Annotated in this window: 46 protein-coding genes and 2 pseudogenes (1 of these 48 running past the window's edge); 16 read left to right on the top strand and 32 right to left on the bottom strand. The window is 73.1% G+C overall.

Annotation, left to right across the window (positions count from 1 at the left end; translation table 11 throughout):
• From pgi to IF89_RS0114455, 13 genes are all read right to left on the bottom strand, one after another.
• On the bottom strand, nt 1-1,307 hold the 5' portion of the coding sequence (pgi, locus tag IF89_RS0114515) for a glucose-6-phosphate isomerase (RefSeq protein WP_030766686.1). It extends 349 nt beyond the left edge of the window; only the first 1,307 of its 1,656 coding nucleotides appear in the window; it begins with the start codon at nt 1,305-1,307; its stop codon lies off the left edge, out of view.
• A gap of 150 nt (nt 1,308-1,457) precedes the next feature.
• Nucleotides 1,458-1,793, bottom strand: a complete 336-nt coding sequence (locus IF89_RS0114510; protein ID WP_010352468.1) for an RNA polymerase-binding protein RbpA — start codon at nt 1,791-1,793, stop codon at nt 1,458-1,460.
• 181 nt (nt 1,794-1,974) lie between these two features.
• A complete protein-coding gene (secG, locus tag IF89_RS0114505; RefSeq protein WP_030766684.1) occupies nt 1,975-2,205 on the bottom strand; it encodes a preprotein translocase subunit SecG in 231 nt (76 codons plus the stop codon).
• Nucleotides 2,206-2,335: 130 nt separating this feature from the next.
• Nucleotides 2,336-3,112: a triose-phosphate isomerase gene (gene tpiA / locus IF89_RS0114500; RefSeq protein WP_030766681.1), complete on the bottom strand. Its 777-nt coding sequence runs from the start codon at nt 3,110-3,112 to the stop codon at nt 2,336-2,338.
• Between the two features lie 6 nt (nt 3,113-3,118).
• Complete coding sequence (locus tag IF89_RS0114495) at nt 3,119-4,330, bottom strand: phosphoglycerate kinase (RefSeq protein ID WP_030766678.1); 1,212 nt, start codon at nt 4,328-4,330, stop codon at nt 3,119-3,121.
• Between the two features lie 126 nt (nt 4,331-4,456).
• Entirely contained in the window at nt 4,457-5,461 is a 1,005-nt protein-coding gene (gene gap / locus IF89_RS0114490) for a type I glyceraldehyde-3-phosphate dehydrogenase (RefSeq protein ID WP_030026861.1), read from the bottom strand.
• A 233-nt stretch (nt 5,462-5,694) separates the two neighbouring features.
• Nucleotides 5,695-8,667 (bottom strand): M14 family metallopeptidase, encoded by a 2,973-nt coding sequence (locus tag IF89_RS0114485; protein ID WP_030766674.1) that lies wholly within the window; start codon nt 8,665-8,667, stop codon nt 5,695-5,697.
• 150 nt (nt 8,668-8,817) lie between these two features.
• A complete protein-coding gene (gene whiA, locus IF89_RS0114480) occupies nt 8,818-9,813 on the bottom strand; it encodes a DNA-binding protein WhiA (protein WP_030766671.1) in 996 nt (331 codons plus the stop codon).
• Nucleotides 9,804-10,859 carry a gluconeogenesis factor YvcK family protein gene (locus tag IF89_RS0114475; protein ID WP_030766670.1) on the bottom strand — a complete coding sequence of 352 codons (1,056 nt, stop codon included), beginning with the start codon at nt 10,857-10,859 and terminating at the stop codon, nt 9,804-9,806. Before IF89_RS0114475 ends, whiA begins: the two co-directional genes overlap by 10 nt.
• On the bottom strand, nt 10,856-11,803 hold the full coding sequence (rapZ, locus tag IF89_RS0114470) for an RNase adapter RapZ (protein WP_030766667.1): 948 nt from the start codon (nt 11,801-11,803) through the stop codon (nt 10,856-10,858). The genes IF89_RS0114475 and rapZ overlap by 4 nt, the downstream gene beginning before the upstream one ends.
• Nucleotides 11,800-13,809, bottom strand: coding sequence for an excinuclease ABC subunit UvrC (uvrC, locus tag IF89_RS0114465; RefSeq protein WP_030766666.1), 2,010 nt, complete (start codon nt 13,807-13,809; stop codon nt 11,800-11,802). Before uvrC ends, rapZ begins: the two co-directional genes overlap by 4 nt.
• A 324-nt stretch (nt 13,810-14,133) precedes the next feature.
• Nucleotides 14,134-14,928, bottom strand: coding sequence for a hypothetical protein (locus tag IF89_RS0114460; protein ID WP_030766665.1), 795 nt, complete (start codon nt 14,926-14,928; stop codon nt 14,134-14,136).
• Nucleotides 14,929-14,933: 5 nt separating this feature from the next.
• Nucleotides 14,934-15,536: a papain-like cysteine protease family protein gene (locus IF89_RS0114455; protein WP_030766663.1), complete on the bottom strand. Its 603-nt coding sequence runs from the start codon at nt 15,534-15,536 to the stop codon at nt 14,934-14,936.
• A gap of 230 nt (nt 15,537-15,766) precedes the next feature.
• Between IF89_RS0114455 and IF89_RS0114450 the strand changes: the two genes are divergently transcribed.
• The gene (locus tag IF89_RS0114450) at nt 15,767-16,708 is read left to right on the top strand and encodes a hypothetical protein (protein ID WP_030766661.1); all 942 of its coding nucleotides are present in this window, start codon (nt 15,767-15,769) and stop codon (nt 16,706-16,708) included.
• 15 nt (nt 16,709-16,723) lie between these two features.
• Here IF89_RS0114450 and IF89_RS0114445 read toward each other — a convergent pair whose 3' ends face one another.
• Nucleotides 16,724-17,155: a Rieske (2Fe-2S) protein gene (locus IF89_RS0114445; protein WP_030766659.1), complete on the bottom strand. Its 432-nt coding sequence runs from the start codon at nt 17,153-17,155 to the stop codon at nt 16,724-16,726.
• A gap of 77 nt (nt 17,156-17,232) precedes the next feature.
• Between IF89_RS0114445 and IF89_RS0114440 the strand changes: the two genes are divergently transcribed.
• The gene (locus tag IF89_RS0114440) at nt 17,233-18,114 is read left to right on the top strand and encodes a carbohydrate kinase family protein (RefSeq protein ID WP_030766656.1); all 882 of its coding nucleotides are present in this window, start codon (nt 17,233-17,235) and stop codon (nt 18,112-18,114) included.
• A 120-nt stretch (nt 18,115-18,234) separates the two neighbouring features.
• Here the strand turns inward: IF89_RS0114440 and uvrA are convergent, their stop codons facing one another.
• Entirely contained in the window at nt 18,235-21,222 is a 2,988-nt protein-coding gene (uvrA, locus tag IF89_RS0114435; RefSeq protein ID WP_030766653.1) for an excinuclease ABC subunit UvrA, read from the bottom strand.
• A 185-nt stretch (nt 21,223-21,407) separates the two neighbouring features.
• Here uvrA and IF89_RS0114430 point away from each other — a divergent pair, with 185 nt between their 5' ends.
• The 3 genes and pseudogenes from IF89_RS0114430 to IF89_RS0114420 all read left to right on the top strand — a co-directional run bounded on the left by IF89_RS0114430 (nt 21,408) and on the right by IF89_RS0114420 (nt 24,060).
• Entirely contained in the window at nt 21,408-22,097 is a 690-nt protein-coding gene (locus IF89_RS0114430) for a maleylpyruvate isomerase family mycothiol-dependent enzyme (RefSeq protein WP_030766650.1), read from the top strand.
• A 24-nt stretch (nt 22,098-22,121) separates the two neighbouring features.
• A pseudogene (locus IF89_RS0114425) lies at nt 22,122-22,661 on the top strand (MBL fold metallo-hydrolase); the annotation flags it as partial.
• A gap of 70 nt (nt 22,662-22,731) precedes the next feature.
• On the top strand, nt 22,732-24,060 hold the full coding sequence (locus tag IF89_RS0114420; protein WP_043193951.1) for an MFS transporter: 1,329 nt from the start codon (nt 22,732-22,734) through the stop codon (nt 24,058-24,060).
• A gap of 25 nt (nt 24,061-24,085) precedes the next feature.
• On the opposite strand, the gene IF89_RS0114415 is transcribed toward IF89_RS0114420, so the two are convergent.
• The 4 genes from IF89_RS0114415 to uvrB all read right to left on the bottom strand — a co-directional run bounded on the left by IF89_RS0114415 (nt 24,086) and on the right by uvrB (nt 30,167).
• A complete protein-coding gene (locus IF89_RS0114415; RefSeq protein WP_030766642.1) occupies nt 24,086-25,069 on the bottom strand; it encodes a TerC family protein in 984 nt (327 codons plus the stop codon).
• 235 nt (nt 25,070-25,304) lie between these two features.
• Nucleotides 25,305-27,260: a TerD family protein gene (locus tag IF89_RS0114410; protein WP_030766639.1), complete on the bottom strand. Its 1,956-nt coding sequence runs from the start codon at nt 27,258-27,260 to the stop codon at nt 25,305-25,307.
• Nucleotides 27,261-27,331: 71 nt separating this feature from the next.
• Nucleotides 27,332-27,910 (bottom strand): TerD family protein, encoded by a 579-nt coding sequence (locus IF89_RS0114405; protein WP_030766636.1) that lies wholly within the window; start codon nt 27,908-27,910, stop codon nt 27,332-27,334.
• A gap of 88 nt (nt 27,911-27,998) precedes the next feature.
• On the bottom strand, nt 27,999-30,167 hold the full coding sequence (gene uvrB, locus IF89_RS0114400) for an excinuclease ABC subunit UvrB (RefSeq protein WP_030766633.1): 2,169 nt from the start codon (nt 30,165-30,167) through the stop codon (nt 27,999-28,001).
• 245 nt (nt 30,168-30,412) lie between these two features.
• On the opposite strand from uvrB, the gene IF89_RS0114395 reads away from it, so the two are divergent.
• The 3 genes from IF89_RS0114395 to IF89_RS0114385 all read left to right on the top strand — a co-directional run bounded on the left by IF89_RS0114395 (nt 30,413) and on the right by IF89_RS0114385 (nt 33,524).
• A complete protein-coding gene (locus tag IF89_RS0114395; RefSeq protein WP_030766630.1) occupies nt 30,413-31,315 on the top strand; it encodes a glycerophosphodiester phosphodiesterase in 903 nt (300 codons plus the stop codon).
• A gap of 50 nt (nt 31,316-31,365) precedes the next feature.
• Nucleotides 31,366-31,929, top strand: coding sequence for a methylated-DNA--[protein]-cysteine S-methyltransferase (locus IF89_RS0114390; protein WP_030766627.1), 564 nt, complete (start codon nt 31,366-31,368; stop codon nt 31,927-31,929).
• Between the two features lie 359 nt (nt 31,930-32,288).
• Nucleotides 32,289-33,524 carry an MFS transporter gene (locus IF89_RS0114385; RefSeq protein ID WP_078628304.1) on the top strand — a complete coding sequence of 412 codons (1,236 nt, stop codon included), beginning with the start codon at nt 32,289-32,291 and terminating at the stop codon, nt 33,522-33,524.
• 15 nt (nt 33,525-33,539) lie between these two features.
• Here the strand turns inward: IF89_RS0114385 and IF89_RS0114380 are convergent, their stop codons facing one another.
• Complete coding sequence (locus IF89_RS0114380; RefSeq protein ID WP_030766621.1) at nt 33,540-33,917, bottom strand: cupin domain-containing protein; 378 nt, start codon at nt 33,915-33,917, stop codon at nt 33,540-33,542.
• A gap of 303 nt (nt 33,918-34,220) precedes the next feature.
• Between IF89_RS0114380 and IF89_RS0114375 the strand changes: the two genes are divergently transcribed.
• Nucleotides 34,221-35,165: a pseudouridine-5'-phosphate glycosidase gene (locus IF89_RS0114375; RefSeq protein WP_051807070.1), complete on the top strand. Its 945-nt coding sequence runs from the start codon at nt 34,221-34,223 to the stop codon at nt 35,163-35,165.
• On the top strand, nt 35,162-36,067 hold the full coding sequence (locus IF89_RS0114370) for a carbohydrate kinase family protein (protein WP_030766614.1): 906 nt from the start codon (nt 35,162-35,164) through the stop codon (nt 36,065-36,067). Before IF89_RS0114375 ends, IF89_RS0114370 begins: the two co-directional genes overlap by 4 nt.
• Nucleotides 36,068-36,367: 300 nt before the next feature.
• Here the strand turns inward: IF89_RS0114370 and IF89_RS0114365 are convergent, their stop codons facing one another.
• Nucleotides 36,368-37,015 (bottom strand): uridine kinase, encoded by a 648-nt coding sequence (locus tag IF89_RS0114365; RefSeq protein ID WP_030766612.1) that lies wholly within the window; start codon nt 37,013-37,015, stop codon nt 36,368-36,370.
• A gap of 90 nt (nt 37,016-37,105) precedes the next feature.
• On the opposite strand from IF89_RS0114365, the gene IF89_RS0114360 reads away from it, so the two are divergent.
• The gene (locus IF89_RS0114360; RefSeq protein ID WP_030766609.1) at nt 37,106-38,560 is read left to right on the top strand and encodes a WGR domain-containing protein; all 1,455 of its coding nucleotides are present in this window, start codon (nt 37,106-37,108) and stop codon (nt 38,558-38,560) included.
• Here the strand turns inward: IF89_RS0114360 and IF89_RS40780 are convergent.
• Nucleotides 38,524-39,096: a hypothetical protein gene (locus IF89_RS40780; RefSeq protein WP_158717865.1), complete on the bottom strand. Its 573-nt coding sequence runs from the start codon at nt 39,094-39,096 to the stop codon at nt 38,524-38,526. The two genes, IF89_RS0114360 and IF89_RS40780, sit on opposite strands and share 37 nt — an antisense overlap.
• Nucleotides 39,097-39,214: 118 nt before the next feature.
• On the opposite strand from IF89_RS40780, the pseudogene IF89_RS42060 reads away from it, so the two are divergent.
• Nucleotides 39,215-39,886 (top strand): annotated as a pseudogene (locus IF89_RS42060) (DUF2293 domain-containing protein); the annotation flags it as partial.
• Nucleotides 39,887-39,916: 30 nt separating this feature from the next.
• On the opposite strand, the gene IF89_RS49625 reads toward IF89_RS42060, so the two are convergent.
• A complete protein-coding gene (locus tag IF89_RS49625; RefSeq protein WP_420706914.1) occupies nt 39,917-40,600 on the bottom strand; it encodes a chaplin family protein in 684 nt (227 codons plus the stop codon).
• A gap of 147 nt (nt 40,601-40,747) precedes the next feature.
• Between IF89_RS49625 and IF89_RS0114340 the strand changes: the two genes are divergently transcribed.
• The gene (locus IF89_RS0114340) at nt 40,748-41,296 is read left to right on the top strand and encodes a hypothetical protein (protein ID WP_030766596.1); all 549 of its coding nucleotides are present in this window, start codon (nt 40,748-40,750) and stop codon (nt 41,294-41,296) included.
• Here IF89_RS0114340 and IF89_RS0114335 read toward each other — a convergent pair.
• The 3 genes from IF89_RS0114335 to IF89_RS0114325 all read right to left on the bottom strand — a co-directional run bounded on the left by IF89_RS0114335 (nt 41,277) and on the right by IF89_RS0114325 (nt 46,762).
• Entirely contained in the window at nt 41,277-42,482 is a 1,206-nt protein-coding gene (locus tag IF89_RS0114335) for an SWIM zinc finger family protein (RefSeq protein ID WP_030766593.1), read from the bottom strand. The genes IF89_RS0114340 and IF89_RS0114335 overlap by 20 nt on opposite strands.
• On the bottom strand, nt 42,479-45,355 hold the full coding sequence (locus IF89_RS0114330) for a DEAD/DEAH box helicase (RefSeq protein WP_078628297.1): 2,877 nt from the start codon (nt 45,353-45,355) through the stop codon (nt 42,479-42,481). Before IF89_RS0114330 ends, IF89_RS0114335 begins: the two co-directional genes overlap by 4 nt.
• Before the next feature lie 93 nt (nt 45,356-45,448).
• Entirely contained in the window at nt 45,449-46,762 is a 1,314-nt protein-coding gene (locus IF89_RS0114325; RefSeq protein ID WP_030766587.1) for a transcriptional regulator, read from the bottom strand.
• A gap of 182 nt (nt 46,763-46,944) precedes the next feature.
• Between IF89_RS0114325 and IF89_RS0114320 the strand changes: the two genes are divergently transcribed.
• Nucleotides 46,945-47,562 (top strand): hypothetical protein, encoded by a 618-nt coding sequence (locus IF89_RS0114320; RefSeq protein ID WP_030766584.1) that lies wholly within the window; start codon nt 46,945-46,947, stop codon nt 47,560-47,562.
• A gap of 84 nt (nt 47,563-47,646) precedes the next feature.
• On the opposite strand, the gene IF89_RS0114315 is transcribed toward IF89_RS0114320, so the two are convergent.
• The 4 genes from IF89_RS0114315 to rpsA form a co-directional block, all read right to left on the bottom strand.
• On the bottom strand, nt 47,647-48,033 hold the full coding sequence (locus tag IF89_RS0114315) for a tetratricopeptide repeat protein (RefSeq protein ID WP_030766581.1): 387 nt from the start codon (nt 48,031-48,033) through the stop codon (nt 47,647-47,649).
• Nucleotides 48,034-48,099: 66 nt separating this feature from the next.
• Complete coding sequence (gene coaE, locus IF89_RS0114310) at nt 48,100-48,714, bottom strand: dephospho-CoA kinase (RefSeq protein WP_030766578.1); 615 nt, start codon at nt 48,712-48,714, stop codon at nt 48,100-48,102.
• A 99-nt stretch (nt 48,715-48,813) separates the two neighbouring features.
• A complete protein-coding gene (locus IF89_RS0114305) occupies nt 48,814-49,752 on the bottom strand; it encodes a PAC2 family protein (protein WP_030766577.1) in 939 nt (312 codons plus the stop codon).
• 203 nt (nt 49,753-49,955) lie between these two features.
• The gene (gene rpsA / locus IF89_RS0114300; protein ID WP_030766574.1) at nt 49,956-51,464 is read right to left on the bottom strand and encodes a 30S ribosomal protein S1; all 1,509 of its coding nucleotides are present in this window, start codon (nt 51,462-51,464) and stop codon (nt 49,956-49,958) included.
• A gap of 353 nt (nt 51,465-51,817) precedes the next feature.
• Between rpsA and IF89_RS0114295 the strand changes: the two genes are divergently transcribed.
• Nucleotides 51,818-52,666, top strand: a complete 849-nt coding sequence (locus tag IF89_RS0114295; protein ID WP_030766571.1) for a class I SAM-dependent methyltransferase — start codon at nt 51,818-51,820, stop codon at nt 52,664-52,666.
• A gap of 4 nt (nt 52,667-52,670) precedes the next feature.
• On the top strand, nt 52,671-55,256 hold the full coding sequence (hrpB, locus tag IF89_RS0114290) for an ATP-dependent helicase HrpB (RefSeq protein WP_030766568.1): 2,586 nt from the start codon (nt 52,671-52,673) through the stop codon (nt 55,254-55,256).
• Here the strand turns inward: hrpB and IF89_RS0114285 are convergent.
• A complete protein-coding gene (locus IF89_RS0114285; RefSeq protein WP_030766565.1) occupies nt 55,243-56,226 on the bottom strand; it encodes a DUF3068 domain-containing protein in 984 nt (327 codons plus the stop codon). The genes hrpB and IF89_RS0114285 overlap by 14 nt on opposite strands.
• Before the next feature lie 14 nt (nt 56,227-56,240).
• Entirely contained in the window at nt 56,241-56,381 is a 141-nt protein-coding gene (locus tag IF89_RS44600) for an SPW_0924 family protein (RefSeq protein WP_107047274.1), read from the bottom strand.
• Nucleotides 56,382-56,816 lie beyond the last annotated feature (435 nt).

Genomic DNA, 56,816 nt, shown 5'->3' with positions numbered 1-56,816 from the left:
GTCTGCGCGAAGAAGTTGGCCATCAGCAGGTCGTGCTGGGCCGCCGGGGCCGCCTCCAGCTCGGCCACCGGGTTCGCGAAGCCGATGAAGTCGGCGGGGATCACCTTCGTCCCCTGGTGGATCAGCTGGTAGTAGGCGTGCTGGCCGTTGGTGCCGGGCGTGCCCCAGACCACCGGGCCGGTCTGCCACTCCACCGGATTGCCGTCGCGGTCCACGGACTTGCCGTTGGACTCCATGTCCAGCTGCTGCAAGTACGCGGTGAAACGCGACAGGTAGTGGCTGTACGGGAGCACCGCGTGCGACTGCGCGTCGAAGAAGGCGCCGTACCAGATGCCCAACAGGCCCATCAGCAGCGGGGCGTTCTCCTCGGCGGGCGCCGTGCGGAAGTGCTGGTCCATCAGGTGGAAGCCGGCCAGCAGGTCGCGGAAGGCGGCGGGGCCGATGGCGATCATCAGGGAGAGCCCGATGGCCGAGTCGAAGGAGTAGCGCCCGCCCACCCAGTCCCAGAACTCGAACATGTTGGCCGGGTCGATGCCGAACTCGGTGACCTTCTCCGCGTTGGTCGACAGCGCCACGAAGTGCCGTGCCACGGCGGCCTGGTCGCCGCCCAGGCCGGCGAGCAGCCAGCCGCGCGCCGAGGTGGCGTTCGTGATGGTCTCGATGGTGGTGAAGGTCTTGGAGGCGATGATGAACAGCGTCTCGGCCGGGTCCAGGTCGCGCACGGCCTCGTGCAGGTCCGCGCCATCGACGTTGGACACGAAGCGCACGGTCAGGTCGCGGTCGGTGAAGGCGCGCAGGGCCTCGTACGCCATCGCGGGACCGAGGTCGGAGCCGCCGATGCCGACGTTGACCACGTTCTTGATGCGCTTGCCGGTGTAACCGGTCCACCGGCCCGACCGGATCTCGTCGGAGAAGGCCGCCATCTTGTCGAGGACCGCGTGCACGGCGGGGACGACGTCCTCGCCGTCCACCTCGACGACGGTGTCCGCCGGGGCGCGCAGCGCGGTGTGCAGGACCGCCCGGTCCTCGGTCGTGTTGATCTTCTCGCCGCGGAACATGGCCTCGCGCAGCTCGGCCACGCCCGTCGCGGCCGCCAGGTCGCGCAGCAGTTCCAGCGTCTCGTCGGTGACGAGGTGCTTGGAGTAGTCGATGTGCAGGTCCCCGACCCGCAGGGTGTAGTCGGCGCCGCGTCCGGGGTTCTCCTCGAACAGCTGCCGCAGGTGCGTGTGCCCGAGCTCCTCCCGGTGCTTGCCGAGCGCCAGCCACTGCGGCGTCCGGTTGAGCTTCGCCCTGCTCTCTGCGTTCATCTCGGACATCAACCCGTTTCTTCCGTCCTGTCGTGCCCCGCCGCCCTCCAACTTAAGGGATCACAAGCGGCGCAACGCACACAAAGAGGCCCGGCCCCGCAGGAGAGATTCCTGCGGGGCCGGGCCTCGTGCCGGATGCGCCCGGCGGGGTCAGATCTCGCCCCGGAGCTTGGCGAGCGCCTCGGCGAGGATCGCCTCGCCGTCGGCGTCCGAGCGCCGTTCGCGCACGTACGCCAGGTGCGTCTTGTACGGCTCGGTGCGCGGCGGCGCGGGCGGGTTGTCCCGGTCCTGGCCGGCCGGGAACCCGCAGCGCGGGCAGTCCCAGGTGTCCGGCACCTGCGCGTCGCTGGCGAAGCTCGGCTGCGTCTCGTGCCCGTTCGAGCACCAGAAGGAGATGCGCAGGCGGGGCGCGGACTCGCCGCGCTCGGCCTCACCCATCGGCCCCGCTCCGACCCGGCTACCACGGATCGCGTTGCCACTTGCCACGGTCGTAACTCCCTGCGTGATGGTGCCGCGGAGCGTGAGTGGAATGTCCGCCGCGGAGCGCCCAAGTCTACGTAAGGCCCAACGCACGTCCAGTGAGCGGAGTTACTGATTCCACGTCGTGAACGCCAGCCTCATGATAGGCCGGACGACACCGACCGGACTGCCGGAATGGCGAGAACGGTCAGCTGCCCGACTTCATCGCGAGGCCGAGCGCGACGATGCACGCGAACCAGAGCAGGCCCACCACGACGGTGATGCGGTCCAGGTTCCGCTCCGCGACGGAGGAACCGCCGACCGACGACTGCATGCCGCCGCCGAACATGTCGGAGAGGCCGCCGCCCTTGCCCTTGTGCATCAGCACGAGCAGCATCAGCAGGGCGCTGAAGACGATCAGGGCGATCGAGAACCCCATAATCACGGCTGATTCCTACTTTCTGGCTTTTTCAGGCTTTCCGGCTGTGCAGGATGTGCGCGGGGGCCAGCGGCTGGTGGTACAGCCTCTGGCCCCCGCAAGGGTACGACGGATCGGCCCTACCGCATACTCACTGGTCGCGGAAGCGGACGATCTTGACGAACTCGTCCGCGTCGAGCGCGGCGCCGCCGATCAGGGCGCCGTCGACGTCGGGCTGGGCCATGATCGCCGCGATGTTCCCGGACTTCACCGAGCCGCCGTACTGGATGCGGACCTTGTCGGCCAGCTCCGGCGAGTACAGCTCGGCGAGGCGGCCGCGGATCGCCCCGCAGACCTCCTGGGCGTCCTCGGGGGTGGCGACCTCGCCGGTCCCGATGGCCCAGACGGGCTCGTAGGCGATCACGATGGACTCGACCTGCTCGGCCGGGACGTCCTTGAGGCCGCCGTCGAGCTGGTCGAGGGTGTAGGGGACCTGCCGGCCGGCCTTGCGGACGTCCAGGCCCTCGCCGACGCAGAGGATCGGCGTGATCCCGTGCTTGAAGGCGGCCTTGACCTTGGCGTTGCAGATCTCGTCGGTCTCGCCGTGGTACTGGCGGCGCTCGCTGTGGCCGACGGCCACGTACGTGCACTTCAGCTTCGCCAGCATGGGGCCGGAGATCTCGCCGGTGTAGGCGCCGGAGTCGTGCGCGGAGATGTCCTGGGCGCCGTACTTGATCTTCAGCTTGTCGCCGTCGACCAGGGTCTGGACGGAGCGCAGGTCGACGAAGGGCGGCAGGACCGCGACCTCGACGGCGTCGTAGTCCTTGTCGGCGAGGGCGAAGGCGAGCTTCTGGACGTGGGCGATGGCCTCCAGGTGGTTGAGGTTCATCTTCCAGTTGCCCGCCATGAGCGGGGTGCGGGTGGTCATGCGGGTTCAGCCCTCCAGGGCGGCGAGGCCGGGGAGCGTCTTGCCCTCGAGGTATTCGAGGGAGGCGCCGCCGCCGGTGGAAATGTGGCCGAAAGCGTTCTCGTCGAAGCCCAGCGTGCGGACCGCGGCGGCACTGTCGCCGCCGCCGACCACGGTGAAGGCGTCGCTGTCGACGAGGGCCTGCGCGATCGCGCGGGTGCCGCCGGCGTAGTCGGGGTGCTCGAAGACGCCCAGGGGGCCGTTCCAGAAAACGGTCGCCGCGTCGGCGATCTTCGAGGCGTACAGCTCGCGGGTCTTGGGACCGATGTCCAGACCCTCCTTGTCGGCGGGGATCTTGTCCGCGTCGACCGTGGTGTACTCGGCCGGGGCCTTGGTCTTCAGGTCGGGGAAGTCCGACGAGGCCAGGATGTCGACCGGCAGCACGAGCTCGACGCCGCCGGCCTCGGCCCGGGCCATGTACTCCTTGACCGTGTCGACCTGGTCCTTCTGGAGCAGGGAGATGCCGACCTCGTGGCCCTTGGCGTGCAGGAAGGTGTAGGCCATGCCGCCGCCGATCAGGAGGCGGTCGGCCTTGCCGAGCAACTCGTCGATGACGGCCAGCTTGTCGGAGACCTTGGCGCCGCCGAGGACCACGACGTAGGGGCGCTTGACCTCGTCCGTCAGCTTCTTCAGGACGCCGACCTCGGTGGCGATGAGCTGGCCGGCCGCGTGCGGGAGCCGCGCGGGCAGGTCGAAGACCGAGGCGTGCTTGCGGTGGACGGCGCCGAAGCCGTCGCCGACGTAGAGGTCGGCGAGCTCGGCCAGCTCGTCCGCGAAGGCACCGCGCTCGGCGTCGTCCTTCGAGGTCTCTCCGGGGTTGAAGCGGAGGTTCTCGATGACGGCCACCTTGCCGTCGGTGAGGGCGGCGACGGTCTCCTTGGCGGAGGAGCCCACGGTGTCGGTCGCGAACGCGACGTCCGAGCCCAGCAGTTCGCCGAGGCGGGCAGCGGCCGGCGCGAGCGAGAAGGCCGGGTCCGGAGCGCCCTTGGGGCGGCCGAGGTGCGAGGCCACGATGACGCGGGCGCCGGCCTCGGCGAGCTTGGCGATCGTGGGCAGGACGGCGCGGATGCGGCCGTCGTCGGTGATGGTGCCCTCGGCGAGCGGGACGTTCAGGTCCGCGCGGACGAAGACCCGCTTGCCGTTGACGCCTTCGGCGAGCAGTTCGTCGATCGTCTTCATGTGTTTCTGACTCCTTTGGGCGCCCGTGTCGGGGGCGAAGAACGACTGGCAAGCTACAGGGTCCGGACTGCGCATCGTCGCGCGGCCCGGACCCTGTGCTTCACATCGTGGTGTCAGCCCTGGAACTCAGAGCCGGCCGCCGACGAAGACCGTCAGGTCGACGAGGCGGTTGGAGTAGCCCCACTCGTTGTCGTACCAGCCGACGACCTTGACCTGCTTGCCCTGGACCATGGTCAGGGAGGAGTCGAAGGTGCAGGACGCGGGCCAGTTCACGATGTCGGAGGAGACGATCGCGTCCTCGGTGTAGTCGAGGATGCCCTTCAGCTGGCCCTCGGAGGCCTTCTGGAAGGCGGCGTTGATCTCGTCCTTGGTGACCTCGCGGTCGAGCTCCAGCACGAGGTCCGTGACCGAGCCGGTCGGGACCGGGACGCGCATCGCGATGCCGTCCAGCTTGCCCTTGAGCTGCGGCAGGACCAGCGCGGTGGCCTTGGCGGCACCGGTGGAGGTCGGGATGATGTTCTCGGCGGCGGCGCGGGCGCGGCGCAGGTCCGAGTGCGGGAAGTCCAGGATGCGCTGGTCGTTCGTGTACGCGTGGACCGTCGTCATCATGCCCTTGACGATGCCGAAGTTCTCGTCGAGGACCTTCGCCATCGGCGCCACGCAGTTCGTGGTGCAGGACGCGTTGGAGATGACGTGGTGGTTGGCCGCGTCGTACTTGTCCTGGTTGACGCCCATGACGATGGTGATGTCCTCGTCCTTGGCCGGAGCCGAGATGAGGACCTTCTTCGCGCCGGCCGCGATGTGCTTGGCGGCGTCGGCCTTCTTCGTGAAGATGCCGGTCGACTCGATGACGATGTCGGCGCCCAGCTCGCCCCAGGGCAGGTTCGCGGGGTCGCGCTCGGCGAAGGTCTTGAAGGTGTTGCCGCCGACGGTGATCGTGTCGTCGGTGTGGGACACCTCGGCCTTGAGGCGGCCCAGGATGGTGTCGTACTTGAGAAGGTGCACCAGGGTGGCGTTGTCAGTCAGGTCGTTGACACCGACGATCTCGATGTCCGCTCCCTGCTCCAGGAGGGCCCGGAAGTAGTTGCGGCCGATGCGGCCAAAACCGTTGATGCCTACGCGGATCGTCACGAACCGATCTCCTCGTTGGTGCGCCGGTGAGAGCGCCGGCGAGCTGTAAATGGGATGTCCCCGACCGCTTACGACCCTACCTCTCCGTGAGCTTTTGGGTGACATCGGTCGAGGGCTGACACTCCCCCCACTTCACGGGGCACCCCGTCCGGGGCCCGCCCCGGACGCTCCGGGGCGGGCCCCGGGGACCCGGGTCAACGGTCACTGTGGGTGAGCGTCGAGGGTGGCGCTGTTCAGCGGTTGAGCGAGCGGAGCGCCTTACGCACGAGTAGGGCGCGGTCCGCCGCCGAGGGCAGGTGTTCCAGGCCGAAGCCCAGAAGTACGGTGTCACGCGTGGTCACCGAGGCGTAGGACCGGAAGAGCTCTCCTGTCCGGGACCAGTCGCCCGGGACGTCGGGACTGCCGGCGGGCGCGCCCTGGGCCGCCCACGCGCCGAGCGAGGTCTCGAACCCCTCGGCCGGCTGCTCGCCCGCGCCGGTCGACAGGCGCGCCTCGTCGGCGAACACGCCGCGCCCGCCCGTGCCCGGGTCGGTGATCGAGGAGAGCGACAGCTCGACGGAGCGCCCCGCGTAGGCGCTCAGGTCGAAGGAGACCTGCTTCCAGCCGCCGGAGGACCCGGTGAAGGTGTTCCACTGGCCGCTGGTCCCGTTCGGGGTGCAGCCGCCGCCCTCCAGGGTGAGGTAGCGGCGCAGGAACGGGTGGCCGTTGATGAAGAACCCCGCTGCGCACTCCTCCGGGACGGCCGGGCTGCTCAGGCCGCCCGCCTCGGGCAGCATGGTCCAGTCGTCGCCGCCGGCGCTGCGGGCCTCCAGCGCGGCGTGGTCGTAGCCCTCCTCCAGGTTCCAGTGCAGGGCGAGCTTCAGTTGCGGCCGGTCGGCCGCGGTGACCCCGGTGAGGTCGATGGTGCGGACCAGCCGCTTCCAGTCGTTGTCGCTGTGGAGCGCCGAGGCCATGCCGGCGCCGGCGTAGGGCGCGTACGGGTTCGTGATCCCGGTGTAGCCGCCCGCCTGTGCGCTGCTGAACTGCGGGAACTGCGCGGCCGGCAGGGTGTCGGAGGTCACCGTGTAGGAGCCGGGCGCGTTCAGCGGGTTGCCTGCCGCGTCGCCGAGGACGGCGTCGGCCCCCTGCAGGGCGCCGGCGCCGGCGAAGCCGGTGGCTCCGGGGGTGCTGTTGCGGCCGTAGGCACCCAGCCAGTACTGGCTGAAGTCGTTGGTGACCGCGCGGCCGACCTGGGCGTTGCCGCCGGCCAGCTCGCCGGCCTCGATCAGTTTGCCGCCCTCGTTGAGGAAGTCACGCACCGCCGACTGCGTGTCGCCGGCCGGCGTTTTGGCGCCCGTGTAGTGGAGGGCCGTGCCGAAGTGGGAGAGGACCCCCAGGGGGTGCGGGACGCCCTGGACGGCGACGTCCCAGAGCGCGGCGGACCTGCCGTTCGCGCGCAGCGCGTCGACGTACTTCTGGGCGTGCTGCGCCGCGGCCCCCTCCTCGGCGATCACCAGGACGTCCGCGCGCGGCCGGTCGGCCACCGTGTAGGTGAAGTGCTCGCTGGAGACCCGTTTGCCGGTGCCGTCGCGGCCGGTGAACCAGACCTCGACCGTGTCGCCCGGCCTGGCGCCGTCGACCTTCGCGCGGTACTCGTCGAACCAGTTGTTGTCCTCGCCGCCGTAGACGTCACCGCCCTTCCAGGCCTTCAGGTCCTCGTCGTGCGTGCGGCCGCCGTTGATCCGGTAGTTGAGCTCCTTGTCCTTCAGGGCCTTCCGGGCCGTGACGGCCACTTCCTGGTCCTGTCCGCGGGCCGCGTAGGAGGTGGTGAAGGCGTCGGGGGTGAAGTCGGCCGCGCTCAGGCCGACGGAGGAGGAGGGCCGGTCCGGGTGGGCTGCGCTCTCGCCGACCGCGAGGGCGAAGGGGACGTTCTTGGCGAACTCCGCCTGGATGAGCTTCTCGTCGTCGGGGAAGTTGAAGCCGGAGGCGCAGTCCTCGGGCCGCCACGGGTCGTCCGGGTCGCTCGCGGCGGCGGTCTGGCAGGTGGTCATCTCGGGCGTGAACATCATGATGCCGTTGACGTTGGCTCCGTGGCCGTCGGCCTCGCCGTTGGTGGTGTACAGCTCGGAGGACACCTGCGGGTAGTAGCCGGGGACGGCCGGGTTCTCGGGGGTGCCGGCGAGGGCCCGGTAGGCGACGTCGTCGGGAGTGGGGGTGGCCACCTGCCATCCCACGCCGTAGAGGATCAGCTCGGCGGCGGAGTGGTAGTTGACGGCGTACTCGAAGCCGATGCGCTTCTGGAAGGCGTCGAGGGCGACGGTCTCGGGCTCCGAGGAGGCCCGGGGGCCGCGGTAGGTCTCGCTCGCCTGCTGGGGCGAGGATCCCTCGTTGTCGTAGCCCCACTTGTAGGCGAAATTGCGGTTGAGGTCGACGCCGTCGCCGGTGGCGATCTTCCCGTCGCCGTTGTTGTCGCGCATGTTCTTGCGCCACAGCCGGCGCCCGTCGGCGGCGTGGGTGTAGTCGTAGCCGTCGGGGTTGGCGCTGAGCAGGAACCACAGCTCGCTGGAGTCCACCAGCTTCGTGATCCGCTGGTCCTTGCCGTAGTTGTCGAGCGTGTGGTGCATCAGCCGCCGGGTCATCTCGGGGGTGATCCACTCGCGGGCGTGCTGGTTGGACATGTAGAGCACGGCGGGCTTCGCGCCGTCCCTGGTCCCCTTCGCGTTCTTGCTGACCTTCAGGGCGAGGATGTCCTTGCCCTGGACGGTCCTGCCGATGGAGACGGCCTTGGTGAGCGACGGGTTCTCCCGGGCGGTGCGCAGGATCTCCTCCTGGAGGCCGCCCGTGCCGCTGTACGGGCGGAACACGCCGTCGCCGGCCGCCTTGGCGCGGGCCAAGCCCTGGGCCGGGACGGTGCGCTCGGCGAGTGCGACGCCCTGGGCGGCCAGCGCGCCGGCCTGGGCTGCGGTGAGGAAGAGCTCCACCCGGGCGGTCCCGGTCTCCGGGGCGCGCTCGGTGAGCTCGTGGGCGTCCTGGCCGGCTGCGAGGACCAGCGGTACCTGTTCCCGGGTGATGTCGGCGTCGTAGACCCGCACCTCCTCGGCGCCGGCGGCGGGGCCGGGCGCAGCGGCGCGGCCGGGCTGGGCCTGGGCTGCCGCGGGTAACGCGGCGAGTGTGGTTCCGATGGCGAGTGCGCTTGCGGCGAGGACGACTCTCGCGCGGTGACTCATGTGCCCCCCTGGGCGTCGGCTGCCACGAAAGGTTCGGACGCCAGACTCAAGACCGGCCCATGCTCATGTCAATGGGGCATGCGGGAAAGGGGCCCGCACGAGTGATCGCGCGGGCCCCTTCTGCCGTAGGGGGCGACTCGGGCCGCCCCGCTATCCGGCCATGTTGTCGGCCATGTCCTCGCTGAGGTCGAGGTTGGACTCGGTGCCCGGGATGCCGAGGTCCTGGGCCCGCTTGTCGGCCATCGCCAGCAGCCGCCGGATCCGGCCGGCGACGGCGTCCTTGGTCAGCGGCGGGTCGGCGAGCGCTCCCAGCTCCTCCAGGGAGGCCTGCTTGTGCTCCATGCGCAGCCGGCCGGCCGCGGCGAGGTGTTCGGGGACCTCCTCGCCGAGGATCTCCAGGGCGCGCTGCACGCGGGCTCCGGCGGCCACGGCGGCCCGTGCCGACCGGCGCAGGTTGGCGTCGTCGAAGTTGGCCAGGCGGTTGGCGGTGGCGCGCACCTCGCGCCGCATCCGCCGCTCCTCCCAGGCCAGCACCGACTCGTGCGCGCCGAGCCGGGTCAGCAGGGCGCCGATGGCGTCGCCGTCGCGGACCACGACCCGGTCCACGCCGCGCACTTCGCGCGCCTTGGCGGCGATGGACAGCCTGCGGGCGGCGCCCACCAGGGCCAGGGCGGCCTCCGGGCCGGGGCAGGTGACCTCCAGGGAGGAGGACCGGCCCGGCTCGGTGAGCGAGCCGTGGGCCAGGAAGGCGCCGCGCCATGCCGCTTCGGCGTCGCAGGTGGCCCCGGAGACCACCTGGGGCGGAAGCCCCCGGATGGGGCGTCCGCGTCCGTCCACGAGGCCCGTCTGGCGCGCCAGCTGGTCGCCCCCGGCCACGACGCGGACCACGTAGCGGCTGCCGCGGCGCAGTCCGCCGGGTGCCATCACCACGAGGTCCGAGGAGTGGCCGAAGATCTCCAGGATGTCCTTGCGCAGGCGGCGCGCGGCGATACCGGTGTCGAGTTCCGCCTCGATGACGATCCGGCCGCTCACCAGGTGCAGCCCGCCCGCGAACCGAAGGATCGCCGAGACCTCCGCTTTTCTGCAGCAGGTCCGGGTGACGGGGAGCCGGGAGATCTCATCCTTCACCGCTGGCGTCATCGCCATGGGCCGATCCTTCCATGCATCCGAAAAATACGGTCGTACGCGGCGGCCAGCAGCTCCGGGTCGTGCTTCGGCGAGCCGTCCTGCCTGGCCACGGGGGCCAGCTCGACCGCGGCGCCGAACCGTTTGGCGGCATCGGCGAGGGATTCGCGGTCGGGCACGGCGGCCTCGTCGGCCAGCACCACGTCCAGGGCGAGTTTAGGGGCGTGTCGGGCCAAAACCTCCAAATGACGCTGCGGAGAGAAGCCCTCTGTTTCACCGGGCTGCGGCGCGAGGTTCAAGGACAGGACCCGCCGGGCCTTGGTCTCGACGAGCGCGTCCAGCAGTTCCGGCACCAGCAGGTGCGGGATCACGGAGGAGAACCACGAGCCCGGACCGAGCACCACCCAGTCGGCGTCCAGGACCGCCCGGGCGGCCTCCGGCACGGCGGGCGGGGCGCTCGGCACGACCTGCACGGAGAGCACCTCGCCCGGGGTCAGGGCCACGGTGGCCTGCCCGCGGACGGTGTCGACGTCGTCGGGGCGGGCCGGGTCGTGCCCCCTGACCAGGGCCTGGAGCTCCAGCGGAACTGCCGACATGGGCAGGACCCGGCCGTGCGCGCCGAGCAGCCGGCCCACGAGGTCGAGGGCCTGGACGGGATCGCCGAGCTGTTCCCACAGGGCGACGATCAGCAGGTTGCCGACGGCGTGCCCGTGCAGGTCGCCCTCGGACTGGAAGCGGTGCTGGATGACGCGGGCCCAGGTCTGGCCCCAGTCGTCGTCCCCGCACAGCGCTGCCAGCGCCTTGCGCAGGTCGCCGGGCGGCAGCACGTCGAGCTCCTCCCGGAGCCGTCCGCTGGAGCCGCCGTCGTCGGCGACGGTGACCACGGCGGTGAGGTCACCGGTGATCCGGCGCAGGGCGGCGAGCGAGGCCGACAGGCCCTGGCCGCCACCGAGCGCGACCACCTTGGGCGTGGCGCCCCTCCGGCGGCCGGAGCGGCCCGCGCCCTCGTCTCCCCGGCCCGGGGTGAGGCGGCGCAGGCGGCTCAGCCGCGGGGTCCGAGCGGTCACTCGCGCCCCATGTCCCTGTGGACGACGACGGTCTCGACACCTTCGGAGGCGAGGCGGGCGGCGAGCTTCTCGGACATGGCCACGCTGCGGTGCTTGCCGCCCGTGCAGCCGACCGCGATGGTCACGTACCGCTTGCCCTCGCGTCGGTAGCCGGTGGCGATGAGCTGGAGCAGCTCGGTGTAGCGGTCGAGGAACTCCTTGGCGCCGGGCTGGCTGAAGACGTACCCCGACACCTCCTCGTTGAGCCCGGTGAAGGGACGCAGTTCCGGGACCCAGTGCGGGTTGGGGATGAACCGGCAGTCGACGACGAGGTCGGCGTCGACGGGGAGGCCGTACTTGTAGCCGAAGGACATGACGGTGGCCCGCAGCTCGGGCTCCTCGTCCCCGGCGAACTGGGCGTCCATCTTCGCGCGCAGCTCGTGCACGTTGAGGCTGGAGGTGTCGATCACCAGGTCGGCGTCGCCGCGCAGCTCCCGCAGGAGGTCCCGCTCGGCGGCGATGCCGTCGGTGATGCGGCCGTCGCCCTGGAGCGGGTGCGGGCGGCGGACCGACTCGAAGCGGCGGACCAGCGCGTCGTCGGAGGACTCCAGGAAGACGATGCGGCGGGTGACGCCCTTGTGGTCGAGGTCGGCGAGGGACTCGCGCAGGGCGTCGAAGAACTGGCGGCCGCGGACGTCGACGACGACGGCGATGCGGGCCACATTGCCCTGGGAGCGGGCGCCGAGCTCCACCATGGTGGGGATCAGCGCGGGCGGGAGGTTGTCGACGACGAACCAGCCGAGGTCCTCCAGACACTTGGCCGCCGTGCTGCGGCCGGCCCCGGACATGCCGGAGATGATCACCAGCTCGGGGATGGCCGCCTCGGCGGTCTCGCCGGGCTCCACGGTCGTGCCCGTACTCACCTGTGCTCCGTCTCGGTCGTGCGTGGTCTCGTGCTCGGTCATTGCTCGGTCCCCCGTTCGGACGATGCTCCCGCAGGCGCGGGGTTCTCATCCTCAATGATCTCTCCTGTGGCCGTGTTGACGGCAGGACCGGCGGGGACCGCACCGGCGAGGGCCGCGGCCACGGTCTCGGCCGTCTTCCGTCCTATGCCCGGGACCTCGCAGATCTGCTCGATTGTCGCCTGTCTCAGCTTCTTCACCGAACCGAAGTGCTTCACGAGGGCCTGCTTGCGGCTCTCCCCGAGGCCGGGCACGTCGTCCAGGGGGCTCGACTTCAGGCGCTTGCCGCGCTTGCTGCGCTGGTACTGGATGGCGAAGCGGTGGGCCTCGTCACGTACCCGCTGGAGCAGGTAGAGGCCTTCGCTGGTGCGGGGCAGGACGACGGGGTCGTCCTCGCCGGGCACCCAGACCTCCTCCAGCCGCTTGGCCAGGCCGCAGACGGCCACGTCGTCGATGCCGAGCTCGTCCAGGGCCCGCTGGGCGGCGGCGACCTGCGGCTGACCGCCGTCGACGACGACGAGCTGGGGCGGGTAGGCGAAGCGCTTGGGCCTGCCGTCGTCCTCGGGCGGCGCGTCCTCGCCGTCCTGGGGCTCCCACTCCCCCGTCTTCGACTTCTCCAGGAGGTAGCGGCGGAAGCGCCGGGAGACCACCTCGTGCATGGACCGGACGTCGTCCTGGCCCTCGAAGGACTTGATCTGGAAGCGCCGGTACTCGCTCTTGCGGGCCAGGCCGTCCTCGAAGACGACCATGGACGCGACGACGTCCTCCCCCTGGAGGTGGGAGATGTCGAAGCACTCGATGCGCAGCGGCGCGCCGTCGAGGTCAAGGGCCTCGGCGATCTCCTCCAGGGCCCGGGAGCGGGTGGTGAGATCGCCGGCGCGCCGGGTCTTGTGCAGGGCGAGGGACTGCTGCGCGTTGCGGTGGACGGTCTCCATGAGGGCCTTCTTGTCGCCGCGCTGCGGTATCCGCAGGCTCACCTGGGAGCCGCGGCGCCCGGCGAGCCACTGGATGAGCGCGGGCGTGTCGTCGGGCAGCGCGGGGACCAGCACCTCCTTGGGGACGGCCTCGCCCTGCTCCTCGCCGTACAGCTGCTGGAGGGCGTGCTCGACGAGTCCGGCCGTGTCGACGGCCTCGACCTTGTCGGTGACCCAGCCGCGCTGGCCGCGGACCCGGCCGCCGCGGACGTGGAAGATCTGCACGGCGGCTTCGAGCTCGTCCTCGGCGACGGCGATCAGGTCGGCGTCGGTGGCGTCGGCGAGCACCACGGCGTTCTTCTCCATGGCGCGGCGCAGCGCTCCGATGTCGTCGCGCAGCCGGGCGGCCTTCTCGTACTCCATCTCCTCGGCCGCCGCGTGCATCTCCTTCTCCAGCCGGGAGAGGTAGGCGCCGGTGCGGCCGGCCATGAAGTCGCAGAACTCCTCGGCGAGTTCGCGGTGCTCCTCGGGGGTGACGCGGCCGACGCAGGGCGCGGAGCACTTGCCGATGTAGCCGAGCAGGCAGGGGCGCCCGATCTGGGCGGACCGCTTGAACACACCGGCGGAGCAGGTCCGCACCGGGAACACCCGGAGCATCAGGTCGACGGTCTCGCGGATCGCCCAGGCGTGGGCGTAGGGGCCGAAGTAGCGCACGCCCTTCTTCTTGGGGCCGCGCATCACCTGGACGCGGGGGTACTGCTCGTTGAGGGTGACGGCGAGGGAGGGGTAGCTCTTGTCGTCGCGGTACTTGACGTTGAACCGGGGGTCGTACTCCTTGATCCAGGAGTACTCCAGCTGGAGCGCCTCGACCTCGGTGGAGACCACGGTCCACTCGACGGAGGCGGCCGTGGTCACCATGGTGGCGGTGCGGGGGTGCAGGCCGGCGACGTCCTGGAAGTAGTTGGCCAGGCGCTGGCGCAGGCTCTTGGCCTTCCCTACGTAGATCACCCGGCGGTGCTCGTCGCGGAACCGGTAGACCCCCGGGGAGTCGGGGACCTGCCCCGGCTGGGGGCGGTAGCTGGAAGGGTCGGCCATGCCAACCACCCTACTGGCGCGCACCGACAACCAACCGGAGCCCTCCGGGCCGGTCCGCGGATGCTGCGGTCCGCCCCGCAGGGCCCCCAGGCTCGGCCCGGCCCCGCTCCTCGAACGCCGGCGAGGCCGGGTGATGCAGCCCCGCCGGCGCTCGAGGCGCGGGGCCCGGGGCGGAGCCCCGCCCTTCCAGCCCCGCCGGCGCTTGAGGCGCGGGGCCGGGCAGAGCCCCGCCCTCCCAGCCCCGCCGGCGTTTGAGGCGCGAGGTCCGGGGCGGAGCCCCGGGGAACGGAGGAAGGGCGGGGCGGGGAGAGCCGCCCGCAGGGCCTATGCCCGCAGGCCCGGACGGCGCGACCGCCGCAGGGCGGCCACCCCGAGCGCCCCGAGCACGAGCACCCCGGCCCCGGCCACGGCCCCCAGCGACCCCCCGGCAGCCGGCACGGCCCCGGGACCGGCAAAGCCACCCGCCGCGCCACGCTCGGCGTACGGGGACCCCGGCAGCTTGTCCCCGTACGCCCCGACGACCCGCTCCCGGTAGGCGCCGAGCGTCGTGCCCCCGGCCCCCACGGCGCGTACGCCGTCCTCGTCCAGCGGCAGCACCCGCCCGCCCGCGGCCACGTACCAGGCGTCGATCTGCGGTTCCCGGAACACGGTCCCGCCGGGCAGTTTCTCCGCGCCCAGTCGGGCGTAGCGGAATTCGTCGTCGCCGGTGGCGATGTTCACCACCTGCCAGCCGTTCTCCGTCCGGGCCGTCCACAGCGCGGCCTGCTGCCCGTCGGCGGAGACCGCCCGGCTGGCGAGGAACTCCAGGCGGGCGACGGGCGCCCCCGCCCGGCCCGCCACGAAGTCCGGGGAGAGGTGGTGGACCGGTACTGCCCCGCCCTCGATGCGCGGTTGCGCGGCGGTGAGGGAGACCTTGCCCTCCCGGGCGAAGAACCGGGACAGCGTGGCGAGGGTGTCGGGGGCGGCTGCCGCCCGCTCGGCGGCGGCCCGGTGCTCGGCGGTGGCCGCCTCCGGCTGCGGCACCGGCTGCGGGGCGGGGGCCGCGCCGGCCTGCGGGGCCGGTCCGAGGAGGGCGGTGGCGGCGAGGACGGCCGCGGCGGCCGAAGCGCGCAGGGTCATGGCGGTCACGCCCCGATCCGGTAGAGGGAGTGGGTCCAGGAGAAGGAGTTGTTGTTGACGTACCAGGCGTGGGAGGCCCAGTTGTAGCGGTCGCTGGAGGGCCAGGGGTCACCCCAGTGGACCCAGTTGCGCGCGGTGTCGTAGCCGTACAGGACGTGCATGTGGCCGCCGCCGTTCGACCACTGGATCCGGGTTTCGACGGGCCTGCCCGCGTTGATCTCGGTCTGGACGGTGGAGTACTGCAGCCAGCCGGTGACGTAGGAACCGGGGTTGATGCCCGCCCAGCGCAGCCCGGTCTGGACGTTGCCGAGGGTGGCCTGGTTGTTGGGGCACTCGGTGCCCTGCTGGCGGTTGAAGGCGGCGTTGCAGAACTGGTTCTGCGAGTAGTTCCGGCCGAACCAGGTGGCGATGGTGTTGCCGCCCGCGGCCCAGCACCAGTTGGTCTTCTGCTGCGCCTGCATCGTGATGTCCAGGCGCTTGGCGGCGAGCGCGGAGCCGGTCCCGGGCTCCGCGGCGGTGGCGGTGCCGCCGGGCAGGGCCAGGACGAGGGCGCTGAGCAGGGCGGTGAGGACGGCGGCCGGGGATAGCCGCCGGTTTCGGTTGCGCATCGCGTTCCTCCCGATGGGGGGAGTGGGGGGATGGAGGAGCGCGTCCGGACGCTGTGGAGGAGCATCAGGGAGTTGTCGCGATCAGGTCAACGCGCTTGAATACGCGGTGACGTTGCAGTGTGAACGGTGGGACTGCGGTGTGAACGGTTGCTGCGGTTCCACCTGGTCCCCCGAAGCTGCCGCCGCGATCCCCCACGCCGGCGCGTGTGAACGTTCACAGAGGAGTCGCGATGCGGCCTTCCACGGATCCGGCCTGCCTGGCCGAACTGGACCGGCTGCTGCGCGACGGCCCCTTCCACCTCGCCCTGCGCGCCGCCCTCGCCGTCCGCGGCCTGCCGCTGCAGCGGGTGCAGCACCGGCTCGCGGCCCGTGGCATCAGAGTCGGCGTGACGAGCCTGAGTTACTGGCAGCAGGGCGCCCGCAGACCACGCCGGGCGGAGTCGCTGCGGGCCGTCACCGCCCTGGAGCGGATCCTGGAACTGCCCGACGGGGCCCTGGTACGGCTGCTGGCCGCCCCGCCGGCCGGGACGGGGCCCGCCCGCCCCGCCGGGCGCTCCTACCGGACCCTGTTCAGCGGCGGCGGAACGGTGGAGCGGCTGCTGGACGGGCTGGACCTCCCGGCGGACGGGGGGCTGCACTCGCTCGGCCACCACGAGCGGGTACGTATCGGACCGGCGGGCGAGCTGCGGGCCCGCGAGTCCCAGCAGATCGTCCGGGCCCACCGGGACGGGGTCGACCGCTACCTCGCCGTCCACCACGGCGACCCGGGCTGCGAGGTGTCCCGGGTCCGCGTGACGGCCTACGAGAACTGCCGGACGGGCCGGGTGCGGTGCCATCCGGAGAGCGGGGTGGTGGTCGCGGAGCTGCTCTTCGACGCCCGGTTGCGGCGCGGCGACACCTACGTCTTCGGCTACGGCGTGGAGGACGGCACGGGCGGCCGCAGCGGCGAGTACGTGCGCGGGTTCAGCTACGCGGGCGGGCAGTACGTGCTGCAGGTCCGCTTCGACGAGGCGGCCCTCCCGGTGCGCTGCCGGCGTTTCGCCCGCAGCGGGCCGGACGCACCCCGCACGGGCCTTGCGGATCTGACGCCGAGCGGCCGGCACCGGGCGGTGCACCTGGTGGAACAGGCGGTACGGCGCGGGATCCTCGGGATCGCCTGGGACTGGGACTGACCCGCGACGGCCCCGTCAGCCCGCGACGAGCCGGCCGTTCTCCGCGCGGACCGGCACCTCCGGCAGCGGCCGGTCGGCGGGGCCGCGCAGGACCTTGCCGGTCGCCACCTCGAAGCGGCTGCCGTGGCAGGGGCAGTTCCCCTCCCCCGCGTCGATCTTGTCGAGGACGCAGCCCGCGTGCGTGCACTGGGCGCTGAACGCCTTGTACTGGCCCTCCACCGGGCAGCTGACGATCAGCTTCCGCTCCCGGTAGAGCTTCGCGCCGCCCACCGGCACATCGGCCGCGGCGCCGAGGTCCACGGGCGCGGTGGGGGTGGCGGGGGTGTTGCCGCCGCTGTTGCTCTCCGTGGAGCAGGCCGAGAGCGCCGCCCCGGCGCCGGCTGCCCCCGCGAGCGCGGCGGCGCCCTTGAGGACGGTACGGCGGGCGGCGGGCTGCGGCGCGGGCATGCGGATCTCCTGGGGGGCGGGGCGGGCCGGACGGCCCACCCGACGATACCGCCGCTCCATGGAGTACCTTCCTCCGCGTGATCGTCGTCGGCGGAGAAGCCCTCATCGACCTGGTGCCCGCGGCCGGGCCACCGGGTGCGCTGCTGCCCCGGCCGGGCGGCGGACCGTACAACACGGCACGTGCCCTCGGGCGGCTCGGTGCCGAGGTGGCCTTCTGCTCCCGGGTCTCGACGGACGGGTTCGGAGAGGTGCTGCTGGCCGGGCTGCGGGCGGACGGCGTGGACGTGTCGCTGGTCCAGCGCGGGCCGGAGCCGACCACGCTCGCCGTGCCGTCGCTGGCCTCGGACGGCTCTGCCGCGTACGGGTTCTATGTCGAGGGGACCGCGGACCGGCTGTTCACACTGCCTCCGGCCCTCCCGGCGGGGGTACGGGCCCTCGCGCTCGGCACCTGCTCGCTCGTACTGGAGCCGGGCGCGAGCGCGTACGAGGCCCTGCTGCGCCAGGAGTCGCGGCGCGGGCTCCTGACCCTGCTGGACCCCAACATCCGGCCGGCGCTGATCGCGGACCCGGCGGGGTACCGGGCCCGCTTCAGGGACCGGCTGCTGCCGCACACCGGTGTCCTGAAACTCTCGGAGGAGGACGCGGCCTGGCTGGGCGGGCGGGTCGGGGACTGGCTGGCGGCCGGGCCCTCGGCGGTGGTGCTGACCCGTGGGGCGGCGGGCCTGACGGTCTGGACCCGGGAGGGCGCCGAGTACTCGGCGGCGGCCCGCCCGGTGGCGGTGGCGGACACGATCGGGGCCGGTGACACCGTCAACGCCGCCCTGCTGCACCGCCTCGCCGCCGCGCCGGGAGGGCCGGTGGACTGGCCGGACGTCCTGGCCCGCGCCGCCCACGCGGCGGCCCTGACCTGCACCCGCCCGGGCGCGGAACCCCCGTACGCGGCGGAACTGGACCCCTGAGCGGCGCCCCGCCGACCCGGACGGACTCGCCGGCTCGGCACGGTCGGGCAGGGCAGGGCACGGCCCGGCCACCGGCCGTCGTGCCGGCCCCGCCCGCCCGCCGGGGCCGGCACTACGCCCTTAGGCCTTGCGGGTCCTCGCCGTCGCCTTCTTCGCCGGAGCGGCGGCCTTCTTGGCCGGGGCCGCCTTCTTGGCCGCGGCCGCCTTCCTGGCCGGGGCCTTCTTCGCCGCGGCCCGTACCGGGGAGGCGCCCGCGTCGGAGACCCGGTCCGCGCCGAGGATGTCCCGCAGGAACTTGCCCGTGTGACTGGCGCCCACCGAGGCCACCTGCTCGGGGGTGCCCTCGGCGACCACCATGCCGCCGCCGTAGCCGCCCTCGGGGCCCATGTCGATGACCCAGTCCGCGGTCTTGATGACGTCCAGGTTGTGCTCGATCACGATCACCGAGTTGCCCTTGTCGACGAGCCCCGACAGCACCTTGATCAGCTTCGAGATGTCCTCGAAGTGCAGACCCGTCGTCGGCTCGTCCAGCACGTAGACCGTCCGGCCCGTGGAGCGCTTCTGCAGCTCGGACGCCAGCTTCACGCGCTGCGCCTCACCGCCCGACAGGGTCGGCGCGGACTGGCCGAGGCGCACGTAGCCCAGCCCGACCTCGTTGAGCGTCTTCAGGTGGCGCGCGATCGTCGGGACCGCCTCGAAGAAGTCCAGCGCCTCCTCGATCGGCATGTTCAGCACTTCGGCGATGGACTTGCCCTTGTAGTGGACCTCCAGCGTCTCCCGGTTGTACCGGTCGCCGTGGCAGACCTCGCACGGGACGTAGACGTCCGGCAGGAAGTTCATCTCGATCTTGATCGTGCCGTCGCCGGAGCAGTTCTCGCAGCGCCCGCCCTTGACGTTGAAGGAGAAGCGGCCCGGCAGGTAGCCGCGCACCTTCGCCTCCATCGTCTCGGCGAAGAGCTTGCGCACGTGGTCGAAGACGCCGGTGTACGTCGCCGGATTGGACCGGGGTGTCCGACCGATGGGCGACTGGTCGACGTGGACGACCTTGTCGACGAGGTCGTCGCCCTCCACCCGGGTGTGGCGGCCCGGCACCGAACGGGCGCCGTTCAGCTCGCGCGCGAGGTGGGTGTAGAGGATGTCGTTGACCAGGGTGGACTTTCCGGAGCCCGAGACACCGGTCACGGCCGTGAGGACGCCCAGCGGGAAGGACACGTCGATGTCCCGCAGGTTGTTCTCCTTGGCGCCGTGGACGGTCAGCCTGCGCTCTCCGTTCACGGGCCGGCGGACATCCGGGATCTCGATGGCCCTCTTGCCCGCGAGGTACTGCCCGGTCATCGACTCGGTGTTCTTCAGCAGCTCCTTGAGCGAACCGCTGTGGACGACCTTTCCGCCGTGCTCGCCCGCGCCCGGGCCGATGTCCACGACCCAGTCGGCCACCTTGATGGTGTCCTCGTCGTGCTCGACGACGATCAGGGTGTTGCCCATGTCCCGCAGCCGGACCAGCGTCTCGATCAGCCGGTGGTTGTCGCGCTGGTGCAGGCCGATGGAGGGCTCGTCCAGCACGTAGAGCACGCCGACGAGGCCGGAGCCGATCTGCGTGGCGAGCCGGATGCGCTGGGCCTCGCCGCCCGACAGCGTGCCCGCGGCCCGGTTGAGGGAGAGGTAGTCCAGGCCGACGTCCACGAGGAAGCGGAGCCGCTCGTTGACCTCCTTCAGGACCCGCTCGGCGATCTTCTTGTCGCGGGCGTCGAGCCGCAGCCGTCCCAGGAAGTCCGCGCACTCGCTGATCGACATGGCGGCGACCTCGGCGATGGACTTCTCCATCACCGTCACGGCCAACACGATCGGCTTGAGGCGGGTGCCCTCACACGTGGGGCAGGGCACCTCGCGCATGTAACCCTCGAAGCGCTCGCGGCTGGCGTCGCTCTCCGACTCGGCGTGCCGCCGCTTCACGAACGGCACGGCGCCCTCGAAGGCCGTGGTGTACGCCCGCTCGCGCCCGTACCGGTTGCGGTAGCGGACCTCGATCTGCGTCCGGTGGCCGTAGAGCAGGGCCTTCTTCGCCCGGACCGGCAGACCGGCCCACGGGATGTCCGTGCGGAAGCCCAGCTCCCCGGCCAGCGCGCCGATCAGCCGCTGGAAGTAGTCCTTGGTGTGGCCGAGCGACCACGGCGAGACCGCGCCCTCGTCGAGGGACTTGTCCTCGTCGGGAACGATCAGCTCCGGGTCCACCTCCATGCGCGTGCCGATGCCGGTGCACTCGGGGCAGGCGCCGAAGGGCGAGTTGAAGGAGAAGGAGCGCGGCTCCAGCTCCTCGAAGGAAAGGTCGTCGTACGGGCAGTAGAGGTGCTCGGAATACATCCGCTCACGCTCGGGGTCGTCCTCGGGAAGGTCGACGAAGTCCAGGACGACCATGCCGCCGGAGAGGCCGAGGGCCGTCTCCACGGAGTCGGTGAGCCTGCGCTTGGCGCCGTCCTTGACGGTGAGGCGGTCGATGACCACCTCGATCGTGTGCTTCTCCTGCTTCTTCAGGGCCGGCGGCTCGGAGAGCTGGATGGTGGTGCCGTCCACCCGAGCGCGGCTGTAGCCCTTGGTCTGGAGGTCGGCGAAGAGGTCGACGAACTCGCCCTTGCGCTCGCGCACCAGCGGCGAGAGCACCTGGAAGCGGCTGCCTTCGGGGAGCGCGAGCACCTTGTCGACGATCGCCTGCGGCGACTGGCGCGAGATGGGCCGGCGGCACTCGGGGCAGTGCGGCTTGCCGATGCGGGCGAAGAGCAGGCGGAGGTAGTCGTAGACCTCGGTGATGGTGCCGACGGTCGAGCGCGGGTTGCGCGAGGTGGACTTCTGGTCGATGGAGACGGCCGGCGAGAGGCCCTCGATGAAGTCGACGTCGGGCTTGTCCATCTGCCCGAGGAACTGGCGGGCGTACGACGAGAGCGACTCGACGTAGCGGCGCTGGCCCTCGGCGAAGATCGTGTCGAAGGCCAGGGAGGACTTGCCCGACCCGGAGAGTCCGGTGAAGACGATGAGCGAGTCGCGGGGCAGGTCGAGCGAGACGTTCTTCAGGTTGTGCTCGCGAGCGCCACGAACGATGAGACGGTCGGTCACGCCGGTCCGCACCTTTCTTGAGAGAGCGGGGGGCACAGCCCCCGTCCCAGGGTATGGGGGGCGCCACTGCGGTGGAGATGGAGCTTCGACTTCGAGCGTATAGCACGCACATTCGATTTACGGCACTGCGCAAACCTCTTCACCCGATCGTGTGGCCGCCGGCCCCGAGCACTAGGCTCGAAACCATGACTGATCATGTGCACGACCTGCGATCTGTACGTGAAGCCACGGAGCGGCTGCTGACCGCGGTCGCGAAACTGGACAACGGCGCCCTGTCCGAGGAGTCACACCTCCCGGGCTGGACCCGCGGCCACATCCTGGCCCACCTCGCGCGCAACGCCGACGCCCTCGTCAACGTCCTCGAGGGCCGCCCGATGTACGACAGCGGCGAGGCGCGCGACGCGGACATCGCTCGCGACGCCGGCCGGCCCCTGGAAGAACACCTGAGGGACCTCCGTCATTCCGCGGACCGCTTCCTCGCCGCCACCGAGCACGACCAGGACTGGTCGCGCACCGTCGAGCTGCGGGGCGGGGTCACCGACCTCGCCTCGAACGTGCCCTTCCGCCGCTGGGTCGAGGTGGACCTGCACCACGTCGACCTCGGCATCGGCTACGAGCTCTCCGACCTGCCGGAGGAGTTCACCGACCGCGAGATCTCCTTCCTCGCCGACCGCTGGTCCGGGCGCCCCGAGGTGCCCGCGACGGCCCTGGCCGCCGCCGACGGGCGCACCTGGCGCACCGGCTCCGCCGGAGACCCGGCCGTGACCGTGTCCGGCTCCCCCGCCGCACTGCTGGCCTGGCTCGCCGGCCGCGGCGACAAGGGCGCCTCCCTCACCACCACGGGCGGCCCCCTCCCCGAGCTCCCGCCGTTGTAGGAAGACACCTCTAGGATCAATGACATGACGTACACCGGAGAGGTCAAGGTCGGCGGTCCGGCCGACGTGCACGAGCTCGCGGACCTGATGATTTCCAAGGTCGCGGTGGGCTCGATGAACAACAACGCCTACCTGCTGCGCTGCCGGGCCACCGACGAGCAGCTGCTCATCGACGCGGCCGCCGAACCGCAGACGCTGCTGAACCTGATCGGCGACGACGGCATCGCCTCCGTGGTCACCACCCACCGGCACGGCGACCACTGGGGCGCGCTGGCGGAGGTCGTCGCGGCCACCGGGGCGAGGACCTACGCGGGCGCCCTGGACGCCGAGGGCATCCCGGTCGCGACCGACGTCCCCCTCGCGGACGGGGACACCGTGCGCGTCGGGCGGGTCGAGCTGACCGCCCGCCACCTGGTCGGCCACACCCCCGGCTCGATCGCGCTCGTCTACGACGATCCGCACGGCCACGCGCACGTGTTCACCGGCGACTGCCTGTTCCCCGGCGGCGTCGGCAACACCCACGGCGATGCGGAGGCCTTCACCAGCCTCCTCGACGACGTCCAGCACAGCCCCCGCCGCCACCCCCGCTCCGGCCCCGCGGGCCGCTGACGACGGCGGCCGGGCCCGGCCCGGCATACTGCGCCTCGCCACCGCCGCGCTCGCCGGGACCGCCATCGAGTTCTACGACTTCTTCGTCTACGGGACGGCCGCGGCGCTCGTCCTGGGGCCGCTCTTCTTCCCGTCCTTCTCCCCGCTCGCCGGCACCCTCGCCGCCTTCGGCACCTTCGGCGTGGGCTTCCTCGCCCGGCCGCTGGGCTCCGCCGTCTTCGGCCACATCGGCGACCGCTACGGCCGGCGCCCGGTGCTGCTGGCCTCCCTGCTGCTCACCGGCCTCGCCACGGTGGCCGTGGGCTGCGTACCGACGTACGGGACGATCGGCATCGCCGCTCCGGTGCTGCTGCTCCTGCTGCGCTTCCTGCAGGGCCTCGGGCTGGGCGGCGAGTGGGGCGGCGCGGTGCTGCTGACCGCCGAGCACGCGCCGGAGCGCCGGCGCGGGCTGTGGGCGAGCTTCCCGCAGATCGGTCCGGCGGTCGGGTTCCTGCTGGCCAACGGGCTGATGCTGGGCCTGTCGGCCTCCCTCACGGACGCCCAGTTCACCTCCTGGGGGTGGCGCGTGCCGTTCTGGGCGGCCGGGCTGCTGGCCCTGGCAGGGCTGTGGCTGCGCCGCTCGGTGGAGGAGACCCCGCAGTTCCGGGCGCTCACGGCGACCGGCCGGCGGGCGGAGGCCCCGCTCGCCGAGGTGGTCCGGGGCCACTGGCGGCTGCTCCTGCTGACCGGCGGGGCGCTGGCGGTCGGCTACGCCGTCTTCTACGCGGTGACCACCTGGTCCCTCGCCTACGCCGCCGAGCACCTGGCGGTCGGCCGTACGACGATGCTCGCCTGCATCATGGCGGCCGTGGCGTTCAAGGGCCTGATGACCCCGCTGATGGCGGTGCTGGGCGACCGCTACGGGCGACGGCCGTTGTGCCTGGCCGGGTGCGCGGCCAGCGCCGTGTGGATGTTCCCGCTGGTCATGCTGTTGCGGACGGCGGAGCCGCTGCTGATGACGCTGGGCTTCGCGGTGGCGCTGCTGGGCATGGTGACGATGTTCGCGGTGGTGGGCGCGTACCTGCCGGAGCTGTACGCCCCGCGGATCCGCTGCACGGGTGCGGCCGTCGGCTACAACCTGGGCGGTGTGCTGGGCGGGGCACTGACCCCCGTCGTGGCGACGGCGCTGGCGGACGGCTCCGGCCCGCCGTGGGGCGTCGCGGCGTACCTGACCGCGATCGCGCTGGTGAGCCTGGCCTGCTTCGCCCTGCTGCCGGAGACGAGCCCGCTGGTCGTGGGCAAGCGGACGGGCGCCGGCGGTGAACGGGACGCGGACACGCAGACGGGGGCGGCCGCCACGGCCGCCCCCGTCTAGACGCGCGGACGGATCCGCGCACCCGTCAGGCGTCGATGCTCTCCGGGCGGGCGGCGGCCTCGGCCGCCGCCTGCTTCTTCGAGGCGATCAGGCTGGTGATCGTGGTGATGACCAGGACACCGCAGATGACGCCCAGGGAGACGGGGATCGAGATCTCCGGGACGTGCACCCCGGACTCGTGCAGGGCGTGCAGCACCAGCTTGACGCCGATGAAGCCGAGGATGATCGACAGTCCGTAGCTGAGGTGGACCAGCTTCTCCAGGAGGCCGCCGATCAGGAAGTACAGCTGGCGCAGACCCATCAGCGCGAAGGCGTTGGCCGTGAAGACGATGTACGGGTCCTGGGTGAGGCCGAAGATGGCGGGGATCGAGTCCAGCGCGAACAGCACGTCGGTGGTGCCGATGGCGAGCATGACGACCATCAGCGGCGTCAGCACGCGCTTGCCGTTGGTGACGATGAAGAGCTTGGTGCCGTGGTACTGGTCGGCGACGCCGAACTTCTTCTCGACGGACTTCAGGAGGCGGTTCTCCTCGAACTCCTCCTCGTCCTCGTCCTTGCGGGCCTCCTGGATGAGCTTCCACGCGGTGTAGATGAGGAAGGCGCCGAAGATGTAGAAGACCCAGCTGAAGCTGGCGATGATCGCGGCGCCGGCCGCGATGAAGACCGCGCGCAGGACGAGCGCGATCAGCACGCCGATGAGGAGGACGCGCTGCTGGAGGTGGGAGGGCACCGCGAACTTCGCCATGATCAGCACGAAGACGAAGAGGTTGTCGACGCTCAGGGACTTCTCGGTGATGAAGCCCGCGAAGAACTCCTGCGACGCCTGCGGGGTGCCGAAGAACCACAGGCCGAGGCCGAAGAGCGCGGCCAGGACGATCCAGACGACCGTCCAGGTGCCGGCTTCCTTGATCGACACGTCGTGGGGTTTGCGGCCGATGAAGAAGTCGGCGCCGATGAGCAGGGACAGACCGACAATGGTCGCGACCCAAAGGGCCCAGGAAACTTCCATGGTGAACACGCCTCCGGCGGATGGCTCAGCACTTCGTCAGCGTCATCGCTGCCGGAGGTCTCTTCCACCCGGGCGGCCTGGTGGCCGTGGGCCGACGCCCCGGGACCGCGCGCGTGGTGCCGCTGGTGGTCCGTATTGACGGGTACGCCGTAGCAGGAAAGCAGGAATACTCCCCTCCGCACGGACGAGCTTACCCGCCACAGGCGGTGAAGGTAAAGGGAATGCCAAAGGATGGTCACGGACGGGTAGTGCGCCGGGCCTCCGCCACCCGGTCGAGCACCTGGTCGAGAACCCTGCTGCCCTGCGGCGGAAGGTTCGGCTCGAAGGTCCAGGCGTGCTGCACCCAGGGGTCGGCGAGGTGGTTGTCCGGGACCGGCGAGAGCCGCATCAGGGAGCGCCACAGCGGATCCAGCAGCGGTCCGTAGGCGGAGGCCTCGTCGCGGTCGGCGACCATCAGCAGGTGTACGCCGACCGCCGCGCCCTCGTCGGCGAGGTAGCGCAGCTGGGTGACGGCCCGGTCGTCGAAGCCGTGCGGGAAGTCGTGCACGATGAGCAGCTGCTCGGCCGTGTCCACATCCGCAGGCAGGTCCTCGGGCGCCCCGGCCCGCAGCGCCATCTGCACGAGGTCCACGCGCCGGGTCAGGTCGGCCAGCGTCCGGGTGACCCCCGCCGCGCCGGCGGCGGGCGGCCCGGCCAGCACCCCGGCCCGTACCAGCGGTTCCAGGGCGGCGGCGCCGGCTCCGGCGGCGTCGATGACGTGGACGGAGAACCGGTCGGCGGGGTGGACGGCGAGCAGCCGCACCGCGTGGGCGACGGCCATGTCCATGGCAGCCCGGCGCAGCCGGTCGGTGTCCATGGCCATCGCGGCCTCCGAACCGGTGCGGCCGTTGTCGATCCACAGCCCGCGCTCCAGCGGGAGCCGGACCAGCATGGGGATGCGCAGGTCGGGCCGCTCCGCCAGGTGCAGGTCGCCCAGGCGCAGGGCCAGCGGGCCCTCCTCGGGCGTGCGATGGCCGTGCCAGACCGGGTTGTCCCAGCGGGCGTACGCGGCCGGCAGCGCGGGCTCGACGACCTCCGACTCGGCGATCAGCTGGACGAGGTCCCGGTCGAGGACGGCCTGGGCCTGGGCGACCAGTTCGTCGCGGCGGGCCCGGGCGGTGTCGCGGGCGGCGTTGCCGGAGCCGCCGAGGCGGTGGCGCGGGTCGGAGAGGACGTCGTCCAGTTCGCGGTCCATGCGGGAGTCGGCGAACTCCACGGCGCTGCGGTAGGCGGCGACGGTACGGGCCAGGTCCTCGAACATGCCCCAGACCTGGTTGTAGAGCCGCTCGTCCATGGACCAGCCACTGGCGTCGCCGGCGACCGGCCGCGGCGGCTGCCCCGGCTCGGCGGCGGCGGCGCGCGGGGCCGGCTCGGGCGGCTCGCTGCTGGTGCGGCGGCGGCGCGGGTGGGTGTAGCTGATCGTGGGCGGGGAGCCGTCGCCGGCGGGCGCGGGGCCGGGCGTACCGGCGTACGGGGTGCCGGAGACGGGGAGCGGCTCCGGGGGCGTCGGGGCGGGCGCGGGGGTCTGCGCCGGGGGCTGCGGGGCTCCCACGTCGCCGGCGAGGGTGGGCAGGGTCGCGAGCGTCACGTCCGTGTCCTGCGCCGGGGCGACGGCGCCCAGCACGGTGGCGGCCAGCTCCCGGGCGGCCGGCGCGGGCAGCCCGCCGTCGGCGAGGAGGGCCCCGAGGCCGTCGGCGTAGCCCTGGCCGACGGCGCGGACCTTCCAGGCGCCCTGGCGCCGGTACAGCTCCAGGGCGGTCACGGCACTCTCGGCGTCCAGCCCGGTCAGGGTGTAGCCGGCGATCTCGGCGCCGCCGTCGGGGGCGGCCACGCACACGTGGGAGGCGGGGACCGCGCCGAAGCGGACCGGGCCGCCGGGCGGCAGGACGAGCAGCACGCCGAGGCGGTGGACGTCCGCGGCGACGGCGCCGAGGTCCACGGCGAAGGTGTGCCGGTCGGCGAGTTCCGCCGGAGCCTGCACGCCGGGCAGGGACCTGGCGCCGGGGTGGGCCAGGACCTCGCTGCCGGACAGCCGGCCCTGTTCGTCGGCGAGCGAGGCCAGGGCCAGCACCGGCGTACCCGCCGAGACCCTGATCTCCACCCGGTTCTGGGACACGGGGTGGTTCTGCCCCCGGACCAGTTCGGCCGTCATCGTGCAGCCCCTCCCCCGTGCCTGTCTCTTCTTCTGTGCGGTACCGCTCTCCGGTACCGCAGTCGGTACTGCTACAGATGCGGCAGGATCGCCGGCATCAGGTCCTGGAAGGTCCGGCCGTTGGCCGGGTTGCCCAGGGCCGTCATCTGCCAGCCGGCGCCCGCCCGGGACACCTTCGCCATGATCTGCGCGGTGTACGCGCCGCCGCCGTCGAGGGTGTAGCGGGCCAGCTCCTGGCCGTTGGTCTCGTCGACGATGCGGCAGAAGGCGTTCTGCACCTCCTGGAACGTCTGTCCGGTGAAGGAGTTCACCGTGAAGACGATCTGGTCGATGTGGACCGGCACCCGCTGGAGGTCGACGAGGATCGCCTCGTCGTCCCCGCCCTGGCCGACGCCGCCGACGAGGTTGTCACCGGTGTGGCGCACCGAGCCGTCGTCGCTCTGCAGGTGGCGGAAGAAGACCACGTCGACCGGCTGCTTGTCGGCGAAGAGTACCGCCGACGCGTCCAGGTCGATCTCCCGCGTCCGCGAGCCGAACAGTCCGCGGCGCTTGGCCGCCTGCCAGCCCAGGCCCATCCGGACCGCGGTCAGCGTCCCTCCGTCCGACTTCTGCAGACTGATGGCCTGACCCTTGGTCATGTTGACCGTCACGCGCGTCCCCTCTCCGTAGCCCGCCCCAGTTGACTGGTGCGCAGCGTGTTCCTGCGGCTGTGACCCAACCCTACTGACAGCCCCCGGCTCAGGCGAGGCCCGCTTCCTTCATCTGCCGGAGCTCCTTCTTCAGCTCGCCGACCTCGTCCCGGATCCGGGCCGCCACCTCGAACTGGAGCTCCGCCGCGGCGGCGCGCATGCGCTCGGTCATCTGCTCGATGATCGAGGCCAGTTCGGCGGCCGGACGGTCGGTGAGGACCGCGGCGCCCGTGGCCCCCTTGGCCGCTTTCGCACCCTTGCCCGCCTTGGCGGCCCTGCCGGCGCCCGCCGGGGCGTGGGCCCCGAGGGCCGGCACCGGCGCCTTGGCCCCCTTGCCGTCCTTCGTCTGCCGGTATCCGGTGCCGAGGAGCTGCTCGGTGTCCAGTTCCTCGCGGGCGATGGTGGCGACGATGTCGTTGATCTTCTTGCGGAGCGGCTGCGGGTCGATGCCGTTCGCGGTGTTGTAGGCGATCTGCTTCTCGCGGCGCCGGTTGGTCTCCTCGATGGCCTTCTCCATGCCGGGCGTGACCTTGTCCGCGTACATGTGGACCTGGCCGGACACGTTGCGCGCGGCGCGGCCGATGGTCTGGATCAGGGAGGTGCCCGAGCGCAGGAAGCCCTCCTTGTCGGCGTCGAGGATCGCCACCAGGGACACCTCGGGCAGGTCGAGGCCCTCGCGGAGCAGGTTGATGCCGACCAGGACGTCGTACTCGCCGGCCCGCAGCTCGCGCAGCAGCTCGATGCGGCGCAGCGTGTCGACGTCGCTGTGCAGGTAGCGGACCTGGATGCCGAGCTCCAGGAAGTAGTCCGTGAGGTCCTCGGCCATCTTCTTGGTGAGGGTGGTGACCAGCACCCGCTCGTCCTTCTCGACCCGCGCGCGGATCTCGTGCACGAGGTCGTCGATCTGGCCCTCGGTGGGCTTGACCACGACCTGGGGGTCGATGAGGCCGGTGGGGCGGATGATCTGCTCGACGAAGCCGTCGCCGCGCGAGAGCTCGTACTTGCCCGGGGTCGCCGACAGGTAGACGGTCTGGCCGATGCGCTCCTGGAACTCCTCCCACTTCAGCGGGCGGTTGTCGAGGGCGGAGGGCAGCCGGAAGCCGTGGTCCACGAGGGTCCGCTTGCGGGAGGCGTCGCCCTCGTACATGGCGCCGATCTGGGGCACGGTGACATGCGACTCGTCGATGACCAGGAGGAAGTCCTCCGGGAAGTAGTCGATGAGGGTGTGGGGTGCCGAGCCCCGCTCGCGGCCGTCCATGTGCAGCGAGTAGTTCTCGATGCCGGAGCAGGAGCCGATCTGCCGCATCATCTCCAGGTCGTAGGTGGTGCGCATGCGCAGGCGCTGCGCCTCCAGCATCTTGCCCTGCTTCTCCAGCTCGGCGAGGCGCTCGACCAGCTCGGCCTCGATGCCGGCGATCGCCTTCTCCATGCGCTCCGGGCCGGCGACGTAGTGGCTGGCGGGGAAGACGTACAGCTCGCGGTCCTCGCTGATGACCTCGCCGGTCAGCGGGTGCAGGGTCGACAGCGCCTCGATCTCGTCGCCGAACATCTCGATGCGGACGGCCAGTTCCTCATAGACCGGGAAGATCTCGATGGTGTCGCCGCGCACCCGGAAGGTGCCGCGGGTGAAGGCCACGTCGTTGCGCGTGTACTGGATGTCGACGAAGCGGCGCAGCAGCTGGTCCCGGTCGATCTCCTCGCCCACCTTCAGGGCGACCATCCGGTCGACGTACTCCTGCGGGGTGCCGAGGCCGTAGATGCAGGACACGGAGGCGACGACGACCACGTCCCGCCGGGTCAGCAGCGAGTTGGTGGCGGAGTGGCGCAGCCGCTCCACCTCCTCGTTGATCGAGGAGTCCTTCTCGATGTACGTGTCCGACTGCGGCACGTAGGCCTCGGGCTGGTAGTAGTCGTAGTACGAGACGAAGTACTCGACGGCGTTGTTCGGCAGGAGCTCCCGGAACTCGTTCGCCAGCTGGGCGGCCAGCGTCTTGTTCGGCGCCATGACCAGGGTGGGGCGCTGGAGCTTCTCGATCATCCAGGCGGTGGTCGCCGACTTGCCGGTGCCGGTCGCACCCAGCAGGACGACATCCTTCTCACCTGCACGGATGCGCTTCTCCAGCTCGGCGATGGCCGCCGGCTGGTCGCCGCTGGGCTGGTAGGGGCTGACGACCTCGAAAGGCGCCACCGTGCGTTCGATCTTCGATACGGGCCGCATGACTCCACCGTACGACCCTCCACCGACACTCACGTCCCCCCAGCGGTCCACGGCCCCCTCGCGGGCGCCCGGCAGGTCCGGGTGCGGCGCCGAGCGACGTCATCCGTTCTGGTCCGTTTGACGCAGTTCGGTGGCGGCTCTGTGATCTTCAACCCCATGATCGCGGTGAAGTGCATCGCCACAACGTCTGCCGGTCCGCACCCCTCTGACGCAGGAACAGGGCTCACGACCCGAGGAGAACGCACATGTACGTCCGACCCGCCGCCGCGGCCGCCGCCGCCTTCCTGGGCCTGGCCCTCACCCTGCTGGGCGGGACGGCGTCGTACGCCGCCACCGGCCCCGGACCCGCCGCCGGACCGCTGGACCTCGGGGGTCCGGTCGTGTACGCCCACCGGGGGGCTTCGGCGTACGCCCCGGAGAACACCCTCGCGGCGGTCGACCTGGCGATGCGCCTGGGCTTCGACTGGGTCGAGAACGACGTCCAGCGCACCAAGGACGGCGAGCTGGTCGTGATCCACGACGACACCCTGGCCCGGACCACGGACGTCGAGCAGCTCTTCCCCGACCGCGGGCCCTGGAGGGTCAAGGACTTCACGGCGGCCGAGATCGCCCGGCTGGACGCGGGCAGCTGGTTCGGCGAGGAGTACGCGGGCGCCTCCGTACCGACCCTGCGGCAGTACCTGGACCGGGTGCAGCGCAACCGCCAGCGGCTGCTGCTGGAGATCAAGAAGCCGGAGCTCTACCCCGGGATCGAGGAGCAGACCCTGAAGGTGCTGGGCGAGGCGGGCTGGCTCGACGCGCGCCATGTCGCGCGCCGCCTGGTGGTGCAGAGCTTCAGCGCCGACTGCGTGCGCAGGGTGCACGGGCTGCGCCCCGACCTGGTGACGGCCTTCCTCGGCACCCCGCCGGTGGCGGACCTGCCGCGGTACGCGGAGTTCACCGACCGGATCAACCCGTGGCACACCACCATCTCGGCGGACTGGGTCGCGGCGGTGCACGGCCTGCTCGGGGCTCACGGCAGGGCGATGGAGGTGGACACCTGGATCGTGGACGACGCCGCGACGGCCCGCAAGGTGCAGGAGATGGGCGTGGACGGGATCATCACCAACGCCCCGGACGTGGTCCGGGAGGCGGTGGGCGGCTTCTGAGCCGCCCCGGGCGGGCGCAGCCTGTCGGAGGCGGGCCGTACCGTGGACGCGTGGACAGCACCGAGCGGCCCCGCGGACCGCACCTCGAATGGACCGTCGTCGCCAGCGACATCGGTCCCCTGCTCCTGGCCGCGACCCCGGAGGGGCTGGTCCGGGTCGAGTTCCATGCCGGACCGGACCGGGTCGACCGGATGGTGGGTCCGCTCGTCTCACGGCTCGGCGCCGACGCCAGGAGGCCCGCGCCGGGCGAGGAGGTGCTGCTGGCCGAGCCGGTCCGGCAGCTCGCCGCCTACTTCGCCGGTGCACTGCGGCGTTTCGACCTCCCGCTGGACTGGCGCCTGAGCTCCGGCTTCAACCGGCAGGTGCTCCAGGAGCTGGACCGTTCCGTGCCCTACGGATCGGTCGTCGGCTACGGGGAGCTGGCCGCCCGTGCCGGACAGCCCGGCGCCGCGCAGGCCGTGGGCAACGCCATGGGCTCGAACCCCCTGCCGCTGGTGGTCCCCTGCCACCGGGTCGTGGAGAACGACGGGGGCATCGGGGGGTTCGGCGGCGGTCTGGAGACCAAGCGGCAGCTGCTCGCGCTGGAGGGGGTCCTGCCGCAGCCGCTGTTCTGACGCCCCGGCTCGACGGCCGTCAGCCGCAGTCACAACCGGCACGGCCGTCACTGCCGTCACTGCCGTCCTCACGGTCCCGGCTGCCGCGCTGTGACCTGCGGGCACGTCCCCGACGACGGCCCGGTTCCGCCCGGCGGTAAGGGGTGGCACACTGCGGCGGTGACTACTGCTGCCGCCGCCGCACCCGGCCCCACCGCGCCCCCCGCGCGCCGCGCCGCCGCGCACCCGCGAGGGCGGGGTACGGCGTGACCGCCTCGCCCGGCACGGACCGGCCCACCCCGCCTCCGACCCCACCACCCGCCCCGCCGCTCGGCCTGCCCGAACTGGCCCGGCTGCAGAAGCGCACCTCCCGGGTCCTCATGGCCGGGCAGGTGCTGGGCGGCCTCGGCGTGCCCATCAGCATCGCCCTGGCGCCCGTACTCGCCACGGAGGTCAGCGGCACCGAGGCGCTGTCCGGCTTCGCCTCCACCGCCTCGGTGATCGGCACCGCCCTGGTCTCGCTGCCGCTCGCCGCCCTGATGAACGCGCGCGGCCGGCGCCCGGGGCTGGTCCTGGCCTACGGGATCGGCGCCGTCGGGGCCGGCCTGGTCGTCCTCGCCGCCACGGTCAAGAGCTTCCCGCTGCTGCTGCTCGGCATGGCCGCCTTCGGTGCCGCCTCCTCCGCGAACCTCCAGGCCCGGTTCGCCGCCGCGGACCTCGCCGCACCGGACCACCGGGCCCGGGCCATCTCGGTCGTCGTGTGGGCGTCCACCCTCGGCGCGGTCCTCGGGCCCAACCTGTCCGCCCCCGCGAGCCGCAGCTTCGCCGGGACCTCCATACCCGAGACGGCGGGCCCCTTCGTGTGGGCCGCCGTCGTCTTCGTCCTGACCGGAGCGCTGATCGCCGTACTCCTGCGGCCCGACCCGCTGCTGACGGCACGGTCCGTCGCCGCCCCCGAGGAGCAGGGCCGCGAGGGCCGCTCGATCCGCGCCGGCATCGCCGCCGTGCGGTCCTCCCCCCGGGCCCGGCTCGCCCTCCTGACCGTCGCCGTCTCCCACACCACCATGGTCTCGATCATGGTCATGACCCCGATGGACCTCGGCCACCACGGCGCCGGCCTCGAACTGGTCGGGCTGGTCATCAGCGGCCACATCGCGGGGATGTTCGCGTTCTCCCCGCTCATGGGGTGGCTCGCCGACCGGCTCGGCCGGTTCACCGTGATCGGCCTCGCCGCGGGGCTGCTGTCGCTCGCCGCGCTGCTCGCCGGTACGGCCGGGCCCAGCCACGGGCAGAGCGCGCTCGGCCTCTTCCTGCTCGGCCTCGGCTGGTCGGCGGGGATGGTGTCCGGCTCGGCCCTGCTGACCGACTCGGTGCCGCAGGCGGCACGGGCCGCCGTACAGGGCCTGAGCGACCTCACCATGAACACCGCCGCGGGCGTGGGCGGCGCCGCCGCCGGCGTGATCATGGCGCAGGCGGGCTACGGCTGGCTGAACGCTGTCGGTGCCTCGCTGCTGCTGCCGATGGCGGCGCTCGCCCTCTTCACCGCACGCCGCCACCCCGCAGGGCCGGAGGGGGTTCGCCGGAGGAGCGTGCCGGTGCGGGCCGACAAGGGCTGACGGGGGCGTACGGCCTCAGTGGCTGATGTGGTAGGCCTTGCGGAGGGTCTCGTGGACGGTCCAGACGGTCTTGTCGCCCTCCCGCAGCACAGCGGCGGAGCCGGGCCCGACCTCCAGGGTCTCGCCGCCCTCGACCTCGACGGTGGCGCGTCCGAAGACCACGACGAACAGCTCGTCGGCCTCGACGTCGGTGACCACGCCCGGAGTGATCTGCCAGATCCCGCGCACCTGCTTGCCGTCGGCCGACTCCCACAGGACCTTGCCGGTGACGACCGGGTCCCCGGAGACGATCTGCGCGGGGTCGAGGTCGTCGGGTTCCAGCTCCACGCCCGCCACGTCGACGGCGAAGGATGCGGGGGCGGGCGGGGCGGCGGGGTGATCGCTGGGGCTCATGGCGCGCCAGCCTAGTGCGGCCCGCCCGCCCGGCACGGTGACCACAGCGTCCAGGAACGGACCGCCCCACGAGTCACCCTGTCCAGTCCGGCGGCAGGTCCCGACGCGGTGGTGGGCGGTGCGTCGAGGGCCCGGCCCTGCCGGGCCGCGAAATGCGCCGCGGTCCGCGTGGACGAGGTCGCGGCGGTCGGGGAGCCCGTCGTAGCAGCCGCGCCCGTCCCCGGGGGGCACTCCTCGGACACCTTGGGGCTGGTGCGACGGGAGTGCGTTTGGGGGTGCCGGTGGCGTGCCATGGATGGGGACATGTCACAGCAGAGAGCAACTGCATCCCCGTCCGGCGGACCGGTCCTGTCCGAAGAGGTGCGCGAGGCGCTCGACCGGGGCCGTCCCGTGGTGGCCCTGGAGTCGACGATCCTCGCGCACGGGCTGCCCCGCCCCCGCAACCTGGAGGTGGGCCTCGAACTGGAGGAACTGGTCCGCGCGGAGGGTGCGGTTCCGGCGACGGTCGCGGTCGTGGACGGCGTGGCCCGCGTGGGCCTGGACAAGACCCGGCTGGAGCGGATCGCGACCGGCGACGGCGTCCGCAAGCTGGGTCACCGGGATCTGGCCCCCGCACTGGCGACGGGCGCGACCGGGGCGACGACGGTGTCCGCGACCGCCTTCCTCGCGGCCGGGGCGGGGCTTCGCGTCTTCGCGACGGGCGGACTGGGCGGCGTGCACCGTGACTGGGCCCGTGCGCAGGACGAGTCGGCGGACCTCGCGCTGCTGGCCCGGACGCGGATCACGGTGGTGTGCGCGGGGGTGAAGTCCATCCTGGACGTGCCGGCCACGCTGCAGCGGCTGGAGACGCTGGGGGTGGGCGTCCTCGGGTACGGCACGCGCCGGTTCCCCGGCTTCTACCTGGCCGATTCCGGCGAGCCGGTGGACTGGACGGTGCACCGGCCCGAGGAGGTCGCGGCGGTGATGGCCGCTCAGGATGCCCTGGGGGCGGCGGAGTCGGCGCTGCTCGTGGCCAACCCGGTCGCCGTCGATCAGCAGCTGGACCCGGAGCTGCACGACCGGGTCCTGGCCGAGGCCCTCGCCGCGTGCCGCGAGCGCGGCATCACCGGCCAGGCGGTGACCCCGTTCCTGCTGGACTTCCTGGTACGGGCGACCGGCGGGGCCTCGCTGGAGGCGAACCTGGCGGCGGTACGCGGCAACGTGCGGCTCGGTGCCCGGATCGCCGGGGCCTGGGCGGCGCGGGCATGACCGCTGCGGGCGCGCTGCTCGTCGTCGGGGACGTGGTGACGGACGTGGTCGCCGTCCACACCGATCCGCTGGCTCCGGCCACCGACACCGCAGCCCGCATCCGCACCCTGCCGGGGGGCGCCGGGGCCAATGCGGCCTGCTGGGCCGCCCGTACGGGGAGCGCCGAGGTACGCCTCCTCGCGCGGGTGGGCACCGAATCGGCGCGGTGGCACGAACGGGCCCTGGTGGACGCGGGAGTGCGGCCCCGGCTGGTGATCGACCAGGAGGAGCCGACGGGGACGGTGGTGGCCCTCGTCGGGAAGGACGCGGAGCGGACCTTCCTGACCGACAGCGGGGCCTCGCTGCGGCTGTGCCCGGCCGACTGGGCTCCGTCGCTGCTGGACGGTGCGGCGCACCTGCACCTGTCCGGCTATCTGTTCTTCGCCGACCCCAGCCGGGAGCTGGCCCTGGTCGCGCTGCGGGCCGCGCGGATGCGGGGGGTGTCGGTGAGCGTGGATCCCGCCTCGGCCGGATTCCTCGCGGCGCTGGGTCCGCAGCGCTTCCTGGACGCCGTGGCGGGGGCGGGGGTGCTGCTGCCGAACGAGGACGAGGCCCGGCTGCTGGCCGGGCTGCCGGAGGGCGAAGGAGTGGCCCGTGCGGCGACGGCGCTGAGCCGGCGGGTGCCGCTGGTGGTCGTGACCCTGGGCCCGGCGGGGGCGCTCGTGGCCGAGCGCGGCCGGATCACGGCGGAGGTGGCGGCGGAGCCGCCGACCGAGCCGGTGGTGGACTCCACGGGCGCCGGTGACGCCTTCACCGGCGCCTTCCTGGCGGCCCGCCTGGACGGCGCGGACCCGCCGCAAGCGGCCCGCGCCGGCTGCCGAGCCGCGGCCCGCGCCATAATCCACCCGGGAGGCCGCCCCTAACCCGTCCCCTTCCGGCCCCGTCTTCCAGCCTCGGCGGCGTTCGAGGTCTTCCGGCCCCGCCGGCGTTTGAGGTCTTCCAGCCCCGCCGGCGTTTGAGGTCTTTCAGCCCCCGCCGGCGTTTGAGGCGCGGGGATGGGGGCGGAGCCCCGGTCTCTCAGCCCCGCCGGGGCTTGAGGCGCGGGGCCGGGGGCGGAGCCCCGGTCTTTCAGCCCCGCCGGCGTTTGAGGCGCGCGTCCGGGGTGCCCGGGGCACGGGGAAGGGGGCTTCGCGCAGCGGCATCCGCACCCCCACCCCGCACGCTCACCGCCCCCGCACCCCCGACCACGCGGGATGCCGGGCATCATCGGCCCGCACCACCACATCGGCGGCGGACGCCGGATCCACCTCCGCCTCGTACCGGGCGAACGCCGCCCCCGTCCACCGCTCGGACTCCGGCGTCCGCCGCGCCAACGCCCCCGCCGAGAGCCGGACGTGCACGCTCAGGTCGAACGGGAACCACCGCCCCAGCAGCAGCGGCCCGTGCACCACCAGCACACCCCCGGCCGGGAGGTCGACGTAGGGGCTGCGCGTCGCCCGGTCGGTCACCGGATCCCACAGGTCCGGCAGCACCCGCCCCGTCCCTCCCGGATCGGTCGGCGCGAACACCTCCCGCCACAGCGCGGCCGTGTCGTACCAGCCGTCCAGGTACGCGTCCACGTCCCGCCGCCCGAACTCGAAACGGAGGGAGGCCGGCCGCAGGAAGCCACCGGTGGGCACGACCACGACCGCGCGCCCGCGCAGCCGCAGTTCCTCCGCGAGCAGCCCGGCGAGGGTGCCGGTGTCGGCGGCGGGCGCGCCGTCGATGCCCACGCGCTGCCGGCCCTCCGGCGCGGGGGCGCGGGCGGGGTCGTCGAGGTGGCCGGCGAGCCGCTCGGCCATCCGCTGCCATGTGATCGCTTCCCACTGCACCGGCCCATTGTCAGTGGTCGGCCCTAGCTTTTCTCACGAGGGATCACCGCGAAGGGCGCCGGTGGACCGGCTTTCGGGGAGGGGTCTGCCATGGCTCGGGAGACGACGTATCTGGAGCTGTCGCAGGACGGCGGCGGGGCACACAAGTTCTACGAGGTGGCCGTGGACGGCACCGTCGTCTCCGTGCGCTACGGACGCATCGGCGCGCCGGGCCAGTTGCAGAGCTCTTCCTTCCCGACCTCCGAGAAGGCGCGGGCGGCCGCCGCCAAGAAGATCGGCGAGAAGGTCCGCAAGGGGTACGCCCCGGCCGTGCAGGGGCAGCGGGCCGCGCGGGCGGTGACGCGCCGCCAGGTGGCGTCGGCGCCGTCGACGGCGCGTGCCGTCGCCCCGGTGCTGTGGCGCTTCCGGACCGGCTCCGCCGCCTTCGGCATCCACGTCGACGAGGACCGCTGCTGGGTCGGCAACCAGGCCGGTGACGTCTACACGCTGAGCCACGGCGGTGAGGTGCTGGCCCGCTATTCGCTGCCCGACGGGGTGAAGTGCCTGGTGGCGGACGAGTTCTGGATATACGCGGGCTGTGACGACGGCACGGTGTACGACCTGTCGTCGAAGGTGCCCTTCGGTGCCTACGCCATCGCGGCGGACGTGGACATCTACTGGCTGGACATCCGTGAGGGCGTCCTCAACGTCTCCGACGCGAACGGCGGCCTGACCGTCATCGACCACGAGGACGAGCACCAGTGGTCGCGGAGGTCCGCCGGGACGGGGGCGTGGATGGTCCGGGCCGACGAGCGGGCGGTCTACCACGGGCACAGCGGCGGCGTGACGGCCTACGCGGCCGACGGCACCGGGCAGTTGTGGCACAGCGCCACCCCGGGTGGTGTCCTGTTCGGCTGGCAGGAGGAGCACTCGGTGTATGCGGGTACGGTCCGCAACACCGTGCAGCGGCTGTCGAAGGCCTCGGGGGCCACGGAGGCGGCCTACCGGTGCGACGCGGCGGTGTATTCGTGCGCGACGTCGCCCGACGGCCGGCACGTCTTCGCGGGCGACTCCTCCTCCTCCGTCTACTGCTTCGACGCGGACGGGAACCGGCTGTGGAAGCTGGGGACGGGCGGCGGGTCGGCGCTGTCGATGCAGTACCTGGAGGGGCGGCTGTACCTCGTCACCACGGACGGTTCCCTGGTGTGCGTGGACGCGAGCGAGCAGGCGATCGCGGCGGCGCAGCAGGGTTCGGTGCCCGCGCCGATGGACGTGAAGTCGGCGGCGGCGCTACCGGTGTTCACACCGGCGGCTTCGGCCTCGGCGGTGGCGACGGTCTCGATGGCCTCGGTGGCGGCGGGACCGGCGGGCGGTGTGGTGGTGGAGTGCGTCCAGCAGGGCGGCCGGATGAGGGTGCAGGTCGTGTCGAGCGGCTTCGAGCCGACCTGGCACGTGCAGTTCCCGCGGGGGATCCGGGAGGCGGGCGCCCGGTATGTGGTCGACGGCCTGCACGCGGCTTCCGGGGGCTTCTACCGGGTGCGCGGCGAGATACGCCGACTCGTGTGAGCCGTACCGGCCGGCACGTGCGGCCGGTACGACCCTGTCGCTACGGCCTGGTCGGTCTGGTCGGCCTGCTCGGACAGCTTGGCCGGCTCGGCCGACTGGAACGGCTCGACCGGCTCGAACGGCTCGGGCAGCGGCTCTTGGGCGGCGTGGTGGCGGCAGACGTCGTGGGTGGCGCCGGCAGGGGCCGGCACGGGTATGGAGAAAGGGGTGCCCTCGGGCAGCCGGGGGGTCACATGGAGGACGACCGGCTCGGTGCCGAGGTTGTGCCCGAGGTGTATGTGTCCGCTGCCCGCGGGTTCCACGAAGGAGGTCCCGGGCCGGTGCACCTCGACGGTGAGGTCGTGCAGGACCCGGGTCAGGGTGCCGGCCAGGACGACGGCGTCGAGTCGCACCCGGTGGAAGTGCCAGCCGGTGCAGCCGCCCGGCGGGATGACGATCTCCCGGCCCTCGGGGACCGTGGTGACGCATGCCCTGCCGGTGCCCATGCCGAAGCCGGTCACCGGCGGCCGTGCCGTCGTCGTCCGCCGTGCGCCCATGTGCTCCTCCTCCGTGGACCGGCCCCCGCGGTCCATGGTCCACGGCCCACCGTAGGAGTGATCAGGCCGATCCAGGAAGAGTGGGTGAAACCTCAACCGCCCTTCGTCACCAGGTGATATGAGGGTGGGAGAGCGGTATCACACCTGTATGAGCCTGGTCGTGTTCGAGTCCGTGAAGCAGATCCACTGCGCGGAGTGCCGACAGGGGCCGCTCCGGCACCTGGTGCGCGAGGCCGGTGTGCCCCGCTGCCTGGACTGCGCGGATCTGGGGCACCTCGTCTACCTCCCCCGCGGGGACGCGGCGCTCACCCGCCGTGCTCACCGCGGCAGTTCGCTGTCCGCCGTCGTCGTCCGCTTCCACAAGCGGCGCCGCCGCTACGAGCGCCTCGGGCTGCTCGTGGAGGAGGCCGCCCTGGCCGGCGCGGAACGGGCCTGTCTCGCCGACTCCGAGGCGCGGGCGCGGCGCCGCGAGCGGGACCGGCTGCGCCGGGCCGCGCAGGACGTCCGCTTCACCGCGGCGTTCGCGGCGGAGATCGTGCGGTTGTTCCCCGGCTGTCCGGCCGACAGGGCTGTGGCGATCGCCGCGCACGCCTCGTTGCGCGGCAGTGGCCGAGTGGGCCGCACCGCGGCCGGGCGGGCCCTGGACGAGACGGCGGTCGCGGTGGCGGTACGGGCTGCGGTACGGCACACCGATACCGAGTACGACGCGCTGCTGATGGCGGGTGTCCCCCGCTTCGCGGCGCGTGCCCGGCTCGCTCCGCGGATCGATGCCGTCCTGGACGGATGGCGCGCGATGCCCCGGAGTGAGCCGGTGACGGCGCTAGTTGACCCGGAAGCGGCGATAGAGCACGAGGCCGCCGAGCAGCAGGGCTCCACCGGCGGGCAGGAGGTAGCCGACGGCGTCGGCACCAGTGTGGGCGAGCGCCTCACTGTGCCGGGGCGGCTCGGGCGGGGTGACGCGGGTGACGGGTGAGGTCGGCGTGGTCGGGACGGCCGGGGTGACCGGCTTCTCCACGACCGGCGGCTGAACGGGCGTGCCGGGGCCGGGCTGCTCCGCGTTCACCGACGAGTTGCCGTGCGAGGGGTTGCCGATGCCGACGACGTTGACGGAGTTGCCGCTGACATTGACGGGCAGGTCGACCGGGAGCTGGATGCCGTTGCCGGACAGCACCCCCGGGGAACCGTTCGTACGGCCGTCCGCGGTCGCCCCGCCACCGTTGCCCGCGGCCGGCGTCGAGCGGTGTGAGGTGCTCTGCCCGGCGTGCGCGCCACCGCCCTGCGACGCGTTCGCACAGCGGTTCCCGGCGGCCGGGTTCAGCAGGCCGACGACGTTCACGGTGTTGCCGCACGCGTTGACCGGTACGTCCACCGGCAGCTGCACCAGATTCCCGGACAGCAGACCGGGCGAGCGCTCGGCCGTGCCGCCCGCGTCCGCGTCGGCGTGGGCGAGCCCGCTCACGCCCGCGACCGCCAGGCCGCCGCCCGCGACGACCGCCGCGATCAAGCCATTTCGACGACTGTGACGCATCACTTTCCTGCCTTCCGGTGGATTTCGGGGCCTCGCCCCGCACCGGAACAACGCTGCAAACCCATACGGGTTATAGAAGCGGTAGGCATTTCACTCAATCGTGTACTGGGTACTGGGTACTTCATGACTGATCGCCCGCTGCTCCTCCTCGATGTGGACGGCCCGCTCAATCCGTTCCGTTCGCCCTTCGCCGGACTGCGCGGGTACAAGAGCCATCGCATGTGGCCGGAGGTCTGGCTCTCCTACCGGGACCCGGAGTCCCGCAGGGCCCGGCGCGGCGCACGCATCCGCCTCCACCCCTCCCACGGGTCCCGGCTGCTGGCCCTGCCCTTCGAGCTGGCCTGGGCCACCGCGTGGACGCACCGGGCCAACACCCTGATCGCCCCGCACATCGGGCTCCCCGGTGACCTGTCCGTCGTCGAATGGCCCGAACTGTTCGCGAAGGACCCGGACGGCCTGTCCTGGAAGACCCGCCACCTGCGGGACTGGGCGGCCGGCCGGCCGTTCGCCTGGGTCGACGACATGATCACCCCGCATGACCGGGCCTGGGTCGCTGCAAACCATCCCGCGCCGGCCCTCCTGCTGCGCATCCACCCGCGCCACGGCCTGCGGGACCGCGACTTCACCGCGCTGACCCGGTGGGCGGAGGGCCTCAGCCCCGCAGGGCGGTGACGGGGTCCGGGGAGGGGCTGCCCGTGGGCCACCAGTCCTCGTCGCCCGGGCGGGACTCGTAGGCGTACCAGAGGCCGTCGCGGCCGAGCCGGAGCTGCCGGGTGCGGGATGTCAGGCGGTTGCGGTCGGGCCGGAAGGCGCCGTGCGCCGCGGCGAGGAGCGTCGGGCGGGCCCGGTCGAAGGGGCCCGCCGGCGGGTCCCAGGCCTCTTCGAGCGCGGCGAGGGCGGGGCGGCCGCCCTGGCGCCAGGCCGCAGCCGCCCGCGCCAGGTCGGTGGTGGTGCGTCCGGTGGCGCGGGCCAGATCCCGGTACAGGGTGCGGGCAGCGCCGGTGAGGCCGGCCGTCGGGTGCGCGGAGGCCAGCCGTACGGCGTCCTGCCAGAGGGAGAGGCCCGCGATCGGGTCCTCGCCGGTGGTGAGCAGCGCGAGGGCGCGGGCGGCCGCATCGGAGGCGAGCTGGTCGAGGGCCAGCGGGTCGGGGGCCGCCGGGTCGGCCGGGTAGGCGGGCGGAAGACCGGGGGCCGCGGGCACGGCGAGCGGCGCGGGCAGCGGCGGCAGCACGCTGCGGGCGAGCGCCGCGCGGGCGGCGACCGCGGGGAAGTCCGGTGCCGTACGCGGCTGTTCGCGTGCGGCGTGGGCGGCGTTGCGGCGGGTGAGGTCCTCCAGGAGCTCCCGTTCGCCACGGCCCCGCAGGAGCAGCAGGACGAAGGGGTCCTCGTCCAGGAGGCGGGCCGCGCGGTAGCAGAGGGCGGCGGCGTGCTTGCACGGCGGGCGCCCGACGTCCGGGCAGGTGCAGTGGGGGACGAGCTCGCCCGCTCCGGGCAGCACGGTCCCCGCCAGCGTCCGCGGGACCTCCCGCTCCAGGAGCGCGCCGAGGGCAGCCGGGTCGGCCGCGACGTCTTCCAGCAGCTCGCTCCACCGCCCGTCGGGGAACGGCGGCAGGGTCAGCTCCGTACGGTACGGACGGGGTCTGCTGCCCCGGACGTACGCGACGATGCGGCCGGGGGTTACGGTCACGGCGCCGACGTGCCCGGCGGTGGCATAGCTGCGGCCCCGGGCCAGCCGGGCCGGGTCGTGGGCGACCTCCTCCAGGGCCGACACCCAGGCCCGGCCCCACCAGCTCACTGCCTCCACCGCGGCGGGCACCGTCTCGAAGGTGCGGCGGCGGTCGTCCCGCGCGGTGATCATGCGGGCCTCCGCAGGGAGACGAGGTCGGCGAGCTCGCGGTCGGTCAGCTCCGTCAGTGCCGCCTCGCCGGAGCCGAGGACGGCGTCGGCCAGAGCCCGCTTCGCCTCCAGCATCTCGGCGATACGGTCCTCCACGGTGCCTTCCGCGATGATCCGGTGGACCTGTACGGGTTGGGTCTGGCCGATGCGGTAGGCGCGGTCGGTGGCCTGTTCCTCGACGGCCGGGTTCCACCAGCGGTCGAAGTGGACGACGTGGCCCGCACGGGTGAGGTTCAGGCCGGTGCCGGCCGCCTTGAGGGACAGCAGGAAGACGGGCACCTCGCCGGCCTGGAAACGGTCGACGAGCTCCTGGCGGCGCGCCACCGGCGTCCCGCCGTGCAGCAGTTGGGAGGCGATGCCCCGGGCGGACAGGTGCCGCTCGATGAGCCGGGCCATCGTCACGTACTGGGTGAAGACCAGCACCGAACCGCCTTCGGCGACGATCGTGTCCAGCAGCTCGTCGAGCAGGGCCAGCTTGCCCGAGCGGTGCGCGAGCCGGGGCCGCTCCTCCTTGAGGTACTGCGCGGGGTGGTTGCAGATCTGCTTGAGCGAGGCCAGCAGTTTCATGATCATGCCGCGTCTCTCGATGCCCTCGCTCGCCCCGATCACGGCCATCGCCTCGTCCACGGCGGCCTGGTAGAGGGAGACCTGCTCGCGGGTGAGGGACACTGGGTGGTCGGTCACCGTCTTGGGCGGCAGCTCGGGCGCGATGCCCGGGTCGGACTTCTTGCGCCGCAGCAGGAACGGCCGGACGAGCGCGGCCAGCCGGGCGACCGCCGCCTCGTTGCCGCCGTCCTCCTCCTGCTGGTGCTCCACCGGTCGGGCGTGGCGGGCCCGGAAGGTGGTGAGCGGACCCAGCAGCCCCGGTGTGGTCCAGTCGAGGAGCGCCCACAGTTCGGAGAGGTTGTTCTCCACCGGCGTGCCGGTCAGCGCCACCCGGGCCGGCGCGGGGATCGTGCGCAGGGCCTTCGCGGTCGCCGAGTGGGGGTTCTTGACGTGCTGGGCCTCATCGGCGACGACCATGCCCCAGCGCTGCTCGGCGAGCAGGGCGGCGCTGGCGCGCATCGTCCCGTAGGTGGTGAGCACGAAACCGCCCGGGCAGGACGTCAGGTCCTCGCTGCTGCGGCCGCCGCCGTGGAAGCGGCGCACGGGGGTCCCGGGCGCGAATTTCTCGATCTCCCGCTGCCAGTTGCCCAGGAGGGATGCGGGGCACACCACGAGCGTCGGCTCGCTGCGGTTGCGGTGCAGGTGCAGCGCGATCAGGGTGACAGTCTTGCCCAGGCCCATGTCGTCGGCGAGGCAGCCGCCGAGACCGAGGGAGGTCATCAGGTCCAGCCAGGCCAGGCCGCGCGCCTGGTAGTCGCGCAGGGTGGCCCTGAGCGCGGCGGGCTGCGCGAGCGCGGCCGGCTCGCCCGTGAGTCGGTCCCGCAGGGCGGCCAGCGCACCCACGGGCACCGCTTCGACGGGCTCGCCGTCGACCTCGGCCGTCCCCGACAGGACGGTGGCCAGCGCGTCCACCGGGTCGAGGAGGCCCAGTTCCCGTCGGCGCGCCTTGCGCACCAGCTCCGGGTCGACCCGCACCCACTGGTCGCGCAGCCGCACGACGGGGCGGTGGGCCTGCGCCAGCGCGTCCATCTCGCCCGGGGTGAGTCGGTCGCCGCCGAGGGCCAGCTCCCAGGAGAAGGCGAAGAGGTGCTCCGCGTCGAAGAAGGCAGTCCCGTCGGTGGCGGACCCGGGCGCGGTGGCCCTTACGACGGCGGTGGCGGACAGCGTACGGGCCAGGTCGCGCGGCCAGTGGACGACGACCCCGGCGGCCGCCAGCCGGTCCGCGGCCACGCCCAGCAGGTCCTCCAGCTCCGGGTCGGACAGGGCGAGGACGTCGGGCACGGGCTGGTCCAGCAGCCGCAGCAGCGGGGGCCAGACCCGCGCGGCCCGGCGCAGCGCGAGCACGGCGTCGATACGGGCGCGGGGTCCGAAGCCGGCCCCCGCCGTGCCGGCCCACAGCTGGTCGGCGTCGGTGACGAGGGTGGGATCGGCGAGGCTGTGCACCTGGACGACGGCGGCGCCGGCGCGCCGGGTCTCCTCCCCCTCGGCCTCGTCGAAGAGGCGGAAGGCGGACAGGTCGAGCCGGAGCGAGAGCCCGACTCCGGTGTCGGCTCCGGCCGCGACCTGGGCGGCCCACTCCTGTATCCCGGGCACCCGCTGCGGTTCCCGCGCGGCGAAGGGGCGCCCCGCGGCCACGGCCGCCGCCGGGGTTCGGGGCAGGCTGTCGGCGACGGCGTCGAGGAACGCGCGGAGCAGCGCCTCCGGTTCGGGCAGCTGGAGGGGGCGGCGGCCGGCGAGGGGCGTCGCGTGGCCCTCGGGGGGCAGGGCTGCGGCGACCGCCCGCAGGTGGGCGATGTCGTCGGCGTCGAGCGGCCCCGCCCGCCAGGCGTCGACGCCCTCGGGGGTGAGGCCGGGGAGCAGCCGGCCGCGTGCGGTCAGGGAGAGGGCCTGAGCGGCGGCGGTGCCCCAGGCCCGGGTGGCGGGGTGCGCCCAGGGGCTGTGCGGGGCCCGGGCGAGCAGGGGCAGCGCGTCGGTGACGGAGAAGGCGACCGCGGGCACGGTCCGGCTGCGGACGCCGCTGCCGTGCGGCCGGACGACGGTGAGCGGACCGGGTGTGCCCGCCTCCGGCAAGGGGTCCCCGTCGGGCGACCAGAAGGCGACCCGTCCTTCCCGGGGGACGGCGGAGGGCAGGAAGACGGCGGCATGGCGCAGCAGCGCGGACGGCTGCGGCTGCGCCGGCCGCTGCCGCCATGTCTGCGTGTGCGTCTGCGTCTGCGTCTGCGGTGCCATGCTGTTCCCCCTCCCTCACGATGTCTCAGGGGCCTTCCGGCCCTCGACCACGAGTCTAGGTGTGACCCCTGACAATGCCTCTGACCTGCTGATTCAGCGGGCCCAGCGGCCGAGTTCCACGGCGTACCCGTAGACGGGCCGGCCGGCGGCCGCGCTGGTGCGCAGCGGGCGCCCGCCGTCGTCGAGGCGCAGGGTGCCCGAACCGGCCGGCGAGGTCCACCGCAGGTCGAGGGACCAGTCGCAGTCGCAGCCCGTCGTGACGGCCCGCACCCGCAGGACGGCCGGCTCCTCGGCGGACACCCGCATCGGGAAGGCCGGGGCCGGCAGCCGGTTCGCGGCGTCGTTCCCGGCGACGGGCCGGGCCAGCGGGCGGGGGGCGTCGAGGTTGACGGCGAAGACGGCCGGGGTGAGTCCCCCTCCGCAGCCCTGCGACATCTGGTAGACGTTCCAGGCGGGCGGGGTACGGCGCGCGGCCACCCGTACCTCCAGTCCCTCCAGGACCACCGCACCCGCGCCGGTGCCGTGCAGGGTGAACTCCACGATCTGGTCCCCCGCGTGCACGGCGCGCTGCGCCGACGCCCAGGCCGGCGCGTCCGCCTCCACGGGCGGCGCAGGCACCGATGCGGGACCCCGTTCGGACAGGTAGGCGTGGTCGCAGCCCGCGGCCCACACGTGCGCGCGCACCGCCGCTTTGAGGGGGGCTCGCTGCGCCCCGCCTGCGGCCGACGCCGACGGCCCGGCGCCGGTCGGGACCTGGGCCGTGGCCGGCCCGGCCGAGGGCGCCGAGGGCTGCGCCCGGCCCGCCCCGGGCTCCGTCGGTGCCGCGCCGGGCACCCCCGGGGCCGACGGCGCGGGGGCGGATCCCTCGGGCCCCCGGCTGCCGGTCGCCGATACGGACGCCGCTCCGGCGCGCGGCGTACCCGGGTCGGGTCCGGTCAGCACCGTCAGCGCCACGGCGCCGCCGACCGCCGTCAGGGCCGCGGCAGCGGCGACGGCCGCCCTGCGCCGGTGCCGGGCCGGGCCGGCGCCCGGTTCCACGGCAGCCCGCCCCACCCCGGGCTCCGCCGGCCGCCGCCCCTCCGGCGGCGGTCCCTGCGGCACCGGTTCCACCGGTGCGGGCTCCACCGGGGCGGCCGCGCCGGTGCGGACGGGCCCCGTACCGGCCGACCGCCGGGCGTCCGCCAGCAGCCACGCCCGGTGCAGGTCCACCGCCTCCGCCGCCGAGGCCCCGCACGCCCGCGCGAAGCGGTCCACCACCGCGAACTCCACGGGCACTGCTTCCCCGTGGCAGTACCGGTGCAGCGTCGACGAGCTCGTGTGCAGCCGACGTGCCAGGACGCCGTAGCTCAGCCCGCCGCGCTCCTTCAGGTCCCTCATCAGCCGTGCGAACTCCTCGGCCTCACTCACGGCGCCCCTCCGCGTCCCCGTCCCCGTCCCGCGGGTCCGTTCCATGCGTCGGATGTTCCCCCAGGTGACAGCGCGTACGAGCGTTCCAGTGTCCCGATTTCGCCCCGAACCGTGGCGGTGCGCCCCGGGCGGGGAACAGGCTCGTCAGGCACACCGGTGCCACATCAACGGGGAGAACCGACATGTTCCGACGTACCGACGCCGCCGCCACCCTCGCCACCGCGCTGGTCGCAGCGGCCGCCACCCTCGCCCTGACGACGTCCACCTCCGCCGCGGCCGCCGGCGCTCCGGGTTTCCTGGCCGGCACCGACCTGCCGCCGCACCCCACCTCCCCCTGGTACGCCGGCCGGATCACCCCGGGGCTGCCCGAGACGGCGCCGTTCTGCCTGGACGGGGTGCTCCCGGCGGCGGGCAGCTGGCACCGCGCGTTCGGCACCGATGTCGACACGGGTGCGGTGCAGGTCTCCGTACGGTCCGCCTCACCCTCCGCGGCCGCGAAGCTCGTGGGCACGCTGGAGCGGAAGGTCGCCGCGTGCGCCGCGGACTGGCTGCGCACGGCACCGGGCGGCACGGCCTCGTGGCAGGACTACGGGACCCTGCCCGTGGAGGAGGGCGCGCACGTCTACGGGGTCCACACCTCGGTCCCGGAGTCCGAGCCGGGCGTGCACCTGTACGGGATCGGGCGCGACGGCGCGACCGTGACCGTCGTGGCGTGGGGGCAGATGGGAGACCTGTCGCAGGCACCGGTCCCCGCCTTCCGGCAGACGACCACGAAGGCCGTGCACAAGCTCAATCCCTGAGCGGCCGAGGGCCCGTCCGGGCCGGCGCGACAGGAGCCCGCCGGGCCCGGCAGGCCCGGCGGGGCAGCAGCCCGGCCGGGTCGGTCAGGCCTGTTCGTCGAAGCGGGCCGCGGCCAGGTACTCCGGCTGCGGGTCGAGCGCCGCGGCCAGCCGGAAGTGCTTGCGCGCCTGCTCGGGCCGGCCGGCGCGCTCGTGGGTCCGGGCGAGCGCGAAGTGGGCGAAGGCGTTGTCCGGTTCCCGCTCCAGCACCAGCTCGAACTCCTGCTCCGCAGGACGCAGTTGGGCGGCGGCGAAAAAGGCCCGGGCGCGCAGCAGCCGGGCCGCCGTGTTCTCCGGGTGGGCCGCCACGACCGAGTCGAGCAGCTTGACCGCGCCGCGCGGGTCGCGTGCGGCGAGCAGCTGCTCAGCCGCTCGGAAGTCGATGACGTGTGTTTCCGGGCTGGACGGCGTGGGACGCGCGGTCTCGGACACGGTATGGATCCTTCCCTCTACCGGCCCCTTCAATGCCGCCGCCCCGCCCGGTATTCCGCGCACCCGTCAGGCGGTGCCGCTGCTCGCCGCCGCCCGTGCGGTGAGTTCCTCCCACACCTTGCGCACCTGCGGCTCCAGCGCTTCCAGGGGCCCGTCGTTGTCGATCACGAGGGTGGCCACCGCCAGCCGCTGCTCGCGCGTGGCCTGTGCGGCCATCCGGGCCCGGGCCTCGTCCTCGTCCATGGCCCGCAGCCCGGTCAGCCGGGCCAGCTGCGTCGACGGCGCCGCGTCCACCACGACCACCAGGTCGTAGAGGGGTGCGAGGCCGTTCTCGGTGAGCAGCGGTACGTCGTGCACGACGATGGCGTCGGGGCCCGCGGCGGACTCCAGCTCGGCGGACCGGGCTCCGACCAGCGGGTGCACGATCGCGTTGAGCGTCCGGAGCCTGTCCGGGTCCGCGAACACGATGGAGCCCAGCTTCGGCCGGTCCAGGGTTCCCTCCGGGGTGAGCACCGCCTCCCCGAAGGCCTCGACGACGGCCGCGAGCCCCGGCGTACCGGGCTCCACGACCTCCCGCGCGATCCGATCGGCGTCGACGACGATCGCCCCGTACCCCGCCAGCAGTCGCGAGACCTCGCTCTTGCCGGCACCGATTCCGCCCGTCAGGCCCACCTTCAACATGCCCCACACCCTAGGTCCTGTCCGCAGCGTCCCGCCTGCCCGCCCCCCGGGCGGCCGGGGCTCCTGTGCGGACGCAGCCCCGGTGGTGCCTTCCGCGCGTCAGTTCTCGCCCTCGCGCTCCGCGAGGAACCGCTCGAAGTCGCGGCCGATCTCGTCCGCCGACGGGAGCTCCGCGGGCTCGGCGATCATGTTGCCGCGGGTCGCGGCGCCGGCGGCGGCGTCGTACTGGTGCTCCAGCCCCTGCACGAGGCCGACCAGTTCCTCGTCGCCCTCACGGATCTGCCGGTCGATCTCCGTCTGCGTACGGTGCGCCTCGGTGCGCAGCGCGTGGGCCACCGCCGGCAGTACCAGGCCGGTGGCCGCCGTGATCGCCTCCAGCACCGTCAGCGCCGCGTCCGGGTAGGGGGAGCGGGCGACGTAGTGCGGTACGTGCGCGGCGACGCCGAGCACGTCGTGCCCGGCCTGGGACAGCCTGAACTCCACCAGGGACTCGGCGCTGCCGGGGACCTGGGCCTCGTCGAAGGGGCTGCGGTGCCCCGGCATGAGGTCGGTCCGGTTGCCGTGCGGGGTGATGCCGACGGGCCGGGTGTGCGGGACACCCATCGGGATGCCGTGGAAGTTGACCGAGAGCCGGACCCCGAGCCGCTCGACGATCTGCCGGACGGCGACGGCGAACCGCTCCCACTCGACGTCCGGCTCGGGGCCGGAGAGCAGCAGGAAGGGGGCTCCGGTGGCGTCCTGCACCAGCCGGACCTCCAGCCGGGGCTCCTCGAACTCCGCCCAGTGGTCGCGTTGGAAGGTCAGCAGCGGACGGCGTGCCCGGTAGTCCACGAGCCGGTCCGCGTCGAAGCGGGCGACCACCTGGTGGGGCAGGGTGTCCAGGAGCCGCTCGACGATCTGCTCGCCGGCCTCTCCGGCGTCGATGTACCCCTCGAAGTGGTACAGCATCACGAGCCCGGCCGAGTCCTGGGCGACCGCCAGGTCGGCCACCGCCAGGCCCTTGGCGTCCCATTCGTACAACCCCTGTGGATCAAGCACCGCCACCACTCCTCCTCGCCTCGTTCTCTGCGATGAACGTCCGGGGCGGCACCGCCATTCCCCGGTCGGCCCCCTTCACAGGAACGCAATGGATCACATGGCGACGGCGGGGAAAGGCGGTGAGGCCCGCCCCCCGAAGGGGACGGGCCTCACCGTCGTGCTCGTTCAGCTCTGCTCACACCGGAGTGCGATGCGCGCTGCGATCAGCTCTGGCCGCCGGCCAGCTTCTCGCGGAGCGCGGCCAGGGCCTCGTCCGACGCCAGGGCGCCGGAGGTCTCGTCCGACTCCGAGGAGTAGGAACCACCCGAGATGCCCGCACCGGCGTTGCCACCGGCGGCCGGGGCGGCAGCGCCCTCGGCGGCAGCGGCCTCGTCGGCCTCGCGGCTCTTGATGACCTGGGCCTGGTGCTGCTCGAAGCGGGTCTGCGCCTCGGCGTACTGGGTCTCCCAGGCCTCGCGCTGCTTCTCGTAGCCCTCGAGCCAGTCGTTGGTCTCGGGGTCGAAGCCCTCGGGGTAGATGTAGTTGCCCTGGTCGTCGTAGGACGCGGCCATGCCGTACAGGGTCGGGTCGAACTCGACCGACGCCGGGTCGGCACCGAAGGACTCGTTGGCCTGCTTCAGGGACAGCGAGATCCGGCGACGCTCCAGGTCGATGTCGATGACCTTGACGAAGATCTCGTCGTTGACCTGGACGACCTGCTCCGGGATCTCCACGTGGCGCTCGGCCAGCTCGGAGATGTGGACCAGACCCTCGATGCCCTCGTCCACGCGGACGAACGCACCGAACGGAACCAGCTTGGTGACCTTGCCGGGGACGACCTGGCCGATCTGGTGCGTGCGGGCGAACTGCTGCCACGGGTCCTCCTGCGTCGCCTTCAGCGACAGGGAGACACGCTCGCGGTCCATGTCCACGTCGAGAACCTCGACGGTGACTTCCTGACCGACCTCGACAACCTCGGACGGGTGGTCGATGTGCTTCCAGGACAGCTCGGAGACGTGGACCAGACCGTCGACGCCACCCAGGTCCACGAAGGCACCGAAGTTGACGATCGAGGACACGACGCCGGAGCGGACCTGACCCTTCTGCAGGGTGGTGAGGAACGTCTGGCGGACCTCGGACTGGGTCTGCTCCAGCCAGGCGCGGCGGGACAGGACCACGTTGTTGCGGTTCTTGTCCAGCTCGATGATCTTCGCCTCGAGCTCCTTGCCCACGTAGGGCTGGAGGTCGCGGACACGGCGCATCTCGACCAGGGAGGCCGGGAGGAAGCCGCGGAGGCCGATGTCGAGGATGAGACCACCCTTGACGACCTCGATGACGGTACCGGTGACGATGCCGTCCTCTTCCTTGATCTTCTCGATCGTGCCCCAGGCGCGCTCGTACTGGGCGCGCTTCTTGGACAGGATCAGACGGCCTTCCTTGTCCTCCTTCTGGAGAACCAGGGCCTCGATCTCGTCGCCGACCTTGACGACCTCGTTCGGGTCGACGTCGTGCTTGATCGAGAGCTCGCGGCTCGGGATCACGCCTTCCGTCTTGTAACCGATGTCGAGCAGGACCTCGTCCCGGTCGACCTTCACGATGACGCCGTCGACGATGTCGCCGTCGTTGAAGTACTTGATCGTCTCGTCGATCGCGGCGAGGAAGGCTTCCTCGTTACCGATGTCGTTGACCGCTACCTGCGGAGTGGTAGAGGTGGTCTCGGTGCTGCTCGTCATGTGGGAAAGGGCTCCGGTTACGGACAGAAAGTCGTAGGTACTGCTACGCCGGGAGCCCTTATCGGCATCTGCCGAAGAAGCCGGACAGCCAAGGAAGCCCCTGTTCCGCCAAGACGGGGAGGCCTCGAAAACCGAGGGGACATCAACAGATGCAAGCGCAGCCTGCTAGGTCTGAGGAGCACAGGCTCGCAGCGCAACTTGTAGCATACGGGGGCGGCCGGACACGGTCAATGCGCGAAGGCCCACAGCCCGGGCGGATCACCGCACAACCGGCACAATTCATGGGCAGGAACGCCGCGATGGCGCTTCCGGCCACATTCCCAAGACACTCGCAGACTACGACGACGGGCCCCATGAACCAAGAGGACTACGCCCCCGAAGACGCCGACGCGGCCGATCCGGGGTCCCCGGACGACGCGGAGGCCACGCGCCGTGACGCGGGGGAAGCGGAGAGCAGCCGGGCGAGCCGCAGCTGGTGGGACCGCAACGCCGACGCGTACCAGAGCGAGCACGGCGCCTTCCTCGGCGACGACCGCTTCGTGTGGGGGCCCGAGGGGCTCGACGAGGCGGACGCGGGCCTGCTCGGCCCGGCCGCCTCCCTCAAGGACAAGGACGTGCTGGAGATCGGCGCCGGCGCCGCCCAGTGCTCCCGCTGGCTGGCCGCCCAGGGCGCCCGCCCGGTGGCCCTCGACCTCTCGCACCGCCAGCTCCAGCACGCCCTGCGCATCGGCGGCGACGTGCCGCTGGTGGAGGCCGACGCGGGCCGGCTGCCCTTCCGCGACGGCTCCTTCGACCTGGCCTGCTCCGCCTACGGCGCCGTCCCCTTCGTCGCGGACCCGGTGGCCGTCATGCGCGAGGTGCACCGCGTCCTGCGCCCCGGCGGCCGCTGGGTGTTCTCCGTGACCCACCCGCTGCGCTGGGCCTTCCCCGACGAACCGGGCCCCGAGGGGCTGTCCGTCTCCGCCTCCTACTTCGACCGCACCCCGTACGTCGAGCAGGACGAGCAAGGTCGTGCGGTGTACGTCGAACACCACCGCACGCTCGGCGACCGCGTCCGCGACGTGGTGGCGGGCGGCTTCCGCCTGCTCGACCTGGTCGAACCGGAGTGGCCCGGGTGGAACAGCCAGGAGTGGGGCGGCTGGTCCCCGCTGCGCGGCAACCTGATCCCGGGCACGGCGATCTTCGTCTGCGAGAGGGCCTGATCCCTTGATCCGCCGAGCCGCCCTCGACGCCCTGCCCGTACGCCAGGCCCTGCCCGGGCTCCTCGCGGCGCTCGGCGCGCACGGCACCGCGGTGCTGTGCGCGCCGCCGGGGACCGGCAAGACGACCCTGGTGCCGCTGGTCCTCGCGGGCCTGGTGGGCGGCGGACCGCGGCGGCGGGTGGTCGTGGCCGAGCCGCGGCGGATCGCCGCCCGGGCGGCGGCGCACCGGATGGCCTGGCTGCTCGGCGAGCGGGCCGGCGGCGCGGTCGGCTTCACGGTGCGCGGCGAGCGGGTGGCCGGCCCCGGCACCGTGGTGGAGGTGGTGACGACCGGGGTGCTGCTCCAGCGCCTCCAGCGCGACCAGGAGCTGGCGGGCGTCGACGTGGTCGTCCTGGACGAATGCCACGAGCGGCACCTGGACGCCGACACGGTCGCCGCCTTTCTCCTCGACGTACGGGAGACGCTGCGTCCGGAGCTGCGGCTGGTGGCGGCCTCGGCGACGACGGACGCCGCCGGCTGGGCGAGGGTGCTCGGGGGTGCGCCGGTGGTGGAGGCCGCGGGCGTCTCGTACCCGGTGGAGACCGTCTGGGCGCCCCCGGCCCTTCCGGTGCGGCCGCCGCACGGGATGCGTGTGGATCCCGCGCAGCTCGCCCACGTGGCCTCGGTGGTGCGGCGGGCGGTGGCGGAACGTTCCGGTGACGTGTTGTGCTTCCTGCCCGGTGTCGGGGAGATCGCCCGGGTGGCGGGGCAGCTGGGCGGGGTGGACGCGGAGGTGCTCCAGCTCCACGGCCGGGCCCCGGCCGCCGTGCAGGACGCGGCGCTGACGGCCTCGGACCACCGCCGGGTGATCCTGGCGACGGCGGTGGCCGAGTCGAGCCTGACCGTGCCCGGGGTGCGCGTGGTCGTGGACTCGGGCCTGGCCCGCGAGCCGCGCGTGGACCATGCCCGCGGGCTGGGCTCGCTGGCGACCGTACGGGCCTCGCGTGCGGCCGGGCGCCAGCGGGCGGGCCGGGCGGGCCGTGAGGCCCCGGGTGTGGTGTACCGGTGCTGGACGGAGGCGGAGGACGGCATGCTGCCGGCGTTCCCGGCGCCGGAGATCCGCATGGCCGACCTGGCGCAGTTCGCCCTCCAGGCGGCGTGCTGGGGCGACCCGGACGCGGCCGGGCTGGCGCTGCTGGACGCGCCGCCGGCCGGGGCGATGGCGGCCGCACGGGAGGTGCTCGTGGCCGTCGGCGCGGTGGACGCGGCCGGGCGGCCGACGCCGCGCGGGGTCCGCATGGCCGGGCTCGGGCTGCACCCGCGGCTGGGCCGGGCCCTGCTGGACGGCACCGCCGAACTGGGCGCACGTCGGGCGGCGGAACTCGTGGCGCTGCTGAGCGAGGAGCCGCCGCGCGAGTACGGCGACGACCTGGCCGCGGCCTGGCGCCGGGCCCGAGCGGGCACCGACGCCTACGCCCCCCGCTGGCGCGCGGAAGCGGCCCGCCTGGAACGCGCCGCCGCTCCTGCGGGGCGTACGCCCGCCACCGGATCCACATCGGGATCCGCGGCCGGGGCCGGGGCCGCGGCCGGGGCGCGCGGGGCGGGGCGCGGTCCCGGCGGGAGTACCGCCCCGGACGACGCCGCCGCCGGCCTCGTGGCCGCCCTGGCCTTCCCCGAGCGGGTCGCCCGGGCCAAGGGGGCGGGGGCTTTCCTCATGGCCTCCGGGACCGGGGCGGAGCTCGGTGAGGGCTCGGGGCTGCGGCACGCGCCCTGGCTGGCCGTCGCCGTCGCCGACAGGCCTGCGCACTCCGCGGCCGCACGGATCCGGCTGGCCGCGGTCATCGACGAGGACACCGCTCGGGCGGCCGCCGCGCATCTGCGCGCCGACGCCGACGAGGTGCGCTGGCAGGACGGGGACCTGGTCGCCCGCGCAGCGCAGCGCCTCGGGGCGATCGAGCTCGCCGTGCGCCCGCTGCGCAACCCGGACCCGGCGCTCGTACGGGCGGCGCTGCTCGACGGGCTGCGCACCGAGGGGCTCGGCCTGCTGCGCTGGACCCAGGACGCGCTGGCGCTGCGGGCCCGCCTCGGCTTCCTGCACCGGACCCTCGGCGGCGCCTGGCCGGACGTGGCCGACGACGCAGCACTGCTGGCGCGGGCGGACGACTGGCTGGAGCCCGAGCTGTCCCGGGCCCGGCGCCGCGCCGACCTGGCCCGGATCGACGCCGGGCAGGCCCTCGGCCGGCTGCTGCCGTGGGCCACCGGCGAGGCGGCCCGGCTGGACGAGCTGGCGCCCGAGCGGATCGAGGTCCCCAGCGGTTCCCGGATCCGCGTCGACTACACGTCCGACCAGCCGGTGCTGGCGGTCAAGCTCCAGGAGTTGTTCGGGCTGGCCGAGACCCCGCGGGTGGCGGGGGTTCCCGTACTCGTCCACCTGCTCTCGCCGGCCGGGCGCCCGGCCGCGGTCACGGCCGACCTCGCCTCCTTCTGGCAGGGCGGATACCCCGCCGTGCGCGCGGAGCTGCGCGGCCGCTACCCGAAGCACCCCTGGCCGCAGGACCCGGCCTCGGCCGAGCCCACCCGTCACACCAACGCCCGGCTCAGGCGGTCCTGACCCCTTCCGCCTCTTCCCGTGCACGGCGGCCGCGTGCCTCCAGCCACAGGGCGGTCCCGAGCAGGAGGAGGCCTCCCGCGGCCAGGCCGGCCGGGGCGTAGGTGTGGAGCGCGAGGATCTTCGCCCGGTTCGCCTTGACCAGGGCGACGGTGTGGTCGGAGTAGTCCTCGCGCAGGGTCACGTGCCCGGCGAAGGCGGTGAGCCTGCCGTCGGGGCCGCCCGAGGCGATGCCGCCGCGCATCTCCTGCTGGATGTCCTGCTCGGCGTTGACGGGAGCTCCGGTGACGGGGTCGACCCAGAAGCGCACCGTGGCCGTGTACCAGAGGGTGGTGCCGGTGGCCGCCTCGATCGTCGCCGGGTCGATGCCCTCGATCGGCATCTTCTTCGGCATCGCGACCTTGGTCCACGGGACGGTCTGCTCGAAGTAGTAGACGTCCATGCCCTTGAAGCGGCGCGGTCCGACGTAGTGGATCGGCGAGGAGGTGCGGGTCTGGGCGTCGAAGTAGAGGTAGTCGCGCGGTTCGGTGAAGAACGGCCATTTGAACTCGATGCCCTCGCGCTTGACGGGGTCGCCGTCGACCATCTCGCCGGTGGCGTGCACGGGGTCCTGGGTGTGCGCGTCGAAGATGTAGCGCTCGGGGATCTGCGAGACCATCCTGCCGTCGGGGCCGATGATGTGGGAGAGGGTGTCCCAGACCACGACGTCCTTGCCTGCGCTCGCCTCGATCTCCTTCGACGCCTCCACGTTGCCCTTGAGGGTCTGGACGATGGTGACCTTGTCGACCTTCTTGGGCTGCATGCCGCCGGTGTAGTCGAGGAGGGTCGCGTCCTTCGCCTCCAGGACCACCTCCTGGTACTGGTTCGGCGGGATCTTCGCGAGGCGCGGGTACGCGTACCAGCGCAGCAGCGGCGCGAGGGCCGCGCAGAAGACGGCGAGGGCCAGCAGGACAAGGCTCGCTCTGCGTCGCACGGCCGGGCCCTCCTCTACTTTCCGGGCGCGGGGGGCGCGGTGGTGAGCAGGGGCTTGGGGGAGGTCTCGCCCTCGGGCACCCCGAACGCCGTGATGGCGGACACGAGGGCCAGCGCGGCCGCGAGGCCGATGACGGCGGCGACGAATGCGCGCATGCCGGTGCTCCGGAATCTGATGAGGCGTCAGAGATGGGGCACCGTAGCAACGCCGGGGTGAGATGAGAACCGTCGTGGCGGTGCCGCCGCCCCCCGGCGCGGGGCGGGGCGCGGCCTCTTCCGGGGCCCCGGCGGGGTGTGCCCGCAGAAGCCGGGAGAAGGGGCGTCGCGCGTGCCCCGGGCCGTCCGGCGGCCGCGACCGACCGCGGCCCCGCCCTGGGCGGGCTTCCTACGGTACGGACGGGGCCGACCCGGACGCGGCGGGCGTCGGGGCGTCGGGGGTGGGCGAGGGCTTCGCCGACCGCGTGGCCGTGGGCCGCGCAGTCGGGGCCGTCGTGGGGGCCGGAGACGACGTGGGCTGCGGCGTGCGCGTCGGGCTCGGCGTCGGAGTCGGCGTCGGAGTCGGAGTCGGAGTCGGGGTGGGGGTGGGCGTGG

The sequence above is a fragment of the Streptomyces sp. NRRL F-2664 genome (genome assembly GCF_000719345.1).
Classification (GTDB): domain Bacteria; phylum Actinomycetota; class Actinomycetes; order Streptomycetales; family Streptomycetaceae; genus Streptomyces.
The sequence above is the reverse complement of the archived record's forward strand: the minus strand, read 5'-3'. Positions and strand labels throughout refer to the sequence as shown.

Bases quoted from the DNA above. Each gene is read 5' to 3' on its own strand.
- IF89_RS0114380 (WP_030766621.1), bottom strand. From the start codon at position 33,917: ATGAGCCCCAGCGATCACCCCGCCGCCCCGCCCGCCCCCGCATCCTTC.
- IF89_RS0114485 (WP_030766674.1), bottom strand. From the start codon at position 8,667: ATGAGTCACCGCGCGAGAGTCGTCCTCGCCGCAAGCGCACTCGCCATC.
- uvrC (WP_030766666.1), bottom strand. From the start codon at position 13,809: ATGGCCGACCCTTCCAGCTACCGCCCCCAGCCGGGGCAGGTCCCCGAC.
- IF89_RS0114450 (WP_030766661.1), top strand. From the start codon at position 15,767: ATGCGGCCTTCCACGGATCCGGCCTGCCTGGCCGAACTGGACCGGCTG.
- IF89_RS44600 (WP_107047274.1), bottom strand. From the start codon at position 56,381: ATGCGCGCATTCGTCGCCGCCGTCATCGGCCTCGCGGCCGCGCTGGCC.
- IF89_RS0114395 (WP_030766630.1), top strand. From the start codon at position 30,413: ATGTACGTCCGACCCGCCGCCGCGGCCGCCGCCGCCTTCCTGGGCCTG.
- IF89_RS0114385 (WP_078628304.1), top strand. From the start codon at position 32,289: ATGGCCGGGCAGGTGCTGGGCGGCCTCGGCGTGCCCATCAGCATCGCC.
- IF89_RS0114495 (WP_030766678.1), bottom strand. From the start codon at position 4,330: ATGAAGACGATCGACGAACTGCTCGCCGAAGGCGTCAACGGCAAGCGG.
- uvrB (WP_030766633.1), bottom strand. From the start codon at position 30,167: ATGCGGCCCGTATCGAAGATCGAACGCACGGTGGCGCCTTTCGAGGTC.
- rpsA (WP_030766574.1), bottom strand. From the start codon at position 51,464: ATGACGAGCAGCACCGAGACCACCTCTACCACTCCGCAGGTAGCGGTC.
- rapZ (WP_030766667.1), bottom strand. From the start codon at position 11,803: ATGACCGAGCACGAGACCACGCACGACCGAGACGGAGCACAGGTGAGT.
- tpiA (WP_030766681.1), bottom strand. From the start codon at position 3,112: ATGACCACCCGCACCCCGCTCATGGCGGGCAACTGGAAGATGAACCTC.
- whiA (WP_030766671.1), bottom strand. From the start codon at position 9,813: ATGGCGATGACGCCAGCGGTGAAGGATGAGATCTCCCGGCTCCCCGTC.
- IF89_RS0114330 (WP_078628297.1), bottom strand. From the start codon at position 45,355: ATGGCACCGCAGACGCAGACGCAGACGCACACGCAGACATGGCGGCAG.
- IF89_RS0114320 (WP_030766584.1), top strand. From the start codon at position 46,945: ATGTTCCGACGTACCGACGCCGCCGCCACCCTCGCCACCGCGCTGGTC.
- IF89_RS0114370 (WP_030766614.1), top strand. From the start codon at position 35,162: ATGACCGCTGCGGGCGCGCTGCTCGTCGTCGGGGACGTGGTGACGGAC.
- IF89_RS0114295 (WP_030766571.1), top strand. From the start codon at position 51,818: ATGAACCAAGAGGACTACGCCCCCGAAGACGCCGACGCGGCCGATCCG.
- IF89_RS0114430 (WP_030766650.1), top strand. From the start codon at position 21,408: ATGACTGATCATGTGCACGACCTGCGATCTGTACGTGAAGCCACGGAG.
- IF89_RS0114410 (WP_030766639.1), bottom strand. From the start codon at position 27,260: ATGACGGCCGAACTGGTCCGGGGGCAGAACCACCCCGTGTCCCAGAAC.
- IF89_RS0114445 (WP_030766659.1), bottom strand. From the start codon at position 17,155: ATGCCCGCGCCGCAGCCCGCCGCCCGCCGTACCGTCCTCAAGGGCGCC.
- coaE (WP_030766578.1), bottom strand. From the start codon at position 48,714: ATGTTGAAGGTGGGCCTGACGGGCGGAATCGGTGCCGGCAAGAGCGAG.
- IF89_RS0114415 (WP_030766642.1), bottom strand. From the start codon at position 25,069: ATGGAAGTTTCCTGGGCCCTTTGGGTCGCGACCATTGTCGGTCTGTCC.
- IF89_RS0114340 (WP_030766596.1), top strand. From the start codon at position 40,748: ATGACTGATCGCCCGCTGCTCCTCCTCGATGTGGACGGCCCGCTCAAT.
- IF89_RS0114360 (WP_030766609.1), top strand. From the start codon at position 37,106: ATGGCTCGGGAGACGACGTATCTGGAGCTGTCGCAGGACGGCGGCGGG.
- IF89_RS0114460 (WP_030766665.1), bottom strand. From the start codon at position 14,928: ATGACCCTGCGCGCTTCGGCCGCCGCGGCCGTCCTCGCCGCCACCGCC.
- IF89_RS0114455 (WP_030766663.1), bottom strand. From the start codon at position 15,536: ATGCGCAACCGAAACCGGCGGCTATCCCCGGCCGCCGTCCTCACCGCC.
- IF89_RS0114335 (WP_030766593.1), bottom strand. From the start codon at position 42,482: ATGATCACCGCGCGGGACGACCGCCGCCGCACCTTCGAGACGGTGCCC.
- IF89_RS0114375 (WP_051807070.1), top strand. From the start codon at position 34,221: ATGTCACAGCAGAGAGCAACTGCATCCCCGTCCGGCGGACCGGTCCTG.
- secG (WP_030766684.1), bottom strand. From the start codon at position 2,205: ATGGGGTTCTCGATCGCCCTGATCGTCTTCAGCGCCCTGCTGATGCTG.
- IF89_RS40780 (WP_158717865.1), bottom strand. From the start codon at position 39,096: ATGGGCGCACGGCGGACGACGACGGCACGGCCGCCGGTGACCGGCTTC.